Origin of the sequence: Virgisporangium aliadipatigenens, assembly GCF_016863615.1 — a bacterium.
Lineage (GTDB): Bacteria > Actinomycetota > Actinomycetes > Mycobacteriales > Micromonosporaceae > Virgisporangium > Virgisporangium aliadipatigenens.
Genome location: NZ_BOPF01000018.1, coordinates 57672 through 114368 on the forward strand (window position 1 = coordinate 57672; position 56697 = coordinate 114368).

The window sequence follows — 56697 nt, forward strand, 5'->3', positions numbered from 1 at the left end:
GGTGCCGCAGACGGCGTTCGTGCCGACGCTGCGTGCGGCGATCTCCGACGCCGTGAAGCCGCGCCAGAAGCGGTCGATGCGGGCGCCGCTGAACGAGCCCCCGGAGGCGAGGTGCAGGGTCACCACGGCCGTGTCGCCGTCGACCGACATCGCGCCGAAGCCGCGCGTGCGGTGGATCGTGTACGAACTGTCGGCCGGCCCGGCCGCGCCCAGGGTCGGGTCCGCCGAGTAGGTGTGCACCTCGCGGCCGGTCGGGTCGGCGACCGTCACGTGGTCGCCCGGGGCCAGGCGCAGCGCGTGGAAGTGCACCTTGACGTAGGGGGCGCCGGGGTGCGAGATCACGACCCGGGTCTGCTTGGCGTCGAGGGTCAGGTCGGTCGGGCGTTCCTCGCCGGCGGCGGTGCCGGCGAAGCCGGTGTCGTCGACCGTGGGCGCCCCGGTGTCCATCGCCCCCGGGCCGGCGGGTGCCGCGACAGCGGCGGGGGCGCAGGCGAGGACGAGCAGGGCGGCGAGGGCGGCCGTTCTCAGCAGGCGCATGTGAGGTGGATGCACGGTTGTCTCCCGCTTCTCGTGGAATTGGTGGCGACACCGTACGTCCAATATTCATCGAAATCAATGAATGCGGCACACTCCCGTTCGTGACCGACGACGACGCGCTGCACGCCGAGGAACTCGTCCCCGGCGAGGGCGAATGGCAGGGCCTGCTCTTCGAGAACCCGACGCTCGGCCTGAAGCCCGCGCTGACGTGGGGCCTGCGGATCCCGTTCGGGACGGTCGACCGCGACCGGGGCGACACGCCGGTGTCACTGGACGTCGAGTGGCTGCCGCTCGCCGTGCCGGACTGGCGTTCGCTCACCGGTGGCCGGGTGACGAGCACGGAGTTCGCCGAACCGGCCGAGGCGAGCCTGTACTACTTCGCCCATCACCGGTACCGGGCGGTCGAGGTGCGCGTGCTCGCCCAGGAGGGGACCCGGCTGCGCGTGCGCGTGGCGATCTCCGGCGACCTCGACGGGCTCGGCGTGGAGTCGTTCGCGGTCGAGGCGTGGGTGCGCTTCACCGGGATCGTGGTGTCGCTGCGCGATACCGGGTCGACCGCGCGGGCGCTGGAACGGCTGGGCGAGTTCACCGCCACGGACGCGCTGGTGCCCGACGGCGACGCCGCGCACCCGTTCCCCCGGTTCGTGCCCGCGTGAGCCCCACGTAGGTACCGATCGCCCCGGCACGTACGCGGGACGGTCGGTGCCGCGACGGATGTCCGGCGCGGCGGGCGCCGGCACGATTGCACCCCATGACCCGGTTACGGTGGCGGATCCTCGGCCCGCTGGAGGCCGAACGCGACGGCCGCCCGCTCGCCCTCGGCCCGCACAAGCAGCGCGTGGTGCTGGCTCTCCTGCTCTGCAACGCCAACCGCACGGTCTCCGTCGGCACGCTGCGCGACGCACTGTGGGACGACTCCCCGCCCCGCACGGCGGCCAAGAACATCCAGGTCTACGTCTCGGCCCTGCGCCGCCTGGCCGGCGGGGCGAACGGCATCGTGCACAGCCCGCCGGGCTACCTCCTGCGGGTCGAACCCGATCACCTCGACCTGCTCCGCTTCCACGAACTCGCCCGCGCCGGCCGGGCCGCCCTGCGCGACGGAGATCCGGCGGCGGCCGGGGACCTGCTCGGCCGCGCGGTGCGCACCTGGCGCGGCCCGGCCCTCCCCGAACTGGCCACCGTCCCGGCCGTCGCCTCCGCCGCGGCGCGGCTGCGTGAGCATTACCTCGCCGCCTACGAGGACTGGGCCGAGACGATGCTGCGGCTGGGCCGGCACACGCACGTCGTCGAGGAGATCGGCGAACTGGCCCGCCGCCATCCGTTCCGGGAGCGGTTGCGCCACGCGCAGCTGCTGGCGCTGCACCGCTGCGGTCGCCGCGCGGAGGCGCTGGCGCAGTTCGACATGATGCGCCAACGGCTGGCCCGCGACCTGGGGCTGCCCCCGAGCCCGGTGCTGGCGCGGCTCTACGAGGCGATGCTGGCCGGCGCGGAGAGCGCCGCCGGCGCCGAGCCGGCGGTGCCGGTCAGCCTGCCGCGCGACCTGCCGCACCTGTCCGGCCGCGAACGGGAGGTGCGCACGCTGCTCGACCTGCTGCGCACCGCCGCCGCCGGCACGGTCGTCGCGGTCAGCGGCCCGGCCGGGGTCGGCAAGACCGGCCTCGTGACGCACTGCGCGCACCGGCTCGCCGCGCGGTTCCCGGACGGCCGGATCCTGCTCGGGCTGCGCGGCGCCGACGGCCGGCCGCGCCCGGTGCCCGAGCTGATCGACGAACTGCTCGCCCGGCTGGCGCCCGGCGCCGGCGGGACCGACCGGGCGGCGTCGCTGCGCCGGGTCACCGCCGGCCGTCGTCTCCTGGTGATCGCCGACGACGCCGCGTCCGAGGCGCAGGCCCGCGCCCTGCTGTCCGCGGTGGAGGACGGCGTCGTGGTCATCACCGGCCGCCGCCACCTCGCCGCCCTCGACGCCTGGTTCCTTCCGGTCGAACGACTCTCCGACGAGGCCGCCCGGGAGTTGCTCGTCCGGTTGATCGGCGCCGAGCGGGTGGCCGCCGAGCCCGACACGGCCCGGCGGATCGTGGCGGCGTGCGACGGGCTGCCGCTGCTGCTGCGCACCGTCGGCGCCAAGCTCGCCGGCCTGACCCACCTGAGCCTGGCCCGCTACGCCGAACGCCTGACCGACCCCCGCCGCCTCCGCACCGAGCTGGCCGCCGGCGACCTGGACCGCCGCCTGGCCAGCTGGATCGGCGACCTCGACCCGGCCGAACGGGAGGCCCTGGACCGGCTGGTGACGGCCGGCGAGGCGTTCACCGCGGGTGAGGTGTGCGCGCGGCTCGGCACCGACCCGCTGGGCGCCGAGGCCCTCCTCGAACGCCTCGTCCAGGCGCATCTGGTCCGGGTCGACGTCGACCAGCGGCAGGACGACGAGGTGACCGCCCACGAGGTGACCGCTCACGACGCCGAACGCGAGGCGCGGTACCGCCTCCCGTCACCGGTGCGCGCCTTCGCGCTCCTGCGCGACCTCCCTCTCGCCGGCGGCGGCTTGCTTCTCGGCGGTCCCGGCGGCGCGCTCTTCGGCGGGTCCGGCGGCGCGCTCTTCGGCGGGTCCGGCGCGCTTCTCGGCGGGCCCGGGGCGCTTCTCGGCGGGTTGGGTGGCGCGCAGGAGCCGGGGGAGCAGCGCGGCGAGCAGGACGACGACCGTGCCCTGTAGGACCCACAGCGCCGGCCGGACGCCGAGCCGTTCGCCGAGCACGCCGCCGGCCAGCGCACCGGCCAGCCCGGCGCAGGCCGCCAGGGTCTGCAGCGTGGCCATGGTGCGCCCGGTCGCCGACTCGTCCACGCTCGCGACGAGAACGGGCCCCAGCGCCACGTTCGTGATCGCGCCGAAGAAGATCGGCAGGCCGATGCCGAGCACGGCGACCGCGGCGGCGGTCGGGACCGGTCCGGCGGCCAGCGGCAGCAGCAGCGCGCACACCGCCCCCGTGCCGAACGACGCGACGGTCACCAGCCGCGCGTCCCGTTCGCCACGCAGGACCCGCCCGGCCGCCATCGAACCGGCCAGCCCCATCAGCCCGGTGAGCGCGAACAGCAGCCCGTACCAGGCGGTCGGCACACCCAGTTCGCGCAGCACGAACGGCGGCACCAGCGTGGTGATGCCCGCGCCGGCGAAGCCGGAGGTGAGCAGCAGCGTCAGCATCGGCCGGATGAACGCCGTGCCGAAGAGCGCACGCGCCCCGTCGGCGGTGCTGCGCAGGAACTCACTTACCCGCGCCGCGACCCTCCAGCTGGCGGCGGTCGGCGTGCTCTCGTCCGGCGCGGCGGAGGCGCCGGTCGCGGCGGAGGCGCGCGGGGCGGCGGTCGCGGCGCTCATTCCGAGCAGCGCCGTCGCGCTCAGCAGGTAGCTGGCCGCGTCGACGAGCAGCGCCGCCGCCGGCCCGAACAGGACGATGGTCGGACCGGCGAGCACCCGCCCGACGAAGCCCGCGGCGTACTGTCCGGCCTGCAGCCGCGCCCGGGCCGGCCCGATGCCCTTGTCGTCGGTGAGCTGCCGCAGGTGGATGAAGTACACGACCTCCAGCAGGATCCCGATGCCGCCCTGCACGATGCCGAGCACCACCAGCCAGCCGATCGACGCGGTGTGCGCGGCCACCCCGAGACAGACCGCGGCGACCATCAGCGCCGAGGCGGTGTCCAGCACGATGAGCACCCGGCGCGGCCGCGCGACCCGGTCGGCGAACGTGCCCGCCGGCAGCCCGAACAGCAGCCGCGGCAGGATCACCGCCATCGTGATGAGGCTGAACTCGCCTGGGCTGGCGTCCAGGTGGACGATGGCGATGATCGGGATCGCGATGGCGGAGAAGACCGAGCCGAACGCCGAGGCGGTCTGGCCCCACCAGTAGAGGTTCAGGTCGCGCCTCATGCGGTCACCGCCAGGACCCGCGCGGGCGCGTCGACGGTGAACAGCGCGTCGGCGCTCGGGTTCAGCACGTGTTCGAGGGCGAGCAGCACACCGGCCGAGCCGCTCCACAGGTCGGCGCTGAAGCGCATCAGCCGGTCGCCGAGGTACCTGATCCCGGTGGGATGCGGCACCGCGTACTTGAACAGCCCGGTGGCCACCCGCACGGCGTCCGCGCGCGGGGAGCCGGTGAGCATCGCGTGGTCGGCGAGCGCGAACCCGTAGCCCGCCAGCCCCTGGAACAGCCCCGGCATCCAGGTGTACCGCAGCCGCAGCGGGGCAAGCAGGCGCGGCATCGCCGCGGTGAGCCGTTCGTCGCCGGTCAGGCGCAGGACCCGGGTGGCGGCCAGCAGCATGCCGGCGGTGCCGACGAACAGGTACGGCATCGCGCGGCGGTCGACCGCCGAGTACGGGAAGAGCAGGCCGGGCGCGTCGGGGTCGGTGGCCCGGTCGAGTTCGTGGTGCAGCAGGCGCACCGCCCGCGCGGTGTAGCGCCGTTCGCCGGTGGCGCCGCCGAGCTGGGCGAGCAGGTGCGCGACCCCGCTGCGGCCGTGCATCAGGCCGGTGGTGTCGTCGGGGTCGAGCAGCGCGCCGAGTTCCGCGTCGGCGGGCAGGCCGTCGGCGAGCGCGGCGGCCCGGTCGAGGTGGCGTTCGTCGCCGGTGTGCCGGTGCAGGGCGAGGTGCGCCAGCGCGACCCCGGCGACGCCGCCGTACAGGGTGGCGCAGCCGTCCAGCAGCGGGTGCCGGCTCGCGCGTTCGAGCAGGTCGTTCGCCTCGTCGAGGCAGCCGTGAGTGGCCAGCACGTGGGCCACGCCGGCGGTACCTACGTACAGCCCGGGTGCCATGCGGTCGGCCTGGTCGAGGGCGTCGCGGCGGAATCGTTCGCGCACCCCGTCGGGCAGCGGCCGCCCCGCGCGGTGCAGCGCGTGGAGCACCCCGGCCGTGCCGTAGGCGACGCAGACGGTGTTGGTCTGGTACCCCTGCGCGATCGTGGGGAAGATCCGGCTCGGGTGTTCCGGGGCGGCCATCGCGAGGAGCGCGTCGGCCACCCCGTCCCGCAGTTCCCCCAGAAACCGCTCCGGGTCCGCGGCCACCTCCGCCGGGTCGGGCAGTCGCGCCTCGACCTCCGCCCGGTATTCGGTCGAACGTCTCCAGAGCCCGGCCGGCACCGGTGCGAGCTCGGCGAGTTCGTGGCGCAGGTGATACAAAGCCGCGGGACTGCGCCCGAGCACGAAGTGCAGCGGGCCGAGCAGGTGCTGCGCCAGCCGGGACAGCCCGAACCGGTCGTACACGCCGAGATCGTCGCCCACCAGCTCCCGCGGCGGCGCGTAGCCGGGCGTGCCGGAGCGGACGAACGGGTCGCCGAGCCGGTGCGCGGCGCCGAAGTCCACCAGGCGCACGCTGTCGTCGTCGGCCACCAGAACGTTGACCGGGCTGACGTCGACGAAGAGATAACCGGCCCGGTGCAGGCGCTCCAGCGCGCGTTCCACGGCGTCGATCACGTTCGCGGCCCGCCGGTAGAACGCCGCGAAGTCGGCCGGCGTGCTCCCGGTCCGCAGCAGCGGATGGTGCGTGGCCGTCCACCGGGTCAGCGGCTGCCCCTCGACGTGTTCCATCACCACGAACTCGTGGTCCCAGGCGCGGAAGAACGCCAGCGGTTCCGGGGCGATCCCGGGTGCGCGCGCGTGCAGGTCCGTCAGCGCCCGCCATTCCTGGCGCAGCTGCTCGGTCGCGGTGGCGCCGTCCTCGCGCAGTCCGATGTGCGGGCGGGCCTCCTTGATGAACACCCGCTTGCCGGTGGCCAGTTCGGTGCCCCGGTAGATGCCGCCCGCGTTGGTGAAGCGCACCGAGCTGTCGATGCTGAATCCGGCCATCGCGGCGGGCCGGGCGGCGGCCGGCGCACCGGGGCGCGGCGTCCGGAACGGGTCGGTGACCCCGGCCGGCAGCCGGAACCGCACCCCGCGCACGTCCTCGACGTCACCGACGAGCAGGGTCCGGGTGCCGTCGGCCCGCACGGCGACCCGCCGCCGGAACGCGCCGTAGCGGTAGTGCACCGTGCGGGAGTCGCCGAAGCGCCGGTCGCTGAGGATGTACGGGCCGTCCTCGCCGTCGAGCGCCACGCGCAGGCGTTCCATCAGCGCGGCGGCGGTCTCGACGTCGGCCGGGTACGCGGCGATGAACTTGCCGCCCTGCGCCCGCTGCGCGAACTTGTGATGCGTCCACCAGTAGAAGTGCCGGTTGGCAAGGTGCTTGAACGGCACGCCGGCGTCGAAGAGGACCGGCGCCGCGAGGTCGAGCACGGCCTGTACCCGCGCCGGTGCCGCCGACACGTGCACCTTCCAGCCGTGCTCCACTGTGGACGGTTCGCGGCGCCAGTGGGTCCAGACGCCGGATGCGGTCCCGGTCCAGCCCTCCGGTACCCGGCCGGGGCGGAACACCTCACCGCCGTCGTCGCCGGACTCCTCCAGGGGAGCGTAGAACTCCCGGTCCGCCGCGACGTAGTCGAACATCTGCTCCATGGGATCTCCCGAAGTTCGGTGGACGGACCGGGGAAACGGTTCAGCCGGGCACGACCCGCTTGTGCGGCAGGTCGTGCCCGGCTGCGAACGCGGTCGGATCAGCTGCAGTGCTCCAGGCTGAGGGTGCTGACCGCGCCTTCGCCCGGGGCGACGCCGTGGGCCTCCACGTCGTCATCCTCGGCCGGGGTCTCCTGAAGGGCCAGAACGTCCTCGGACTCCTGCGGTTCGGTGTTCTCGGGCATCGCGACCTCCTGAGCGAGTGGGTTCCGGCGGTGCTCGCCGGTCTGCCCAGAACGCTAGGAAGGCCCGCTCAACCAACGGTTCGACGCCGGTATGGCGGCGGTATCCGCGCTGCCCGACACCCGTTGCGCCGGGCCCGCGGGCGGCGTTCGCGGTGCGCCGCGCGGGTCGCGACCGGCGAATTTACCGATGTCGAACCGTCGCGCTACCGGCGTTTGTGCGGTGCCGCCGAGGCTCGGCGCAACGGAAGGAGGCCCACATGGACCTCGCCGAACTCGTCCGACTCCGGCCGGTACCCGGTGCGGGCGTGCTGTTCGCGCTGACCCAACGGTGTCCGCTGCGCTGCCGGCACTGCTCGTCGTCGTCCACGATGGACGGACCCGAACCGGAAGCCGCGCGAGCGCTCGCGTTCGTGGAGTCCTTCGCGCGGGACCGGGCGCCGGCGGTGCTGCTGATGACCGGCGGCGAACCGCTGCTGCGCCCCGACCTGGTGACCGCGCTGGCCGCCGCGGCCCGCCGGGCCGGCACCCGCAGCGCGCTGCTCACCGGCGCCTTCTTCGCCGCGGCCGATCCGGTACCGGCACCGATCCTGCGGGCGATCCGGGCGGTGGAGCACTTCTCGGTCAGCGTCGATGCGTTCCACGAACGCCAGGTCCGCCGCCGCGACGTGCTGCGCCTGCTCGGCCGCGTGCGCGCCGAGGGGATCGCGGTGAGCGTGCACGCCCTCGCCGCCGGCGCCGACGACGGGTACCTCGCCGGCCTCGACGCCGACCTGCGCCGCGCGCTCGGCGGCCCGGTGCCCATGCTGGTCAACACCGTGCGGGCGATCGGCCGGGCGACGGGGTGGGCGACCGCCCGGCCGCACGCCGCGGACCCCGCCGACGTGAACCCGTGCGCGATGGCCGCCTGGCCGGTGGTCGCACCGGACGGGACCGTGGTCGCCTGCTGCAACCAGGACACCGTGGACCGGCGGCCGGTGCCGGCGCACCTGCGGCTCGGGCACGTCGACACGGACGACTGGCCGACGATCCGGGCCCGCGGCCTCGCCTCCCCGGCACTGCGCATGATCCGCGCCGCCGGCCCCGGCTATCTCGCCTCGCTGTGCCCACCCGCCGCCGACGATCGAGACGCGGCCGGCACATCCCGGACGGCCCGCGCGGGCGATCCCGCCGCTGCGGGCGGCGGCAGCCAGTGCGCGACCTGTCGGCGGCTCGGGCCGGCGGCGCTGGAAGCGGCGCGCGGCGTGGCGAGCGGCGCGGCGGGTGCCCTGCTGGACGGCCACGCCGCCGAGGTGCAGCGCGCCGCCGGCCCGGTCGCCCTGCTGCGCCGCTACGCCGACCCCCGCCACGCCCACCTGGTCGAGGTGGCGCGGTGAACACGGCCGTGCTGCGTACGAAACTGGACCTCGCCACCCCGGCCCTGCGGGCGACGTCGGCCCTGCTGTGGCAGCCGCACCGGCTGCGCGAGCGGTATCCCGAGTACCTGCGGGCGATGCACGGCGTCATCCGGGCCTCGGTGCCGCTGATGGCGACGGCCGCGCGCCGCTGCGCCGAGCTGGCCGCCGACGACCCCGTGGCCCGCGCGCTCGGCGGCTACCTGCCCGCGCACATCGCCGAGGAACTCGACCACGACCGCTGGCTGCTGGAGGATCTCGCCGCGCTCGGCGCCGACCCGGAGGCGACCGCGCGGGGCGTGCCGCCGCCGGCCGTGGCCCGCCTGGTCGGGCCGCAGTACTACTGGATCGCGCACGTGCACCCGGTGGCGCTGCTGGGCTACATCGCCGTGCTGGAGGGCAACGCCCCGCACCCGTCGCTCGCCGGCCGGATCGTCGCCGCTGCCGGGGTGCCGGAGGCGGCCGTGCGCACCGTTCGCGAGCACGCCGAACTCGACACCGGGCACAGCGCGGCGATCATCGGACTCCTCGACCGGCTGCCGCTGACCCCGCGGCAGTCCACCGTGGTGACACTCAGCGCACTGTCCACAGTGGACACCCTGACCGAACTGCTCGCCGGCGTCGTCCGGCACGCCCCGGCACACCCGACGGAAGGAGCCCGGCCATGACCGACGGCGCGTACACGGTGGAGGAACTGGAGGCGCACGGCTTCCCCGTCCACGACCTCACCGAGGAGCAGCGCGACGTGCTGCGCAACCTGACACCCGAGGAGTTCGCGATCCTCGTCGACGTGCGGGCCCGGCTCGAGGCGGTGGGTCCCGAGGTGCAGGCGCACGCCGAGATCGCCGGCGCCGCGCTGTTCTGAGCGTTCGGCCGGGGGAGGAGGAGCATCATGCGCTGCGCATCCTGCGACGCCGCGCTGCCCGCGCAGGCGCGGTTCTGTCCCGCCTGCGGCACGCCGCGCGCAGCGGCGCCGGTGGCCGAGAAGCGGCAGCTGGTGACCGCGGTCTTCTGCGACCTGGTCGGTTCGACCGCGCTGTCGGAACGGCTCGACCCGGAGACGCTGCGGGTCGTGGTGCTGCGCTACTTCGAGGCGATGCGCGGGCAGATCGAACGCTTCGACGGCACGGTGGAGAAGTTCATCGGCGACGCGGTGATGGCCGTGTTCGGCGTGCCCGTCATGCACGAGGACGACGCGTGGCGGGCCGCCTCGGCGGCGCTGGGCATGCGCGACGCGCTCGCCGACCTGAACGCCGAGCTCGAACCGGCGTTCGGGGTCCGGCTGCGGGTGCGCATCGGGGTGCACACCGGCTCCGCCGTCGCCAGCACCGACGCCTCGTCCCGGCAGGCGCTGGTCTCCGGCGACACCGTCAACATCGCCGCGCGCCTGGAACAGAACGCCGGCGAGGGCGAGATCCTCATCGGCCCGCTGACCCGGCAGGCGCTGGGCGCGGCCGCCCGCGTCGAGTCCGTCGGGCCGCTGGCCCTCAAGGGCAAGCAGGAACCGCTGCCGGCCTACCGGCTGCTCGGCGTCGACGCCGACGCCCCGGAACTGTCGCGCCGCTTCGACCATCCGCTCGTCGGGCGCACCGCGGAGCTGGCCGCGCTGGACGGTGCCCTGGCGGCGGTCGTCGACGCGGGCGGCGCGGCGCTCGTCACGGTCTGCGGCGAGGCGGGCATCGGCAAGACCCGGCTGGTGCGCGCCTGGCTCGACGGGCTCGGCGGGCGGGTGGCGCTCGGGGTGGGGCGGTGCCGCCCGTACGGCGCGCAGGGCAGCCTGGCGCCGCTGGCGAACGCCGTGCGCGACCTGCTGGGCGGTGCGCCCGCCGAGGCGGTGCTGGCCGAAGGGCTGCTGCGCGACGGCACCCCGGGCCCCTCGCCGGAGGCCACCGGCACGGCGCTGGCCCGGCTGCTGCGCGGGTTCGCCCGGGAACGCCCCGTGCTCCTGGTGCTGGACGACTGCCAGTGGGCCGGCGACACCCTGCTGGATCTGCTGCTGCGGCTGACCGCGGCGGTGCGGGGCAGCACGGTGCTGATCGTCTGCCTGGCCCGCTGGGACATGCTGGAGCGCCGGCGCGACTGGACCGGCACCATCGTCCTGGACGGACTGTCCGTTGTGGACAGTGAACGGCTGGCCGCGTCCCTGGTCGAGGTGTCGGCCCACCGGAGCGTCGAGTGGTCGCGGATCCTCGAAGTGGCCGGCGGCAACCCGTTCTACCTGGAACAGCTGCTCGCCACGCTGGACGAGACCGACCGCACCGACGCGCTGCCGCACACGTTGCAGGCGCTGCTCGGCGCCCGCATCGACGCGCTGGAACATCCGGAGCGCAGCACGCTCAACCTGGCGGCCGTGGTGGGGCGGGAGTTCACCGCGGGGCAGGTCGACGCGCTCGCCGGCACCGTCGAGGAGGCCACCCCGGTGCGCGCCGCGCTGACCGCGTTGAGCCGCCGGCGCCTGGTCGAACCGGCCGGCGCCCGGGTGCCCGGCGACGCCGCGATGCGCTTCAGCAACGGGCTGGTGCACGAGGTGACCTATCAGGCCATCACCAAGCGGACCCGCGCCGAGTGGCACGAGCGCACCGCCGACCTGCTGGCCGGCTGGCGGGCCGGGCACGCGGCCGTCGCCGGCCACCTGGAGCACGCCTACCGCTACCGCACCGAGTTGGGCCTGCAGGACCCGTCGACCGAGGCGCTGCGCCGGCGCGCCGCGGATTCGCTGGCCGCGGCCGGCGCGCAGGCGTTCGCCCGCTCGGATCTCGCCTGGGCCGGGCCGCTGCTCCGCCGCGCGACGCAGCTGTACCGCACCGGCGAGGAGGGCTGGGCCGGCGCGACGCGGCAGCTCGGCGAACTGCGCCTCGCCACCGGCCACGCCGACGAGGGCCGGGCGCTGCTGGCGGCGGTGCTGGCGCACGCGGCCGAGCCCACCGAACGGGCCCACGCCGAACTGGCCCTGGCCGTGGCCGCCGGTGCCGGCGGTGCGGCGGCGGTGGCCCGCACGGCGCTGCCGGTCTTCGCGGCCGCCGGCGACGAACTGGGGCAGGCCCGCGCGCACATCCGCATCGCGCAGGAGTGGCAGCTGCACGGGCAGCACGAGCGGGCCGAGGGTTCCCTGGCGACCGGCCTGGGCCACGCGTCGCGCCGCGCCGCCGAGCCCGAACTGGCCCTCGCGCTCGGCGCGCTCGGTGTCTCCCTGTGGCGCGGCCCGGCCCCGGTGCCGGCGGCCGTGGCGCGCTGCTTCGCGCTGCTGGACGAGTACGGCGGCCCGCGGCCGGTCGTTCGGGTGACGCTCAGCTGTCCGCTCGCGGTGCTGCTCGCCCTCGACGACCGGCCCGCGGCGGCGCGTGCCCTGCTGGCCGAGGTCGCACACCTGGTCGAGGAACTGGAGTTCGCCGAGGCCGGTGCCGTGCTGCCGCTGTTCGCCGCCGCGGTGGAGGCGACGGCGGGCGCACCGCAGGAGGCGCTGCGGCTGCTGGAACGGGCCGCCGAGCGGGCCGCGCACCTCGGCGCGGGCGGGCTGCCCGGCACCATCGCCCGGGAGGCGGCGCGGCTCCTGCTGCACCTGGGCCGCCCGGCCGAGGCGGCCGCCCGGCTCGACGCCGCCGGTGATCCGGGCGGGCTGCTGCGTTCGGACCTGGCCGACGTGTACGGGCTGCGGGCCCGGCTGGCCGCCGCGGCCGGGGACGCCGCCGGCGCTCTCGAACCGGCCGAACGCGCGGTGGCCGCGGCCGCCGGCACGGACTCGCCGCTCGTGCGGGCGGTCGCCGCGCTGGACCGGGCGGAGGTGCTGGTGCTGGCGGGCCGGCCGGCGCAGGCGCGCGCGGCGCGGGAGTCGGCGCGGCGGGCGTTCGCGGCGAAGGGGCACCGGCCCGGGCTGCGCGAGATCGAGCGGCTGGACCGCACCGTGGGAGAGGACTGAGCGCATGACCCAGCTGACCTGGCGGTTGGTCGACCACCGGCCGGCCGACATCCAGTTGCCCGCCGACGGGGAGCCGCTGGCGCCGGTGTGGACCTGGCCGGAGGCGACCGGCCGCGGCGTGCGGGTGTGCGTCGTCGACTCCGGCGTGGCCGGCGATCACCCGCTGGTCGGGCCGGTCAGCGGCTCGTGGAAGGTGGTCGACGGCGCCGACGGCGGGTTCGAGGTCGAGGCGACCGGGTCGGGCGACGTGTGCGGGCACGGCACGGCCTGCGCCGGCATCATCCGCCGGACCGCGCCGGAGGCGACCGTGTTCAGCCTGCGGGTGCTGGGCGACCGGGCGACCGGCACCGGCGACCGGCTGCTGGCCGGGCTGCGCTGGGCCGTCCGGCAGGACTTCGACGTGATCAACCTCAGCCTCTCCACGACCCGCGTGCGCTTCGCCGGCGACCTCCGCGAGATCGCCGACGAGGCGTATTTCCGTCGAACGGTGATAGTCGCGTCCGCGCACAACACTCCGGTGGAGAGCTTCCCGTGGCGGTTCTCGTCGGTGATCTCGGTGGGCAGCCATCACGAGGACGACCCGTACCTGTACCTGTACAACCCGCGCCCGCCGGTGGAGTTCTTCGCGCCGGGGCAGCACATCGAGGTGGCCTGGCCGGGCGGCGGCACGCGCCGCAGCACCGGCAACAGCTTCGCCACCCCGCTGATCGCCGGCCTCTGCGCGCGGATCCTGTCGCGGTACCCGCGGATGACGATGTTCCAGCTCAAGAACGCCCTTTACCTGTCCGCCGCCAATGTGCACGCCGAATCCGGAGGCAGAGGATGACCGAGAACCAGACCGGTGTCAGCACGCACGTTCCCTCGGATCCGCTCTCGATCGAGCTGTTGCAGTCGGTGGTGGACGTGGCGCGCGCCATCTTCGGGGCGCAGGCCAGCTCCGTCTTCCTGCTCGACCCGGAGGCCGACGAACTGGTCTTCCAGGCGGTCTCCGGCCGCGGCGAGGGTGTGCTCGTGGGGCGGCGCTTCCCGGCCACCAGCGGCATCGCGGGCTGGGTGGCGGTCTCGGGGGAGCCGATGGTGGTGACCGACCTGGCCCACGACGCCTCGTTCGACCGGGAACTGGCGGAGTCCACCGAGTACGTCCCGGACTCCCTGATGGCCGCGCCGCTGATCCACGGCGACCGGATCCTCGGCGTGCTGGAGGTGCTGGACCCGGCGCCGCAGTCCCGCTCCAGCCTCAACGAACTGGACCTGCTGGCGCTCTTCGCCCGGCAGGCGGCGGCGGCGCTGCGGGTCATCGCGAGCCGGCGGGAGTCCGAGCCGTCCGACCGGTGGCTCGACGCCGACGGCCGCCTGGCGGCGCAGAACCTCGTCAACCGGCTGCAACTGCTGCTGGACTCGACGGCCCCGTAGGCGGGTCAGGCGATGCGCGGCTCGCCCGAACTCTCCCGGGCGAGCAGGCCGGCGAGGGTCACCCGGGAGGCGACGCCCAGCTTCCGGTAGACGTTCGCCAGGTGCGCCTCGACGGTGCGTTCGCTGAGCCGCAGCCGGCTGGCGATCTGCCGGTTGGAACGCCCGTCGGCGGCGAGCACGGCCACCTCCCGTTCCCGGCCGGTCAGCGCGGCCAGCAGGGAGGCGGCGGCCGCGCGGCGCTGCGGTGCCGGGCCGGTGCCGGTCAGCAGTTCGCGGACCCGCACGAGGTCCTCGTACACCCAGATCACCCCGCCCGCGCTCGCCTGCGCGATGGACCGGTCCAGCGCCGCGACCCCCTCGTCGAGCCGGTCCAGGGCGGCCAGCGACCGGGCCGAGTACACGGCGGTGCGGGCCTGCTCGACCGGCTTGCCGGCGGCGGCGAACAGCGCGTCCGCGGCGTCGAACCCGGCCAGGGCGCCGGCGTGGTCGCCGCGGATGGCCTGCACCACGGCCCGCGCCCGCACGGCGTGCGCCCGTTGGCCCGGCAGGCCGAGCCGGGTGGCGAAGGCGACGGCCTGTTCGGCGCGGCGGCTCGCCTCGTCCAGGTCGCCGAGCTTCACCAGGGCACCGACGAGGATCTCGGTGTACTGCGCCAGCAGCGGCGCGCCGAGCAGCGTCAGATCTGTCCCGCCGGCCCGCATGACCAGGTCGACGCAGGCGCGCGGGTCGCCGTTGGTCAGTTCGGCGTGGCCGCGCAGCATCAGCGCGGTGCGCGCCCACCAGCTGTTGACCGCGCTGCCGGTGAACAGCGTGGTGGCCCGCCGCACGTTGGCCAGCGCGGCACCGGCCTCACCGCGCGAGGAGACCCACACCTGGATCGGCGAACGGATCGCCAGCACGGTGCCGAGCAGATGTTCGCTGCCGACCAGCAGCGCGGCGTCCTCCGCCTCCTGCGACGCCTCGAGCGCCGCGTAGATCCGGCCGGTGAACATCAGCACCAGGCACTGCCCGAGCAGCACGTGCGGCAGGCTGTGGCTCTGGCCGCTGCGGCGCACGATCGCGCGTCCCCGGGCGAGGTGGCGTTCGGCGTCGTCGAAGCGCTCCAGCAGCATCTCGGCCCAACCGAGCATGCACAGCGCCTCGCGTTCGCCGACGAGGGCGCTGTCCGGCAGGCCGTCCACCAGCACGCTCGCCGCGTCGGCCGCGGTCCTGGCGACGTCGGTGTGCCCGGCCCAGATCTCCCCGAACGCGCTGAACGCCAGGGCGGTGGCCTCGCCGAGCACGTCGCCGGAGGCCCGGGCGGCGGCGTGCGCCCAGGAGATGTCCTCGCGGGCGGCCGGATAGTCGTTGGCCAGCAGGGCGGTCAGTCCCAGTTCCAGGCACAGGCCGATGCGGGCCTCGGTGTCCTGCTCGTCGCGGGCCACCTCCGCGCGCAGCAGCGCGATCGCCTCCGGGTAGCGGCCCAGCCGCTGTTCCGCGTGGGCGCACAGCACGACCGCCGCCCCGCGGTTGACGGCGTCGCGGGCCGACGTGGCGTGCAGCAGTTCGTGCAGGAGGTCGCGGCTCGCGGCGAACCGGCCGCCGAGACCGAGCGCGCGGGCGAGCAGGAATCCGATCTCGAAGCGCTTGGCGGCGAGTTCGGCCGTTCGGGGCAGGAGCCGCAACGCCACCTGGAACCAGTGCGCCGCGGTCAGGGGCGAGGTGCTCATCGACTCGTGGCCGGCCTGGCACAGCACGGCCACGTGCTCCGGCGACCAGGTGGTGACGCACCGCGCGATGTGCCCTGCCCGTTCCGAGGCGGAGGCTCCCTGGGCGGTGAGCAGGTCGAGGGCCCGACGGTGGACGCCCACCCGCCACGCCGGGGCGGTGCGGTCGTAGATCGCCCGGCGCACCAGCGGGTGCCGGAACGCGAACACCGCCCCGTAGGAGCTGGGGCGCACGAGGTCGCGGCGGGTCAGCCCGTCGACCGCGCGCTCGACGTCGGCCGGCGCCAACCCGTCGACGACCGCGGCGAGCATCTCGGCGGAGAACGGGTCGCCGAGGACCGCGGCGGTCGATGCGACGGCCAGTTCGTCGGCGGACAGCCCGGTGGTCTCGCCCAGGATCAGCGACTCCAGCCGGCTGGAGCGGTCGCCGTGCGCCTCGACGCCGACCGGCCCGTTGGCGCCACGCTGCAGGCGTTCCAGCGCGAGCAGGTAGAGCGGGTTGCCGGCGCTCTCCTCGTACAGGTCGGCGACCCGGCGGCTGCCCGCGCGGCCGCCGATCAGCCGCGCCGACTCGGCCTTCGTCAGCGGGCCGAGTTCGATCCGGGTGACGGTGCCCTGGTCGACGTTGCGCGCCAGCGAGTAGCGCAGCGGCGGCGGGGCCTGCCGGTCCCGGTGCGCCACCACGACCAGCAGCGGCTGCGGCATCGGCCGGCGGCCGAGGAAGTCGAGGAAGTCGATCGAGCCGGGGTCGGCCCAGTGCACGTCGTCGAGGAGCAGCACGAGGGGGCGTTCGGCCATGGCGAGCAGCAGTTCGCGCAGGGACTGGAAGAGCCGGAACCGGTCGATGTCGTGCTCCGACTCCGACGGCCCGCCGCCCAGCCGGTACAGGTACGGGATCGCCGCGCGCAGGACGTCGGCGGCCGACGGCGCGACCAGGTCGTCCAGCCGGGCGGTGTCGCCGAACTCCTGCAGGGCGTCCAGGAGCACCTGGAACGGCATCTGTTCGAACTCCGCCGCCCGGCCGGAGAGCGTCTGCACACCCTCGGCGAGGGCCATCTCCCGCACCGCCGTCAGCAGGCGGGTCTTGCCGATACCCGGTTCGCCGACCACCTGGAGGAACCCGGCCCGCCCGCCGCGCAGCGCGGCGAGGGTGGCGGCGATGGTCTGTAACTCGGCATCGCGGCCGACGAACTCCACTCCACGCGGGGCCACGCCGTCCGGGGCCACGCTACGAGGATCGGGCACGATCGACTCCCGCTCTGTGCAGCCCCGCTGAGCAGACGTTCAAGATGCTGACTGAGCGTACCTAAGCAGTACGTCCAGAGCGACTATCGACCCTATTAAATAGTCAGGCGGCGCGCGAGGGCCGCAGGGCACCCCGGGCGCTGCCGGCGACCAGGGAGCCGATCGCGATGCCCAGCACCAGGTTGAGCGTGGCGGTGGTGACCACGGCGACGACCGAGGCGTCGGCCAGGAACGGCACGAGCACCGCCACCGCCGTGGCCAGCACCGCCAGCCAGGTGAAGAAGCGCAGCGGCCGCGGGGCGAACGCCACCAGCAGCTGGCACACGGCCGTCGCGACCAGGCAGGCGACGACGGCGCCGAAGGCGTACCAGCCGGCGCGGGCCGCCACCCAGGTGCCGCCGCCGGTCGGCACGACGACCGGGACGTCGAAGAGCGCGTTCGCCACGAGGGCGCCGACGATCGCGATGAGCGCCGCCACCAGCGCGGTCGCCGCGGCGCCGAACCAGAGCCGCGACGCGTCCAGGCCGGGGCGGGGCGCCGGGGCCGGCCGGTAGGGCCGCCACTCGTAGGCGGTCGGGTCGAACGCGGTCTCCTCCAGGGGCTCGCGCGGTGTGTAGGGACGCGGCGAAGGATCCGTCATGGCTGCCACCTTGGCGTCGGAACGGCCGTCGGGGATCGCCCCCGGCGGATGAACTTCTCCTCGTCAGACCAGGCCGAGTTCGCGGGCGCGGCGCACGGCCTCGTTGCGGCGGGTCGCCGAGAGCTTGCGCAGCACGCCGCGCACGTGGGTCTTGACGGTGTTCACCGATACGAACATCGTCCGCGCGATCTCCTCGGTGGAGAACAGCTCGGAGAGGTACCGCAGCACCTCCCGTTCCTTCTCGGTGAGCGGCTCGACGACCAGCACCGCACCGCCGCCGGCCGAACGCGGCGGATACCCGCCGCCGGTGCGGGCCGCGCCGAGCCACGCGTGCCGTTCGGCCAGGCGGCGGTCGTGGCGCAGGAAGCGGCGCAGCGCGGCCGGGGACTCGGCGACGGGACGGCGCAGCTTCTCCGGTTCGGCCAGGCGCAGGGCGCGTTCGAGGGCGTCGCGGGCGGCGTCGAAGCGCCGGTCGGCCAGCGCGGCCGACGCGGTGGCGAGCCAGGATTCGACCCGCTGGGTCAGGGTGGCTTCGCCGCCCGCGGGAGTCGGGCGCGGGAGGGGGCCGTCGCCCGGCGCGTGCCGCAGGCGGGCCTCGACGGCGGCGAGCACACCGCCGCAAATCGGGTCGCCGGCGTGTGCCGCCGCGCGGTCGCGGTGCCGCCGCGCGGCGGCCGGGTCGCAGCGCTCGGTGTGCACCCAGGCGAGCGCGAGCGGCACCGCCGGCGGGAGGTCCGACGCGGACTGTCCTTTGTGGACGATGACCGCCTCGGCCCGATGGGCCAGTTCCGTGGCGTGGCGCAGGTGTCCGCGCAGCGCCTCCACCAGAGCCAGCCGGCCGAGGCAGTCGAGGTGCAGGTGCCGCGCCCCGTCGAGGGTCGTGGCGTCGAGCGCCTCGGCGGCCGCGTCCGCCGCCGCGCTCAGGTCGCCGGTGCGCAGCAGCGCCTCCGCCCGCGTCGCGCGCACCAGGGCCACCACGTCGGCGGGTACCCGCAGGCCCCGGGCCGTGGCGTCGGTCAGCAGCGCGGCGGCGGAGGCGGCGCAGGCCGTGGCGGCCATGTCGTCGCGGTCGCCCGTCGCGGCGGCGTGCAGTGCCCGTAGCGCCGCTGCGCACAGGCGCAGGGGCCAGCCGCTCTCGTCGTGGATCAGGCGTTCGGCGCTCGCGAGGTGGGCGCCGCAGGTGGCGGTGTCGCCGGTGCGCAGGGCGAGTGCCGCGTGCACGACGGCCGCCTCGGGGCCCGCGATGTCGGGCGGCATCGCCGCGAACCGGGCCGCGTACCCTTCCGCGCGCGGGCCGTGGCACAGCCGCGTGACGGCGAGGTCGGCGACCACGTGCGCGGCGGCGTCGGCCCAGTCGCCGGCGTTCGCGGCGTGGTGCGCGGCCTCGTCGAGCCGGCCGGCGTCGGCGTACCAGCGGGCGGCGGTGCGGTGCAGGGCGGCGGTGCGGTCCGGATGTTCGTGGCGCAGCCGGGTGCGCAGCACCTCGCGGACCAGCGGGTGGTAGCCGTAGGTGCGCGGGCCGGTGGCGCTGGTCGTGGTGAACGTGTTGGCGTGGGCGAGCCGGGCCAGCACGGTGTCCGCGTCGGGCCGGCCGCTCAGCGCGGCGGCGAGGCCGGGTGGGAGTTCGTCGACGAGGCTGGTGCGCAGCAGGAAGTCGCGGTCGCTGGGGGTCTGGGCGTCGAGCACCTCGGCGCCGAAGTAGCCGGCGATGTCGCCGTCGCCGTCGAGGCTGCCGTCGAGGAAGCGGGCCGGGTCGGCGTTGCGGCGCAGCGCGCGGGCGGCGAGGCGCAGGCCGGCCGCCCAGCCCCGGGTGGCCGCGCCGAGCGCCGAGGCGGCCGAGTCGGTCAGGTGCGCGTCGTGCGCGGCGAGCAGGGCCCTGGTCTCGTCCTCGTCGAACGCCAGGTCCGCCAGGCGCAGCTCGGTCAGGGAGCCGTCCATGCGGTACCGGTGCAGCGGCAGCGCGGGATCGGTCCGGGTCAGCACGACGAGGCGCAGCTGCGGGGCGGCGTGCGTGAGGAGGAACTCCACCGTCTCGGGCACCGGCCCGCGCGCGAGCGCCTCGGCGTGGTCGAGCACCAGGATCAGCGGCTGCGGCAGTTCCGACAGGGTGGCGGCCAGCCGGACCAGCAGCGAGCGCTCGACGGTGTCGGGATCGGTCGGGCCGGCGAGGTGGGGAATCTTGCCGGTGCCGCCGAACCCGGCCAGGATGTAGGACCAGAAGACGCCGGGACTCAGGCCGGCGTCGCCGACGTTCAGCCACACGTGCGGAAGGTCGGGCGCGGTGTCCAGCCACGAGCCCATGAGCACCGTCTTGCCGGTTCCGGCCGGTGCGCTGATCAGGGTCAGCGGCCCGTCGACCGCGCGGGCCACGCGGTCGAAGAGCCGGGTGCGCGGGACCGTCCACGGTGGAGCGTCGGGCCTGCGCAGCTTGGCGGCCATCACCGGGTCGCCGGTCGGGGTCATCGGACCGGGTGCTTCCTCAACCTGTACTGACATCGCGGTTCCTCACTCCGAGCGTTCGCGGGGCCGGGGACGGCTTCGCCGGGCGGGACGTTGGCGAGTCTGGCCAGTCGGGCAGGGGGCGGGCATCGTCCACATCGGGTGATGCCCGGGTGATTCCGCGTGACGGGGCGCATCACCCCCGGTTGGTGTGCGGTGACCGTGAGAATCCGATATTCGGACAATTGTCATTTATCTTGATCTATGTTCAATTTCGAATCCGGTAAGTCGCAAAAAGACCGGCTACTACCCAGAAAGGTATTGCCTTAAACGGCGTGTCGGGTTGAGATGGATCCACAACTGGTCTATGCATTCGGTCCCGTCGTTTCTCCCGACGGGACCCGGTGCCGGCATGTCCGGGAGTCGAGAATGGAGCGCACCGACGCAGGACACGAAAGGCCCGGAAACCCACCCCACCCGGTTTTTCGCACCCGACTGATCAGACGTCTCTCCGCGCTGGCGGAAACCGTGCGGGTCGTCGTCATCGCGGCGGCCGCAGGATACGGCAAAACACTTGCCGTCGAGCAATGGATCCGCAGCGGCGCGGCGAATGCCGCGCGATTCCGTTTCACCGACCCGGACAACGCGCCGCGGATATTCATTCGCCGGCTCGCCGAAACCCTGGATGAGCCGGGCCCGCCGGAAAGCCTCGCGCCGGATGCCGCACTCGCCGGACTCCTCGACCGCACGTTGATCATCGACGACGCGCATCTCATCCGCCCCGGACCCGTGGCGGACCTGCTCGACGGAATCATCGCGCGCGCAATGCCGGGGCACCGGCTCGTCCTGGTCGGCCGTTCCCGGCCGGTGCTGCGCCTCGGCCGGCTGAGCGGAGCCGGGGGCCTCGCGGAGTTCGGCGCCGCGCAGCTCGCGTTCGACCACGAGGAGACCGCCGCGTTCCTGCGCTCGGTGGGCGTCCCGCCGAGCGAGGCGCTCGTGGAGGCGGTGCTGCGGCGCACCGAGGGCTGGGCCGCCGGCCTGCGGCTGGCCGCCACGGCGGTAGCGGAGCAGGCCGACCCGGTCGCCGTCGCGGACCGGTTCGGCGGGCACGACCGGCACGTCGCGGAGTACTTCCGCGACGAGGTGCTGCGCGACGTGTCGCCGTCGGAGGTGCAATGCCTGCAGCGCTGCGCCGTGCTGGCGCGGATGTCGGGTGAACTCTGCGACGAGGTGCTCGGCGTCACCGGCTCCCAGGCCTGGCTCGACACCATGCACCGGCAGGGCCTGTTCATGTCCACATCGGACGGTGGCGACGGCTGGTACCGGTTCCATCCCCTGTTCGCCGAGACGCTGCTGGCCCGGCTGCGGCGCGAGGAGCCCGAACGGGAGCCGCACCTACGCGGCCGGGCGGCGGGCTGGCTGGAGAAGCACCGGCTCCCGGAGAACGCCGTCGCCCAGGCGATCGTCGGCCGCGACCTGCACACCGCGGCCCGGATGGTCAGCACCTACGGCCACGACCTGCTCAACACCGGCCGCGTCCACGTGGTGCGCGAATGGCTCCTGGCCCTGCGCAACGTCGTCGAGCACCACCGCCCGCTCGCCCTGACCGCCGCGTGGACCGAGGCGTTCTGCGGCAACCCGGCAGGCGCGCTGCGCGCGTTGCACGCGGCCGGACGCACCAGCGCCGCCGGCGAACCGGCCGTTCCCACCGCACGGCTGGCCATCGTGCGGGCGGCGTTCGCCGTCGACGGCGTGGAGCAGATGAGCACCGACGCCGGGTTCGGCCTCGACCTGGAGCCGCCCGGCGGCGCGTGGTACCCGTTGGCGGCGGCCTTCTTCGGCATCGGTCACCTGCTCGTCGGCGAGCCACGGCCGGCCGTGCGCGGCCTCGAGCGCGCGGTACACCTGGGCGGCGAGCAGCAGCCGGCGGTGGCGGCCCTCGCCCTGGCCGAGCTGTCCATGCTCGCGCTCGAACGCGACGACCGGTTCGTCTCCGACTCGTGCGTCAACGAGGCGTGGGAGCTGGTCGGCGATGCGGGCCTGCAGGACAACGTCTTCACGGTGCTCGTGCACGTGGCAGCGGGCCGGCTCGCGGCGGTGGACGGCGACGAGCCGGCGGCGCGCCGGCACGTGTCGGCCGCCATGCGCCTGTACGCGTCGCCGTCCCCGGCGGCGTTCCCCTGGTTGGCGGTGCAGGCCAACCTCGGGCTCGCCCGGATCCTGCTCACGCTCGGCGAGACGCCGGACGTGGACCGCCGGCTCGCCGAGGCGCGGCGGCACCTCGCCCGGCTGTCGACGGCCGGCGTGCTCGACCGGGAGCTGGCCGCCCTCGCCGCGGAGGCGGAGTCCCGGCGTAGTGCGCACGCCGGCACCGCGCGTCCGTCCGGCTACGTCGGGGTGGCGTTGACGGCGGCGGAACTGCGGGTCCTCAAGTCGTTGCGGACCCACATGACCCTCGGCGAGATCGCCAGCGAGCTGCAGCTGTCCCGCAACACCATCAAGACGCAGGTGGCCTCCGTGTACCGGAAGCTCGACGCGACGACCCGCACCGAGGCCGTGCGTTGCGGGCGCAGCCTCGGCCTGCTCGACTGAGTCACCCCGAACGCGCGCCGGCCGCCACCGGCAGCGTGTGCGCCGAACCCGCGGCGGAAGCGGCGTCGTCGACCGTTCCGCGGTGGCGGTGGCGCAGTCGACCGGCGAACGCCGCCAGTGCGATACCCGCCGCCGACACCAGCGTCATGGCGAGCGCGCCACGGGAGAACCCGTCCGCACGCGCGTCGGCCGTCCCTCCACCGGCCGACGCGTAACAGGTCGCCGCGATCGCCGTCAGCACCGAGGCGCCCACGTAGCGGGCCATGTTCGAGATGCCCGACGCGGCACCGATGCGATCCGGCGGGACGACGGCGGTGGCGATCGCCGAGCACGGCCCGTTGGTGAACCCCATGCCGACCGCCGCCGCCACGAGCGGGAGCACGAACGCCGCGTACGTCCAGTCGGCGCCGGTCAGCACGAGCACGCCGAAGCCGGCGGTCGTTACCAGGAAGCCGAGGCTGATGACGGTGCGCACGCCGATCCGGGCACCGAGCCGGGTCACCAGCGGCGCGGTCACCACCAGGGCCAGGCTCACCGGCAGGGTCGCCACGCCGGCCTCCAGCGCGGTCATGCCCAGCGTCGCCGGATCCTGCGCGTAGACGCTGAACAGGTACATGAGGCCGTTCACCGTCCCGGAACCGATGAGGATGCCCAGCGTCGCCGCCATCAGTGGCCGGTTGGCGAGCATGGACAGGTCGACGAGCGGGGCGCGCACCCGCCGTTCGACCGAGATGAACGCGACCACGGAGGCGGCCGAGACGGCCAGACAGGCGAGGGTGGCGACGGACGCCCAGCCCCACTGCGGTCCCTCGGTGACGGCCAGGATCAGCGCGGCGAGCGCGGCGGCCACCAGCACCGTGCCGAGGAAATCCACGGTGCGGGCCCGACCCGGGTCGCGCGACTCCGGCACCGCGCGCAGCGTCAGCGGAACGCAGACCAGCGCCACCGCGGCGTCGACCCAGAACAGCCCCTGCCAGCCGGTGGCCCCGACCAGCAGCCCGCCCGCGAGCGGGCCCACGGCGGCGCCCACCGCGGCGGCGGCACCCCACAGCGACACGGCCCGCATCCGCGGCGGCCCCGACGATCCGGCCGCGAGCAGGCTCAGCCCGCACGCCAGCAGCGTGGAACCGGCCGCGCCCTGCACCATCCGCCCGGCGACCACCCCGAACGCGTTGCCGGACAACGCGATCAGCACGCAGGAGGCGACGAAGAGCCACAGCCCGCACAGGAACAGCCGCCGGCGGCCGAAGATGTCGCCGAGCACCCCGGCCGTCACGATGACCGCGGCGCCGACGAGCGAATAGCCGGTGACCGCCCACTGCAGGGTGGACATCGACGCGTCGAGGTCGGCGCCGATCGCGGGCAGCAGGATGGTGACGGCCGAGGTGTTGGCGTTGACGACCAGGGTGGCCAGGCACGTCACGACGAGCAGGCCGTTGCCCGGTCGCCGGTCCACCGCGGCGGCCGTCACCGCACCCGCCCCGGACCGTCCGATGTGGACAGACGGCTGAGGAACAGCGCCTCGGACAGGGCGATGCGCTCGATCTCGCGCGGGTCGACGCTCTCGTTCGGCGCGTGGATGAGGCACCTCGGCTCCTCCACCCCCATGATCATGATCTCGGCGTCCGGATAGGTCTGCTGCAACACGGTGCACAGCGGGATCGAGCCGCCCTGCCCCTGCGTCGCCAGCTCCTTGCCGTAGGCCGACTCCAGCGCCGCGCGCATCGTGGCGAACGCCGGCCCGTCCGTGCGGCCGGCGAACGGTTCGCCGAGCGCCTGGCGTTCCACCTCGACCGAGACGCCCCACGGGGCGACGGCCCGCAGGTGCGCGATCAGGGCGTCCTGCGCGAGCGCCGCTCCGGTCCCCGGCGGCACGCGCAGGCTGACCCGCGCACGCGCCTGCGCGGGAACGGACGCCGAGGACTCCGCCACCGACGGACAGTCGATCCCGAGAACCGTCACCGCCGGCCGGGCCCACAGCATGTCCGCCACCTCGCCGCTGCCGACGATGCCGACCCCCGGCCGCACACCGGCGTCCGCGCGGAACTGCCGCGCCGGATACGACACCCCGTCCCAGCGCCGGTGGACGTCCAGCCCCTGAACCGTCGTGTCGCCCGCGTCGTTGCGCAGCGACGCCAGCATGGCGATGAGCGCCGCGAGCGCGTCCGGCGCCGGCCCGCCGAACATGCCCGAGTGCACCGGGCCGTCCAGCGTCCGCACCGTCACGATGACGTTCGCCAGGCCGCGCAGCGTGGTGGTCAGCGTCGGCAGCCCGGCGGCGAAGTTGCCCGCGTCGCAGACCAGGATCGCGTCGGCGCGCAGCAGTTCGACGTTGTCGACGACGAACGCCTCCAGCCCGCCGGTGCCCTGTTCCTCGGAGCCCTCGGCGATCACCTTCACCCCGACCCGCCGGTCGGCGCCGAGCGCGCGCAACGCCGTCAGGTGCGCCACGATGTTGCCCTTGCAGTCCGCGGCGCCCCGGCCGTACCAGCGCCCGTCGCGAACGGTCAGGCTGAACGGCGGGCTCTCCCACGCCGCCTCGTCCAGCGGCGGCTGCACGTCGTAGTGGCAGTAGAGCAGCACCGTCGGCGCGCCCTCCCGCGCCGGCGCGTGCCCGTACACCGCCCGGCTGCCGTCCGGGGTCTCGTAGTCACGCACGTCCTCCAGTCCCACCGCCGCGAACGCGTCCATCAGGTACCGCGCCGCCTTCAGGCACTCGTCGGGTGGATAGAGCGCCGGATCGGCCACCGAACGGAACGCCACCAACGCGGCCAGGTCCTCCCGCGCGGCCGGCATCAGCCCCTGGACCCGGCCGCGCAACGTCGCCACGTCCGGGCGTGCTTCGACGGTCATCGCAAAGCCCTCCTCGCTCGCCTACGGTGGCGCCATCATCGGGGCCCGCGACGGCGCCGGGCTTCATCCACGGCGGGTGATGTCGGCCGCCGGGCGGGACCGCGATGGTGTGCCGATGAGCTCAGATGCCGCAACCAGTGCCGGCGCCACGCGTGCCGGACCCGTGCGCAGAGCGGCCGCGCCGCAGTTCATCGCGTGGACCGCGCTGGCCTTCATGACGACGTCGTCGGTGGCCAGCCTCCGCCCGGCACCGACGATGGCGGTCTACGGACTCGCCTGCGTCTTCCTGTATCTCGTCCCGGCACTGGTGTTCCTGGTGCCGACGTCGCTCGTGTCGGCCGAACTCGCCTCCGGCTGGACCGGCGGGGTCTACAACTGGGTCAGCCGGGGCATCTCACCGAAGGCCGGGTTCCTGGCCGTGTGGTGCCAGTTCGCGATGACCATCTTCTACTACCCGAGCCTGCTGTCCTTCGTGGCCAGCACGTTGGCGTACGTGGTGGCGCCGGAACTGGCCAGCAACGGCGTCTACACGGCGATCGTCATCATCGCCGTGTACTGGCTGGGCGTGCTCGTCTCCTCCCGGGGCACGAAGGCGCTCGCCGGCCTCGCCAGCAGCGGCCTGTTCATCGGCACGCTGATCCCCGGCGTCGTGCTGGTCCTGCTCGGCGGCGCGTATCTCATGCGCGGCAACGCCTCCGCGGCCCCGATGGACAACGCGCACCTGCTCCCGGAATGGGCCGGACTCGCCAGCCTGGTGCTGATCGTCAACAACTTCCTCAGCTACTCCGGCATGGAGATGAACGCCGTGCACGTGTCGTCGCTGCGCAAGCCGGGACGGGAGTTCCCGCGGGCGATGTTTCTCGCGATGGGGTTGGTGCTGGCCATCTTCATCCTGCCGGCGCTGGCGATCAGCTGGGTGGTGCCGGCGGAGAGCCTCAGCCTCACGGCCGGGCTGATGCAGGCGTTCCAGGGCTTCTTCGCCGAGTTCGGCGTCGAGTGGCTCACCCCGGTGCTGGCCGTGATGATCGTGTGCGCCTCGCTGGGCGGCATGCTCACCTGGCTCGCCGGGCCCTCGAAGGGGCTGCTGCTGATCAGCCGGCAGGAGGGCTACCTGCCGCCGTTCCTGCAGCGGATGAACGCCCACGGCGTGCAGCAGAACATCCTGGTCTGCCAGGGCGTGCTGACCACCGTGATCGCGCTCGCGTACGGGCTCATCCCGGACGTGTCGAGCGTCTACTGGATCTTCTCGGTGATGACGACCCAGGTGTACCTGATCATGTACCTGCTGATGTTCGTCGCGGCGGTGCGGCTGCGGCGGCGCGAGCCCGACACGCACCGCGGCTACCGGGCGCCGATGCTGGTGCCGCTGGCGGCCATCGGGTTCCTCGCCTCACTGGCGGCGCTGCTGATCGGGTTCGTGCCGCCGTCGCAGTTCGGGGGCGGGAGTCCGGTCGTGTACACGGCCATCGTCGGCAGCGGGATCCTCGTCATCGGGCTGCTGGTGCCGTTCCTGTTCTACCGCTTCCGCAAGCCGTCGTGGAAGGAGGCATCGTGAAAGCCCTCTACGGGGCCGCGGCGTTCGTGGTCGCGGGTCTGACGGCCTGGGGACTGCTGGTGTACCCGGTCGCCAAGGAGAACGCCGACGCGCGGGCCAAGGCGCAGGCGCTGGTGCTCGCGTTCGACGAGGCCGGGCTGACGGCGCCGTCGATCCGCGTCGCGACGCGCGTGTTCGGGACCGACGGCGGGCACGTCTGCGCCGACCCGGGCGCCGCGCTGCGCCGTGCGGCGGCGGACGTGAGCCTCAGCAACGGCGCCGCCCACGTGGGGGTGCGGCCGGTGGTCGCCGCCCGGCGGGTGGTCGAGGGCGAACTGCTGGTGCTGCGGGTGTACTGCCCGGAGCAGCTGGCGGGGTTCGTCGAGTACGTGGACGGACTTCGCCTGACCGCCGGTTGAGCCGCCACACGACGCGCCGGGCCCCGTGATTCCAGGGGCCCGGCGCGCCGCCGGAGTATCAGGCCCGGCGCAGCCTCACCGCGACGACGAGCGAACCGACACCGACCACCAGCGCGCTCGCGGCGGTGAACAGCACCAGCGACGCCAGCGACAGCCGGGGCAGCACCAGGAACGCCACACCGACCACAGTGGACAGCACGCCGAGCCCGAGCAGCCACGGCCGCGCCCCGCTGTCCGCCCCGAACGCCAGCACCACCTCGCACACGCCGCTGACGATCCAGGCCACCGCGACCAGCACCGCCAGCACGGTCAGGCCGGCGACCGCGTCGACGAGACACGCGATGCCGCCCCCGATCAGCAACAGCGCCGCCCCGGCGGTCAGCAGGCGGATGCCCCACCCGCCCGGCCCGACGACGGCGGCGAACAGCCGCGCGGCACCCAGCAGGATCAGCCAGATCCCGGTCCAGATGACGATCGCGCGCAGCGTGGCGTCCGGCCAGGCGAGCACCGCCACGCCGAAGCCCACCGACACCGCGCCCAGCAACGCCGGTTGCCACCACGGCAGCCGCACGTCGTCCACAGTGGACACTCCGTCGGCCTCCCCGAAGACACTCATTCCCGGTACCTCCAGCTCCATCGGGACTCCCGGGCGACCGAGGCGGTGAGCCCGGTGACACAGCCGCCGATCGCCAGGTACACCAGCGCGGTGGCCGCCTGCGCCGGCACGTCGGCGGACGTGGTGAACGGCCACAGCGTGATCAGCGTCGTCATCAGCACCGACACCCAGCCGAAGAAGAGGAACGGCTGCGGCGAGAGCACGAGCAGCAGGTGCATGAGCAGCGCGGCACCGGCGGTGGCGACGAGGGCCGCGGCGGTGAGCCGCAACGGGCTCGCCACGAGATAGCCGCCGTGCGCCGCCGGCGCGATGATGCGGACGTCCCCGGCGGCACGCGCCGCCACGGTACCGGTGAGCGCCACCAGCCCGGCCACCATCGCCGTGGCGACGGTTCCGGCCCACAGGTCCACCGGAAACCCGACGTCGACGACGGTTCCTGGCTTCGGCACAACGCCAGGATCCGCACCGGTGCACCGGGCGGCATCACCCGCGCCGGATGGGGTGATCGAACCGCGTCGCTTCATCCGCCGCAGATGGTGACTCCCGGTCACCTGGCCGGAAGGGTCGTCCTCACCGAGGAACGACGGAGCCGACTGGAAGGAGCGACGACATGGTCCTCGATTGGGCGTACCTCGCCTCGTGCGGCGAGGATCCGGAACTGCTGTTCGCCACCAAAGCGCAGCAGAACCGGGTGAAGCGGGTGTGCACCGGCTGTCGCGTCCGGCTCCGGTGCCTCGCGGAGGCGCTCGACGAACGGCACGAGAACGGCGTCTGGGGCGGGATGACCGAGCGGGAGCGGCGCGCGCTGCTGCGCCGCTACCCCGGGGTGCGCAACTGGCGCCGGCTCCTCGACGCCGCGCAGGAGGCGTTCGCCGCGCAGGCCCGGGCCCGGGTCGCCGCGCGGGCGCGCGCCGTCGCACAGGCGGGGGCGGCGCGATGAACCTGCGCCACTACGCGCTGCTGGTGCGCGGCCGCCTGGACGCCGCCACGCGTGCGCTCTTCGCCGAGTACGACCTGGACGACGAGCCGGTCGACATCGCGCTGTACGACCTGCCGATGCGCGAACCGGCCATGGACGCGTTGCTCACCCGCGCCGAGGCGCTCGGGATCCGCGTGATAGCGGTGGAACGGGGAGAGCGGTGATGTTCCATCCCGTCTCCGCCCGCGTCGCCCCGGCGAGCCACCGCCGGGAGCCGGAGCCCGTGACGCTGTTCGTCGCGGCGGTCATGTGCGTCGCGTCCATCGTCGGCGGTGGTTTCGCCGTCTCCGGCGAACCGCTCGGCGGCCTCGTCTGGGTGCTCGTCATCGGGCTGCTGGCGTTCGGGTCGGTGGCGGTGCGGCGGCGGTCGCGCGCCGAGGAGCCGCCCGCCGAGGTGGAGCTCTGCGACGCCGCCGACCGTGCGCTGATGATCCGGGTGCGGGAGCAGGCCCGCATCGTCCGGCGCGCCTGGCCGTCGCTCGGCGGGCTGGCCGACGTGCCGGATCCCGGCCCGGTGCTCGACGGCGCGCTGCGCGAGCTGCGTCGCACGTTGGTCGAGCGGCAGGCGCTGCGCCGGGCGTTCCGCCACGCGCAGGAGCCGTCGTGGTCGGTGCCCGACGCCGCCCTGCCGGCCTGGCAGGCCCGGCGCCAGCTGGTTCTCGACCGGATCCGCGAGCGCGACGCGAGGATCGCCGAGGGGACAAGGCATCTGGTCGAACTGGTGGACGCCTGCGTCGCCTGCGAGCGGCACCACGCCGCGTGGGAACGCACCCGGCAGGTGCTGGAGGAGCTGGACGACGTTCTCGCGCGCACCGATCCGGACACCGAACCGGTCGAGGCGGCCGAGCTGGCGGCGATCGCCGAGCGCACCGGCTCCGTGGTGCGCGCCTACCGGGAGCTCACCTCGTGACGGCGTCGTGGATCCGGCCGCCGGCGGCGCTGTCCACAGTGGACGCCCGGGAACTGAACCGGCACCTGCAGGACATCATCATGCCGCCGCCGACACCGCTCACCGAGCTGAACGGCCTGCGCGTCGCCGTGCGCTACGGTTCGGCCGATCCGGGGCTGCGCATCGGCGGCGACTGGTACTCCTGCGTGCCGCTCGCCGACGGGGCCCTGGTGCTGGCCGTCGGCGACGTCGTCGGGCACGGCCTGCCCGCCGCCGGTTCGATGAGCGCGCTGCGCCACTCCTGCGCGGCGCTGGCCATCGCCGGGTTCGAGCCGGGGGAGCTGCTCGCCGCGCTGAACGCCGTGCTGTGGCAGCAGCCCGGCGACGCCATGGCCACGGCCGTGGTCGCGAAGTACCGGCCGGCCGACGGGACGCTCACCTGGGCGCGCGCCGGCCATCCGCCGATCGTGCTGGCGCACTCCTCCGGGGTGCGGCCCTGGTACGAGCCGCCGGGGGTGATGCTCGGCGTCGACCCCGACGCGCGGTACCCGCAGCGGGTCGCGCCCCTGGACCCCGGCGACATGCTGCTGATGTACACCGACGCGCTGGTCGAACGGCGCGGCAGCAGCGTCGACGAGGGCGTCACCGCGCTGGTGGAACGCGTCCGGCAGACGCTGCGCGACGACCGGTGCGGCGTGCCGGACGTGGTGGAGCGGGTGCGTCCGCACGAGACGAACGACGACGCCTGTGTCATGGCGGCCGAGCCGCTGCCCCGTTCGTGAGAGCTTCGTTCGTGAGGAGAGTGCTGTGTCGGGTGTCATGACGCGTCCGGTCCGGACCCCGGAGGTGCCGCCCGGGCACATCCAGCGGCGCCGGTTGATCGAACGGCTCGACGCCGCCGCGCGTACCCCGCTGACCGTCGTCACCGCCCCGGCGGGCTGGGGCAAGACGGTGCTGCTGGCCTCGTGGGCACACGCGGCGAGCCGCCTGGGGCCGGTGGTGTGGATCAGCGTGGAGCGCGACGGCGCGGGCGACCTGCTGTCCCGGGTGGACAAGGGGGTGGCGGCCGCGGCGGCGCGCGGGGGCGCACCCGCACCGCGCCCGGTCGTCGTGGTCGACGGGTTCCACCTGGTGCGCGACGCGGACGTGCTCGCCGAGGTGGAACAGCTCGTGCGCTACGGCGACGGCGGCGTGCGGCTGATCCTCGCCGGGCGGACCGATCCGGCGCTGCCGCTGCACCGGTTCCGGGTCGACGGCGTGCTGACCGAACTGCGCGCCGAGGACCTCGCGTTCAGCGTCGAGGAGACCGCGCAGTTCGTCGCCTCGATGGGGGTCGAGTGCACGGAGACGGCGCTGTTCCGGCTGCACGCCGCGACCGAGGGCTGGGCGGTCGGCCTGCGCCTGGCCCTCGGCGCGGCGCCGCAGCGCACCGATCCGGCCCTGTTGCTGGAGGACGACGGCTACTTCGCCTCCGTCGCCGAGTACCTCTCGGTGGAGGTGATCGACGCGCTGCCGTCCGAACGCCGCCGCCTGCTGCTGGAGACCTCGGCGGTGGAACACCTGTCGGCGGGTCTGGTCGAGTCGCTGACCGGGCGGGTCGACGGCGGCGCGCTGCTGGCCGAACTGAGCCGCGCGGACCTGTTCCTGCGCCGCGAGGTGGGCCCGGGCGGCTGGTACCGGTTCCACCCGCTCTTCGCCCGGACCCTGTACGCGCAGCTGCGCCGCCGGATGCCGGACCGGGTCCGGGACCTGCACGGGCGGGCCGCGGACTGGCATGCCGTGCACGGGTTGCCGGGCGACGCGTTGCGCCACTCGCTGCTGGCCGGCCGCTGGAGGCAGGCGACCGACGTGCTGTCGCGGCACTGGACCGACCTCGTGGTGGGCCCGCGCCGCGGCCTGCCGGCGGACGACGGCCCGACGCCCGGCCGTTCCGAGCTGCCGGCCGAACTGGCGTTGGCGTTCGCCGCCGAACACCTGCGCCGCGGGGACGCCGACGGGATGCGCGGCTACCTGCGGATGGCCGATCGCCACGTGCGCAACGGCGGCAACGGGAACGGCAACGGAAACGGCAACGGAAACGGCGCCCCGCGGATGGCGGCGGCGCTGCACCTGGCCGAGGCGACGGTCTTCGGCGACCCGCGGGTCGCGTTGAGCCTCGTCCCGCCGGTGCTCGGCGACCCGTCGGAGGAACTGGCCGACGAGACGCGTGCACTCGCCCTGCTCTCCTCCGGCCGGGCCTGGATGCGCATCGGCCAGTGGGGCCAGGCCCGGCAGCCGCTGAGCGAGGCGCTGGTCCTCGCCCAGCGCACCAGCATGGTGCAGGCCCAGATCTGCGCGGCCGGACTGCTGGCGACGCTCGAGGCGGTCCAGGGGCGGCTGCGGCTCGCGGCGGCCATCGGCCGGCGGGCCCTCACCACCGCCGAACGCTTCGGCCTCACCGACGCCGTCGACCTGGCGTGGACCCGGATGGCCCTGGCCGAGGTGTACTACCAGTGGGAGTGCCTCGCCGACGCCGAACATCAGGCCGAACTCGGCCTCGACCTCGCCGGCGACAACGTCGAGGCGCTCGCCTTCGGCGAGGTGCACCGCGCCCGGCTGCGGCTGGCGCACGGACACTTCGCGGCGGCGCTGAACGTCGTGCTGGCCGCCCGGCGCGAACTGGCCACCGCCGCCCCGCCGCTGCGCACCGCCCTGGCGCTCGTCGAGGCGGAGACGCGGGTGGCGACCGGCGACTTCGCGGCCGCGGCGCGCGCCCTGCCGGACCGCGCCGACGCGGAGATCTTCGCCGGCTGGGCGGCCGTGGTCGAGGCGACCGTGCAGTACGGCGAGGGGCGCTTCACCGCCGCGCTGGCGACGGCCTCGGTGCCGGTGGAGTCGCACCCGTCGTCGCTCACCTGGCAGGTCCGCGGCGCGCTGCTGATGGCGTTGGCCGGCCGGGCGCTCGGCGACCGGGCCAGGGTCGTGCGGCACCTGGAGACCGCCATGGCGGCCGCCGAGGACGAGGGCTTCCGTCGGCCGTTCGTGGCCGGCGGGCATCCGGTGCGCGACCTGCTCGCCACGTTCGGGCCGCTGCTGCCGGTGTATCACCCGATGGCCTCGGAACTGTCCACTGTGGACCCCGTGCCGGCTCCGGTGCCCGCGGTCGAACTGGGCACCGCCGGCCCGCCGGTGGGCGTGCTGCTCGAGCCGCTGACCGAACGGGAACTGATCGTGCTGCGCTACCTGCAGGGCACCATGTCCAACGACGAGATCGCCGCGACGCTGTACGTGTCGGTCAACACCGTCAAGACGCACATCAAGAACATCTACCGGAAGCTGAACGCCGGCCGCCGTCGCGAGGCCGTTCGTCGCGCGCGTGAACTGCGCCTGCTGTGACACCGCCTATCTACCACGGAACGCGCGGCACAGCTCGTCGAGCAGCTCGCGGCCGGCGACCCGTTCGCGGCGCAGCGTCGGTGCGTAGGCCAGCAGCAGCCGCCGCACCAGGGGCCCACCGGTGACGAACGGCCGCCGGATGTCGTCCGCCGCCGCCGTCGAGACCGCCAGTGCGAGGCCGTCGCGCACGCCCGCGGTGTCGCGCAGGCGTTCCGCCGCCACGGCGCCGAGAAGCGCGGCCCGCACCCGGCAGGTCGACGGCACACCGGCGTCGCGGGCCAGCAGCGGCGCCAGCGCGCGGCGCGCCGACAGCGGCCGGTCGGTGGCCAGCAGCACCGCGGCGCGCACCACGGCGGACCACTCCGCGAACGTCACCTCGCCGCGCTCGTCGAGCGACTCCGGCCGCACCGCGCCGGGCTGGTGCAGGGCGAGCCGCAGTTCGGCCTCGGTCAGCGCGAGGGCCCGCCGCAGCGGGGCGGGAAGGGTCGCCGGGGCGTGGCCGCGGTGGATCGCGCGCACGAGGTTCAGGCCGTCGACGGGGTGTCCGAGGTTGTGGCACAGCCGGGCGCGCAGCAGTTGCGCCGCGGCCGACATCGCCGGATCGTCGTCGGCGAAGGTCACGGTCTCGTCGAGGAACCGGCAGGCCGCCGCCACCCGGTCGCGTTCGCAGGCCACCCCGGCCAGGGCCAGCCGGGCCCAGCCCAGTTCCACGGCGGAGGTGATCCCGAACCGGTCGGCGGTCGCCAGCGTCTGCCGGCCGAGGCGCACGGCGTGGCGCAGCCGGCCGCGCACCACCTCCACCAGCGCGAGGTGCCCGGCGGCGGCGATCTGGGCCTGCGCCATCCCGGCCCGTTCGGCGAGGGTCAGCGCGGTGTTCAGCACCGGCGCGGCGGCGCGCACGTCACCCGCGCCCACGCTGGCGACCCCCTGGGAGAGCAGGGCGAGCGCGGCGGCGGAGTCCGGCGAGCCGGCCCGGTCGGGCAACGCGATCGCGCGTGCGGCGGCCGACGCGGTGCGCCGATGGTCGCCGGCGAGGCGCGCCTCCGCGGTCTGGAACGCCGGGAACAGCCGGTGCCGACCGAGGCGTCCCGCGTCGCGCAGGTATCCGCGCAGCCCGTCGAGGTCGCCGGCGTGCAGCCGTTCCGCCGCGAACGCCAGCACCAGCCGCACGTCGTCCCGCCCGGCGGAGGGCAGCCGCGGCGCCGACCCGTCCGGCCGCCCGAACCGGGTACCGGCGAGCAGGTCGGCCCAGTGCGTGTCGAGCAGTTCGGTGGCGTCCGCCCAGTCGCCGGCGAGCAGCGTGTGGCGCAGCGCCTCGGCCGGGAACCCGTAGACGCGCTGCCACGCCGCGGCGCGGCGGTGCAGGAGCGTGGCCCGGCGGGAGTCGCGGCCGCACAGTTCGCGGTAGACGGCGCGGGCGAACGCGGGATGGTAGCGGTGCCACCCGCCGGGCCCGGTGCGCCGGGCCAGGAAGACACCGGCGCGGCACAGCTCGGCGAGCGTGCGCGCCCCGTCGCCGCCGACGAGCGCCTCGACGAGGCCGGCCGTGAGCACCGGTGCGACCGAGGTGTCCAGCACCACCTGGCGCAGCGGGCCGGCCAGCCGGTCGAGCACCTCCGCGGTCAGGTAGCCGGTGACGGCCTCGTCGAAGGCGCCGCCGTCGCCGAGTTCCGTGGTGGGGTCGGGGCGGCCGCGCATCGAGGCGGCGGCGAGGCGCACCCCGGCCGGCCAGCCCTCGGTGCGCCGGTGCAGGATCTGGCGTTCCGGGCCGGGCAGGTGGACGCCGCCGGCGACGAGCACCTCGTGGGTCTCGTCGGGCGTGAGCGTCAGCGCGTCGGCGGGCACCTCGGCCAGGTCCCCGGGCGCCGGCCAGCGGGGCAGCGCCGGCACCGGGTCGGCGCGCCCGGCGAGCACGACGTGCCGGCCGGGCACCGGATCGCTGACCAGTTCGGCGAGCGCGACCCGCGCGGTCGGTTCGGCGACGCGGTCGACGTGGTCGACGACGACGGTGCTCGCGACACCGTTGCCGTGCGACGCGGCCGCGAAGAGGCGCTGCGCCAGGCGTTCGGTGTCGCGTGCGGCGTCGATCCAGTGCACGGTGCCGGCCGGGCGGCGCCCGCGGGCCCAGTCGGCGAGGGCCACCGTCTTTCCGGTGCCGGCGGGGGCCGTCAGCACGGTCACCGGCGCGCGGGCGGCGTCGTCGAGCCGGCGGGAGACCCGGTGCCGGTGCACGTGGTCCGACGGCCGGTCCGGGATCGGTTCGGCCGGATAGTCTTTCATGCCTGCCTCGGGGTCAGGTCGACGGCGGGAACGCCGTGCGCAGGAGTTCGTCGTGGGCCGGGGAGAGGTTGGTGTACAGCAGCGTCGGCCGGTACGCGGCGAGCGCGTCGTGCAGCCGGCCGACCGCCGTTCCGTCGGCGAGCACCAGCAGCGCCGACGTGCCGGGGCGCAGCGCGGTGCCGGTCCGCGCCACGAGGTCGTCCGGGATGCCGATGCCGGTCAGCGCCCCGTCCGGGCGGGTGGCCGTGCCGAAGCGCGGCAGGAGCGCGATGCCCAGAAGCGTTCCCCAGAAAAGGTCGCCGGCCGGGTCCGGGGAGAGGGGACCCGACAGGCGGCGGACGCCCGGCCCAGGGGCGCCCGCCACCCACCACGCGGCGGCGGCGTCGTCGACACCGGCCGCCTGGTGCCGGGCGAACCTCGCGAGGACGTCGGCGGCGCGGTCAGCACCGGAGGCGTCGTCGAGGATCCAGACCGCGAGGGTTCGCACCGGACGTCACTCGGCCATGACCGGCGGCTGCCGCCGGGCCTGCACCGGTTCCTCCTCGCCGACCGCCTCCGGCCACCGCGCGGTCAGCGCGTACAGCACGACCACGTCGAGGGCGACCATGAGCAGCGACCAGATGGGGAACGCCCCGATCCACAGGATCTGCGCCAGCATGTGCACGCCGGCGACGATGACGGCGACGATCCTGGCCCAGGTCTGCCCGGCGAGCACACCGGCGCCGGCGGCGCACAGCAGCGTGCCGAGACCGATCTGGAGCCAGCCCCAGCCGGTGATGTCGACGAGGTACATCACGTCCTCGATCATGACGACGTAGTCGTCGTTGACGAGGGCGACGATGCCCTCGATCAGGTTGGCGATACCGGTCAGCAGCAGCATCACGCCGGCGAAGGTGACCCAGCCGGCCCAGGCGGATCTCGTCTGCATGCCGTCCTCCTCTCGTGCGGTACGTCGGTGGTCAGTGCGTCGAGCCGGCGGGCGTGGTGGCGTCCGCGCCGTGCAGGGCCGCCTGGAGTTCGGCCTCCGTCTTCTCCGACAGCGACGACTTGAGCACCGTTCCGCCGTACTGGCTGAGCGCGGCGACCGCCTTGTCGGTGGTGACGTGCTCGATGATGAGGAACAGCGCCGAGGTCCCGGGCTGGAGCATGTCCCGCACCTGCTTCTGGAACTCCTTGTCGATGCCCGACTTCTCGATCTTCCCCATGACGGCACCGAGTCCGGCGCCCAGCGCCATGCCGAAGAAGGGCACGAAGAAGAGCAGCCCGAACAGGAAGCCCCAGAACATTCCCCACGCGGTACCGCCGGCCACGAGGTGGGAGTTGGTGGTGGTGGTGTGGAACCGGCCCTTGGCGTCGCGGCGGACGGTGGCGATCGCGTCGGGCTGCAGGACGAGATCCTGCGACAGCCGCTGCGCCTCGTCGGCCGCGGCGGTCGCGGTCGCTTCGTCGGGATAGCCAATGGCGACCAGTGTGGACATCGCATGAGCTCCTTCTGGCTCGTTCTCCCGGCCGGGGCCGGGAGGTGGGGCGTCCGGCTCTTCCGGCCGCCCGGTCAATGTCAGCGAACGTGGGCCGGGGTCGCCTCCCCCGCACGGGGTGAGCCGGTGCGGCGCGCCAGGGCGGTGACGCCCAGCTCGAACGCGGCCAGCGCGACGGCCAGCACCAGCAGGGCCGTCCAGGAGGCGAGCAGGAGCGCGGCGACGACGGCGACGACGACGCCACCGACCCGGATCGCGTCGAGATGCTCGACCGTCCACTGTGGAGCTTTGTGGACGGCTTGCGTGCCCGCCTTCGCGGCGCGTCGACCGCCGGCCGCGATCGCCGCGCGCAGCCGCACCGGCAGGCGGCCCGGGCCGATCAGGTACGCGCCGAGGGCGAGCAGGGCGCCGGCCCGGAGCAGGATCTCGCCCCTTTCCCGCAGCCCCTGGGTGACCAGCGAGATCGTGGCGGAGACGCCGTCGCGGTACACACCTTCGGGTACCCGCGCCTCCAGGTCGGCCCGCCAGGCGCGCAGGACCGCCGTGACGGCGACCGCCGCCACGCACAACCACAGTCCGAAGTGGACGGTGACCCGCCGCCGCCCCGGCGCCACCACGAACGCCAGCACCAGCAACAGCAGCGTGCCCGACACGGTGGCGACCAGGGCACGCCGCGCGGTGTCCAGGGCCCGCTGCGCCGCCCGCAGCCGCCCACCGTCGTCGACCGTGAACCGGGCGAAGTCCGCCGGCAGGGAGACCCCGAGGGCCTCCTCGACGGTGGTCCGCAGGTTGGGCGGGATCGCCCCGCTGCCGAGGTCGGGCAGCGTGATCTGACGGCCGAACACCGTGGGCAGCCGGGCGCCCAGTTCGTGGATCACCTGGTTGACCACGGGCAGCAGGTCCACGGTGACGCGGTCGCCGTCGGTGCGCACGACCGCGCTGGTGCCGCGCAGCACGGCGAGGGCCCGCTGGTGGGTGCGCCGGTTCACCTCGGTCCACAGGGCGCGGAAGCGGTCGCTGCCGACGACGTTCTCCACGGTGCGGCGCACCCCGTCGCGGACCTGGCCGACCACCGGGCCGACCACGAAGCCGGCCGCCTCGGGCAGCGCCGCGCGCACCCGCTCCTCGACGTCGAGCACCGCGAACACCTGCGTCGTGGTGTACTCCGCGACGGCCGCCGCGACCGCCGGATCGCCGGGCAGCGGCGCGACGGTCGCGGTCCACCGTTCGGTGTCCAGCACCGTGCGCGCCGCCCAGACGCCGACGACGCTCGCCACGAGAGCGAACGCCGCCAGCGCCGCCAGCACCGCCCCGGCCCACCGGCGCACCGCGCCGAGCGTCTCCCGCCGGCGCTCCCGGGTGTCCAGTTCGGCCCGCGCCTGCGACAGCTCGGTGCGCAGCCGGTGCAGTTCGCGGACGGTCGCCGGGTCGGTGGTGCTCACACGCTTCGGGCCCGCAGGGCCGCCTGGCGCCGCAGCCGTTCGTACTCCGCGGGCGAGAGCCGGCCGTCGTCGCGCAGCCGGGCGGCGAGGTCGTCGTCGGGGGTGCCGCCGCCGCGCAGCGCGGTGTGCAGCGGCCGGGTGTCGATCGGTTCGGCCGGCCGCGCGACGATGTAGGCGAGCGCGCCGAAGAACGGCAGGAACACGATGAGCAGCATCCAGCCCGCCTTGGCCCAGCCCGACATCTCGCGGCGCAGGATGTCGCCGAAGACGCAGATGAAGCTCCACGCCACGGCGAACCAGAAGAAGACCACCAGGGTGGCCCAGAGGAACGTGCCGAAGGTCCAGTCCACGGTGTGACTCCCGTTCTCGTCGGTGCGGTCGCGGCCATCATCGGCGGGTCCCGGGTGGACGGGCATCATCCGCGATGGATGAGGTCGGCCGGGCGGTTTTCTCAGCCGGGCGGCGTCAGGGTGGCGTCGGCCAGCGCGGCGGTGAACGCCGCCGGCGTCGGATCCTTCGCCCAGAGCGTGCGCTGCCGCACCGCACCCGTGCCCTCGCGACCCAGCCGCTCCAGTCCACTGTGGACGAATTCGTCGTCGCCGAGCGCGTGCAGCACCGGATCGATCCGGTCGAACAGCCGCCGCACGGCGTCGTCCACGGCGACGTAGGCCCGGTCCGGCGAGCGCGGGTCGACGCCGTGCTGCGCGGCGACCAGCAGTTCCCGGGTGAGCCGCTGCGGCGGCACGTCGGGCGCCGGCACACCCCGCCGGACGTCCTCGACCAGGCTCGCCACGAGCGCCCGCGTCACGCCGGCGAGCAGCACCGCGTCGTCGACGCTCGGGCACGCGTCGGCCACCCGGATCTCGACGGTGGGGTAGCGGGCCGACAGCCGGGCGAGGAAGTACACGCTCGCCGGGTCGAGGGCCGTGCCGCGGGCGACCGCGACGCGCACCGCCCGGTCGTACCCGTCCGGGTCCGGCCACGGCGACGGCGGCCGGAACGTCGGCCAGCGCAGCTGTCGCCGGTACCGCACGCTCGCCCAGCCGCTGTCGACGCCGGCGATGATCGGCGAGTTCACCGTGCAGGCCAGCAGCGCCGGCAGCCACGCCCGCAGCCGCCCCAGAACGTCCACCGCCAGCGCCCGGTCCGCGATCCCCACGTGCACGTGGCAGGCGGAGCTCCCGCCGCCCAGCGTGGCGTACGGGAAGCGGCGGGCCAGGGCGCGGTAGCGCGCGTCGTCGGCGACGGCGGAGACCGGGCCGTCCGGGAACGGCACCGAGCCGGAGGCGACCAGCCAGGCGCCGGCGCGGGCGGCCACGGTCGCCGCGTGCGCCCGCCGGCGCCACAGGTCGGCGCGCAGCTCGTCGAGGCGGGTGCACACCCCGGTCGCCGTCTCCACCTGGTAGGCCATGTACTCGGGCACGATCGCGCCACCGCCCGCGCGCACCACCTCCGCGGCGACGGGCGCGACCGCGCCGTCCGGCCCGAGCAGAAAGAACTCTTCCTCGACACCCAGGGTCAGCATCGGCAGAGCCTGCCAGCGGAACGGGGCAGGCTACGTCACCCCGGCGGGATGACGACCGGGCCGGTGCGCCGCGACCACCATCCATTGTGGAACGTCATGCCGATCGAGGGAGCGACGATGTGCCGATGGCTGGCCTACTCGGGTTCGCCCATCCTGCTGGAGGAACTGCTGTACCGGCCGGAACATTCACTGATCGACCAGAGCCGGCACTCGCGGCTGGGTGCCGAGACCACCAACGGCGACGGCTTCGGCGTCGGCTGGTACGGCACGGACGGCGGCTCGCCCGCGCTGTTTCGCGGCATCGGCCCGGCCTGGGGCGACGAGAACCTGCGTGAGCTGGCAGGCGCCGTCGCCTCACCGCTGTTCCTGGCGCACATCCGGGCCAGTACCGGAACGGCGGTGCAGCAGAGCAACTGTCACCCGTTCCGCTACGGGAACTGGCTGTGGCTGCACAACGGGCTGATCCGCGGGTTCGCCGCGATGAAGCGGGAGCTGACGCTGGCCGTGGATCCCGGGCTGTACCCGCACATCGGCGGTTCGACCGACTCCGAGGTGATGTTCCATCTGGCGCTCACGTTCGGTCTCGTGGAGCAGCCGGTGTGCGCGGTGGAGCGGATGGTCTCCTTCGTCGAGGAGACCGCGCGCGAGCACGGGGTGCAACGGCCGCTGCAGATGACGCTCGGCGTCGCCGACGGGACGCGGCTGTGGGCGTTCCGCTACTCCAGCGAGGGCAACAGCCGTTCGTTGTACGTCAGCACCGACGCCGCCGCGCTGCGCGCGCTGTACCCGGAGAACGAACGCCTGCAACGCATCGCCGACGGCACCCGCATCGTGGTCTCGGAACCGCTGGGTGAACTGGTCGGCGCGTGGCAGCCGATCCCGGAGTCCAGCTACGGGCTGGTGGAGCCGGGCAACGCCATGCTCGGCGACTTCAAGCCGTAACGACACTCCACAGTGGAGCGTCAGCCGGCGATGATGTCGGCGAGGGCGGCCGTCCGCTCCGGGGTCCACCCGTCGGGTGGCGCGACGGCCGCCCAACCGGCCACCGGTGCGGTGCCGTAGTTGTGCCCGTGGCCGTCCGGCACCGCCGCCGCGCGGGCGAGGTCCGCCGACACCTGCCAGAACGTCACGAACGGCAGCCAGTGCATCGCCGGTGACACGTCGGATCCGCGCTTCTCGGTGAGCCAGTCCGGCCGCACGACGGCCAGCCGCGGCGCCCACCACACGATCGGGTCGGACGGGTGCTGCAGGTACACCACGCGCGGGCGTTCCCAGGCGCCGTCGGGCTCGTCGAGGTCGGCGACGCTGTCGCCGGCGAAGCGGACCGTGGTGCCGTGCGCGTAGCGGGGCAGGATCTCCGGGCTGCCGCCGTCCCGGTCGGCGACGATGCGCCGCCACAGTTCGTTGCGGTTGGGCGGCCCGACGAGGAGCATGCCGTCGGTGCGGTTGCGGATGTCGTCGACGCCGGTGAACGCCGCCTCCGTGCCGAACGAGCCGAGGCTCTCCCCGAACAGCAGCAGCTTCGGCCGGACTTCCGCGGCGCGCCGCGACCAGGCGGCGTAGACGGCGTTGAAGAGGTCCCGGCCGGACTCGCGGGCGCGTTCCTTGTCGACCAGGAAGGAGATCCAGCTCGGCAGGTAGGAGTACTGGGTCGCCACGATCGCGGTGTCGCCGCCGTACATGTACTCCAGCGGCCGTACGGCCTTCTCGTCGACCCAGCCGGTGCCGGTCGTGGTCACCACCACCAGGACCTTGCGGGAGAACGCGTTCGTGCGCTCCAGTTCGCGCACCGCGAGCGCGGCCCGTTCGCGGGAACTGGGGGAGGCGCCGAGCCCGACGTACACCCGGATCGGGTCCTGTGCCCCGCCACCCGTGAAGGCGCGCAGCGCGGCCGCGTCCGGTCCACTGTGGACGAACGTGCGCCCCTCGTTGCCGAGCGACTCCCAGCTGACCAGCGAGCCGGGGCCGCCGGAGCGCAGCGGGTCGGTCGTGGCCGCCACGTCCGGCTTCGTCTCGCCGTTGACCGTGCGGAAGGCGTCGTCGACCGCGGCGTACGCGCCGCCGACCAGCACACCGTCGACGAAACCGAGCGCCAGCACCAGCACCGTGACGGCGCCGGCCACCCGCGCGGCGGCCGGCGGGATCCAGCGGCCGAGCGTGCGCCCGAGCCACCGGGCCGCCCGGCGCAGCAGCCGGCAGAGGCCGACCAGTGCCGCGGCGGTCGCGACGGCGAGCAGCAGCACCAGCGGGATGCCGGCGCGGGGCGGCGGCGGGAGGTCGTTCAGGCGGTGCAGGTCGCGCTGCCATCCGGCGCCGAGCCAGAGGAAGAGCGCGACGAGCGCGCCACCGGCACCGGCGAGCCACCACCACGCCGCCCGCGAGGGGCGCGGCAGCGCGCGTCCGGTCAGTTGACGGACCAGCCAGGCGCCGAGTTCGCCGAGGCCGTAGCCGATCGCCGCGGAGACGCCGCCGAGGATGCCCTGCATCACGTGTCCGCGCGGGAGCAGCGACGGCGTCAACGACAGGCACAGGAACGTCGCCGCGCCGGCGAGCCCCGCGTACCCGTAGCGCCACCGGCGGAAGAGTCGCCTCATCGGGACAGGCCGGCCGTGACGAGGACGCCCAGCCCGTTGGTGCCCCAGTGCGCCCCGAACGGCGCCCACAGGCTGCCGCTGCGCCGGCGCAGTTCGCACAGCACCACCCCGGCCACGGCGGTGAACGCGACCGCGCCGGCCACCGCCGTGGCCTGTCCCGCCCGACCGGTGCCGACCAGCCCCGCGACTGCGGGGTTGACCCGGTTCAGGCGCAACGAGGGGAGGACGTGCCACAGTCCGAAGAGGACGGACGAGACCGAGGTCGCCCATCCGGGGCCCTTCGCGGCGTGGACCAGCCCCCACAGCACGCCGCGGAACGCCACCTCTTCGAAGAGCACCGTCCCCAGGGGAACGACAAGGAAGGCCGTGCGGGCGGCCGCGCCCGGATCGAGTCCGTAGCGCGCGTCGTGGAACGCCGGCCGCACCGCCGGGATGGCCGCGGCCGCCGCGTAGCAAGCGGCGACCGCGGCCGCGCAGCCCACCCCCCAGGCCGCGCCGGTGCGCCAGGTCCGGCGCCCGAGGCCCAGGTCGTCGGCATCCAGTCCGGCGACCCGGCCGATGCACAACGCACCGACGGAGGCGATCGGCCCGAGCAGCAGCGCGGTGCCCGGGGGCCCCGTCCGGCCGGCCACCGCCACGACAGCGAGGAGGCCGACGGTCGTCGTGACGGCCGGACGGGGCGGTCGGGTGGGCGCCGCGCGGTCGCCCGGGCCGTCGTTCACCGCTCCAGGACCTTGGCCTTGGCCGCGGCGAACTCCGCGTCGGTGAGCCGGCCCTGCGCGTGCAGCACGGTGAGCCGGTCGAGCTCGGAGGCGAGGTCGTCCTCCGGCATCTCGTGGTTGACGGGCATCCCCGCAGGGGGAACGGCGGAGTAGTCCTGCGCTGCCCACCGGGCGCGTTGGCGCCGGGTGACCCGGTTGGACACCGCGGTCGCCGTCCCTGCGACGACGGCCGTGCGCACCATCCCGCTGATGAGTCCCATGTGTGCTCCTGTTCTGTCCGGCGGGTCTCAGGCGCCGATCGGCCGGCCCGCGTGGGTGAAGCGCTCCAGCGTCTCGGCGACCGCCTGGGCCGGGATCCGGGCGATGTCGACGAGTTCCCCGCCGGCCCGCCGGCACGCGCCGGAGAAGCGCGCGGCCCAGGTGTTCTCGAAGACCAGCAGCAGCGCCGACGTGCCCGGTTCGAGATCGGCGCCGACCTCGGCGACGTCCTCCGGTTCGAGCAGCCCGGCGCCGACCTGCCCGTCGACGGCGACGAACGCCGGCCGCAGGTCCGGGCCGAGGTCGCCGATCTCCAGCGAGCCCACCCGCCCGTCGGCCTCCTTGGTGACCAGCAACGCGTCGAAGATCCGCACGGTGCCGTTGCGTACCAGCCCGAGCAGGGCGGGTGCGACCTCGCCGGTGAAGCGGTTGCCGGTGAACCTGATGACCGCCAGGTCGACCGGTCCCACGTCGCCGCTGATGTCCACAGTGGACTCCCTTCTCTGGTGGTGGCGGATCGCCCGCCGACGGCTGCGCCTGGCCACGAACGCGATGAGGCTCGCGGCGCCGACGACCGCGGCGATGCCGGCGATCTCTGCGGCCGTTCCGCGCAGCCCCGCGCGTCGTGCGACGGTCACGCTCATCGCTGTCGGTTCCTTTCGTCCCATCGCTCGCCCCCGTCCGGGTCGCCGCCGCCGGCCCGCCGGATCCGCCGTTCGGGTGCCGGCCCGTCGGGCAGGCCGCGCAGGGCGGCGGAGAGGTACGGGCCGACCAGTTCCTGCCGCGCCTGCTCGGCCGCGGCGACGAGGACCCGGCGGCCGTCGGCCAGCGTCAGTTCGAGCACCAGCGGCTGCTTGCCGCACAGTCTCGGCTTCTCCCTGTCGACGGCGCGCCGGTTGTCGACGCACGCGCGCACCGGCAGGACGGCCGCGCGATCCAGGATCGGACCGCGCCGGATCACCAGCACGTTGTCGTACCAGCGCGCCGTCAGCCGGCGCGACCAGTGTGTGCGCAGTCCCGGCCAGAAGGCGGGTGGGCCGCCCGGTGCCCTCGCGCGGCATCGGAAGGTCCCACCCGCCCGGGCGAACCGCCTCCGTCGGTAGCCGTCGACAGCCGCCGCGCCGACCAGCAGGAGGACGGCGATGGTGTACAGCACCCCCATGCGGGAACCTCCGCTCCGTTCGCCCGATGAGGTAGATGCTCGATGAGCGCGCCGCGCGGGACATCACCCGGCGCGAATGAACGCCGCGGCACCGGCGGCTCGCCCACTGCGGAGGATCCGCCCGCCGGCGGGCCGCGCTGGGATGGGGGCGCGGCCGCCCGTCCGGGCGCGCGACCCGAGCGAGATGAGGCGGACATGACCGGTGAACGGTTCGACGCGGACGAGTACGCGAGGCGGATGGGCCGGGCGGTGACCGCGGCCGGGACCGCGGGGCTCGCCGGGGTGCTGGTGGCGCCCGGCCCGGACCTGGTGTGGCTGACCGGATACCGCCCGACCGCCGAGACGGAACGGCTGACCCTGCTCGTGCTGCGCCCGGACGAGCAGCCGGCGCTGGTCGTCCCCGCGCTGGAACGCCCCGACGCCGAGGCCGCGCCCGCCGCCGGCGCACTGCGCATGGTGCCCTGGCAGGACGGCACCGACCCGTGCCGCGAGGTGTCGCAGCTGCTGCGCTTCGGCGGCCGCTACGGGGTCTCCGACGCCACCTGGGCGATGCATCTGCTGGCGTTGCAGCGGGTCCGGCCGGACACGGCGTACCGGCCGCTCACCCAGTGCCTGCCGATGCTGCGCGCGGTGAAGGACGGCGCCGAGGTCGACCGCCTGGGCGCGGCCGGGGCCGCCGCGGACGCCGCCTACGAGGCGATCCTGGGCATGCCGTTCGCGGGGCGGCGGGAGGTGGACGTGGCGGACGATCTCGCCGACCTGCTCCGCCACTACGGCCACGAACAGGTGGACTTCACCGTCGTCGGCTCGGGACCCAACGGGGCGAACCCGCACCACGGCGCCGGGCCGCGGCAGATCGGCGCGGGCGACGCGGTGGTGCTCGACTTCGGCGGCCTGAAGGAGGGCTACGGCTCCGACACGACCCGAACGGTGGTCGTCGGCGCGCCGGACGCGGAGCTGCGCCGCGTGCACGACGTGGTGCGGCGGGCGCAGCAGGCGGCGTTCGAGGCGGTGCGCCCCGGCGTCGCCTGCGAGGACATCGACCGGGTGGCGCGCACGGTCATCACCGACGCCGGCTACGGCGAATGGTTCGTGCACCGCACCGGCCACGGCATCGGGGTCACCACGCACGAACCGCCGTACCTCGTGGCGGGGGAGAAGCAGCGGCTGCTGCCGGGGATGTGCTTCTCCATCGAACCCGGGGTGTACCTGCCGGGGCGCTTCGGCGTTCGGATAGAGGACATCGTCACGGTGACGGCGGACGGCGGGCGGCGCCTCAACACCAGCGACCACGGCCTGCGGACCGTCCACTGAGGACGGTCCGCGGGGTGCGTCAGCCGCGCCCGGTGACGGCCGAACGTCGGCGCTGGGCGCGGTACACCGGAACGCCCAGCAGCAGCGCGGCGCCCGCCATGAGGAACGGCGCCCAGTAGACCAGCGGCCGCTGACCGGTGTTGCGCGAGTACCAGACGAACAGCACGGCGAAGACCAGCGAGACGACCGCGACCACGGTGTCCCGCACGACGCGCGGGCCCGACGCCGAGCGCAACCGCGCCAGCTGCGCCACGGCCGAGAAGCCGTACGGGATCGCGGCGGTGATGCCGGTCATCAGCACCAGCGTGGTGAACACCGTCGTGCCGCCGGAGCCGAGATAGTTCACCAGCACCGCCACCGAGGCGAGCACGGTGGAGGAGACCACCCCGTACGCCGGCACGCCGCGGCGCGACAGCGTCGCGAACCGTTGCGGGAACAGGCCGTCGCGCGCGGCGGCGAGCGGCATCTCCGCGCAGATCATCGTCCAGGCGTTGAGCGCACCGAGGCCGGAGACGATGACGACCACGCTCATCGCGGCGCCGGCCCAGGTGCCGCCGACCATCGCGTCGACCGCGTCGGCGTACGGGGCGGTCGAGTCGGCCAGTTCCGCCGTCGGCACGATGCCGAAGACGGCCGTGAGCGAGAGCAGGTACACCACGGCGGTGGCGAGGGTGCCGAGCACGGTCGCCCGGCCGATGTTGCGGTCCGGGTCGCGCACCTTGGCGGCGGCCACCGAGGCGACCTCCACGCCGAGGTAGCTGAACAGCGCGATCGCCATGCCGCCGCCGATCGCCGTGACGGTCGACTCGCCGCTGACGTTCCAGGGCGTGAGGTTGGCCGGCTCGACGAAGAACAGCCCCACCGTGGCCATGAACGCCAGCGCCGCGAACTTCAGCGCCGTCGTCCACACCTGCACCGCCTTCATGGTCCGCACGCCGGAGAGGTTGACCAGCGCCGGCAGCCACAGCCCGAGCAGCACCAGCAGCACGGAGAAGAAGCGGTGGTGTCCGGTGTTGACGAACACCTCCACGTAGAGCACCCAGCCGACGGCGATGGCCGCGTTGCCGGCCCACGCGGTGATCCAGTAGGACCAGGCGTTGAGGAAGCCGACGCCGTCGCCGAACGCGGCCCGCGCGTAGGCGTACGGGCCGCCGTCGGCCGGCATCCGGCGCGACAGCGCCGCGAACAGCAGCGCCAGGGCCAGCGCCCCGACGGTCGTCAACGCCATCGAGACCAGGCTGATCGGGCCGAACGCCGCCAGCGAGGTGGGCAGGTTGAAGATGCCGACGCCGATGATGCTGCCCATGATGAGCGCGACGGCGGCGCCGAGGCCGAAGCCGGTGCGGTCGTTCATGAGACCGGATCGCGCAGCAGCGGGCAGGTCATGCAGTGCCCGCCGCCGCGGCCCTTGCCCAGTTCGAAGCCCTCGATCGTGAGCACCTCGATGCCGGCCGCCCGCATGCGCTCCACGGTGTGCGTGTTGCGCTCGTAGGCGATGACGACGCCGGGTTCGATCGCGACGACGTTGTTGCCGTCGTCCCACTGTTCGCGCGCCTGCTGGTACTCGTCGCCGCCGGTCTCCACGACCCGGATCCGGTCCAGGCCGAGCGCGTCGGCCACCGCCGTGAGCAGATCCGGTTCCCTTGTCACGTGGAACGTCCCGGCGCGCGGCCCCGGCCGCAGGCTGATCGCGCGCACGTTGTCGACGACCTTCGGGTACAGCGTGACGGTGTCCCGGTCGAGCATCGTGAACACGGTGTCGAGGTGCATGTGCGCCCGGTCCCGGCCCATGGCCACGGCGATCACCCGTTCCGCCGCGCCGGCGTCGAAGAGCGCACGCGCCAGCTGCTCGATCATCCGCGACTGGGTGCGCTCGCTCAGTCCGATGAGGACGGTCCCGTTGCCGATCGGCTGCACGTCGCCGCCCTCCAGCGTCGCGCGGCCGAAGTCGTCGGCGCGGAACCGGTCGCCCTCGCCGAGCGGCGGATACCAGTACTCGAACTTCGCGTCCGCGAACATCGGGTGGTAGCGGTAGATCGCCGCGACGTTGTACGCCTCGAGCCTTCTGGCCCGCCAGTACATCGGATTGATCGAGACGCCGCCGTAGATCCAGCACGAGGAGTCCCGCGTGAACAGCGTGTTGGGCAGCGGCGGCAGCACGAACGCGTTCGGGTCGGTGAGCGCGGCCGCCACGAGCGACGTGCCCCGGTGGCGTTCCAGCGGAATGCCGGCCTCGGCGACGGTCAACCCGCCGACGAGATGCGTGGCGAGGTCGCGGGCCGACAGGAGGTCGAGGACCGAACGGACCTCGTCGACGAGCGAGAGCCCCACGGTGTACTCCGAGGCGACCAGCTCGATCAGCCGCCGCCGCCCCTGCGCACTCGCGCCGAGGGCCTCGGCGAGCAGGTCGACGACGTGGTACACCTCGACGCCACGGGAGCGCATCAGCGCGACGAACGCGTCGTGCTCGGCCTGCGCCCGTTCGACCCAGAGCACGTCGTCGAAGAGGAGCTCGTCGTGGTTGCCGGGGGTGAGCCGGCGCAGGCTCAGGTCCGGGCGGTGCACCAGCACCTTGCGCAGCCTGCCGACCTCGGAGTGGACACCGAAGCTGCTCTCTGTTGCCCGCGCAAGCCCGGGCCGGCGCTCTGTGGCGCCGTCTTCCCTCGTCGCTGCGCTCCTCGGTCCAGACGGCGCCGCGCCGTCCCGGGGCGCGCTCATCTCTGCTCCTCTCGTACCAAAGCCTTTTCCGGGACGACCTGGGTGCCGGCGTCGCCCGCCACGAGCGCGGCGACGTCGCGCAGCGCCCCGATGACGGCCCGGTTGCCGGTGTGCTCCACGAAGCGGACGGCGGCGCGCACCTTCGGCCCCATCGAGCCGGCGGCGACCGGCAGGCCGTTCAGGTCGGCGGGGCACACCCGGACGAGGCGGCGCTGGCGGGGCGTTCCCCAGTCGGTGTAGACGCCGTCGACGTCGGTGGCCATCACGAGCAGGTCGGCGTCGACCGCCCGGGCGAGCAGTTCACTGGTGAGGTCCTTGTCCACGACGGCCTCCACGCCGACGGCCGCGTCGGTGCCGTTTCCCGGCAGGGTCGGGATCCCGCCGCCACCGGCGCAGATCACCACCACGTCGCGGTCGAGCAGCCAGCGGATCGGCCGGATCTCGCGGATCCGGCGGGGTTCGGGGGAGGGCACGACCCGCCGCCAGTGCGTGCCGTCCGGACGGAACTCCCACCCGGTCTGTGCGGCCAGCCGCCGTGCCTCCTGCGCACCGAGGATCGCGCCGATGAACTTCGTCGGATCGGCGAAGGCGGGATCCTCCGGGTCCACCTCGACCATCGTCAGCAGCGTGGCGAGCGGCACGGTCGGCGGGAGGGCGCCCCGCAGCTCCTGTTCGAGCAGGTAGCCGATCATGCCCTCGGTCTGCGCGCCCAGCACGTCGAGCGGATACGGGGCCGATTCGCTGTAGGCGGTGGACTGCGCCGCCAGCAGGCCCACCTGTGGGCCGTTGCCGTGCGACAGCACCAGTTGGTGTTCGGCGGAGACCGCGCGCAGCCCCGGTGCGGCCGCGCGGATGTTGGCCCGCTGGGCGTCGGCGGTCAGCGGTTCGCCCCGCCGCAACAGGGCATTGCCGCCGAGGGCCACGACGACTCGCATCGTTCAGCCGCCCAACGTGGCGACCATGACCGCCTTGATCGTGTGCATGCGGTTCTCCGCCTGGTCGAAGACGACGGAACGGTCGGACTCGAACACGTCGTCGGTGACCTCCAGCGCGTCGAGCCCCTCGGCCCGGAAGATGCGTTCGCCGACGGCCGTGTCGCGGTTGTGGAACGCCGGCAGGCAGTGCATGAAGCGCACCCGCGGATTGCCGGTGCGTCGGACCGTCTCCGCGTTGACCTGGTACGGGCGCAGCAGCCGGATCCGTTCGCGCCATACGCTCTCGTCCTCGCCCATGGAGACCCACACGTCGGTGTAGAGGAAGTCGACGCCGCGCACCCCGCGGTCGACGTCGTCGGTGAGCGTCAGCCGGGCACCGGTGTCCTGGGCGATGTCGCGGCACGTCTTGACCAGCTTCTCGTCCGGCCACAGCGCCTCCGGCGCGCAGATGCGCACGTCCATGCCGAGCTTCGCGCCGATGACCAGCAGCGAGTTGCCCATGTTGTTGCGGGCGTCGCCGAGGTAGCAGTAGGCGATGTCGGTGATGCTGCGGTCGCAGTGCTCGCTCATGGTCAGCACGTCGGCGAGCGTCTGCGTCGGGTGGAACTCGTCGGTGAGGCCGTTCCACACGGGCACGCCGGCGTAGCGGGCGAGCGTCTCGACGGACTCCTGCGCGAAGCCGCGGTACTCGATCGCGTCGAACATCCGCCCCAACACCCGGGCGGTGTCCTTCATGGACTCCTTGTGCCCGATCTGGGAGCCGGTCGGTTCGAGGTAGGTGACGTGCGCCCCCTGGTCGTGCGCGGCGACCTCGAACGCCGCACGGGTGCGCGTCGAGGTCTTCTCGAAGATGAGGGCGATGTTCCGGCCGGCGAGGCGGGGCTGCTCGTAGCCGCCGTACTTGGCGTCCTTGAGGTGTGCCGCGAGCCGCAGCAGGAAGCGCAGTTCCCCCGGGGTGAAGTCGAGTTCGGTGAGCAGTACGCGGTTGCGCAGGTTGAACGACATGACGTTCCCTTCGACTCAGCGGGCACCGGCGGGCACCGCCCGCGGCGCTGAACGGTGCCGGGCGACGAGCTTGGCGGTCTCCTCCACGACGACCAGCGAGGCCGCGATGCCGGCGCACGCGCACCATTGCGCGAACGTCAGCGCGGTCGTGCCGACGATGCGCTGCAACGCGTCGAACGCCGTCACGAGCACGACGGCGAGCAGCGCGATGCCGTAGCGGCGCAGCTGGCGGATCCCGGGCAGCGCGGCCCGGCTGAACACGGTGTCGCGCGGCTCGCGGGTGAGCACGCCGGCCGCGAGATGGAAGAGCGAGAGCGTGGTGAGCAGCGCCGTGGACCCGCCGATCCCGTACGCGGCAAGGGATCCGACCGTCATCAGGAACCCCTGCCCGACCAGCCGGATCCAGTCCACTGTGGACAGCACCGGCCGTCCGACGGGGCGCGGCCCCCGGTTCATCAGGCCGGGCCTGGGCTCGTCGAAGCCGAGCGCGACGGCGATCGGGATGTCCACGACCATGTTGATCCAGAGGATCTGCAGCGGGTTCAGCGGCACGCCGCCGGCGATCCCGAACAGGCCGGCGCCGAGGAAGATGGCGATGTAGGCGACCAGCGTGGACATCTGGAAGCGCAGGTACTTGAGCAGGTTGTCGTAGAGCGAACGGCCGTACTCGACGGCGCCGACGACGGTGGCGAAGTTGTCGTCGGTGAGGATCATGACGGCGGCCTCCTTGGAGACCTCGGTGCCGGTGATGCCCATGGCCACACCGATGTCGGCGGCCTTGAGCGCGGGCGCGTCGTTGACGCCGTCGCCGGTCATCGCGACGACGTTCCCCCGGGACTGAAGGAGCCGGACGAGCCGGATCTTGTCCTCGGGCGCCACCCGGGCGACCACGCCGATGTCGGGGAGGGCGGCGCGCAGCTCGGTGTCGCTCATCGCGGCGAACTCGGCGCCGGTCACGGCGCGGCCCTCGATGCCCAGCTCCGTCGCGATGGCCGCGGCCGTGACCGCGTGGTCTCCGGTGATCATCCGCACCCGGATGCCGGCGCGGCGGCACTGCGCGACGGCCGCCTTCGCCTCCGGCCGGGGCGGGTCGACGATGCCGACCATGGCCAGCAGCGTCAGCTCCCGCACGAGCCCGAGCAGGTCGCCGCCGGCGTCGAAGGCGTCCGGGTCGAGGTCCCGCTGCGCGACGACCATGACCCGCTGCCCGCGCGCGGCCAGCTCCGCGTTGGCCGCCTCGGCGAGGTGCCGGTTGCCGGCGGTCACCGGCACGAGCGAGCCGTCCGGGTCGCGGTAGGCGCTGCCCCGGGCGATGAGCACGTCCGGTGCCCCCTTGACGTAGCAGCGCACCACCGGCGCTCCGTCGTCGGCGTTCATCCGGTGGAACGTCGCCATGAACTTGTACTCCGAGTCGAACGGCACCTCGGCCACCCGCGGGTACCGCTGCCGGGTGCTCTCCGGGTCGAGCCCGCCCTTGGCGCCGAGCACCACCAGCGCACCCTCGGTCGGGTCCCCGATCAGCTCCGCGCCGTTCAGCACCGCGTCGGCGCACAGCACCATCGGCAGCAGGTACGCGTCCAGGTCGATGCGTTCGCCGCCGACGTGACGGATCTCGCCGTCGGTGCCGTAGCCCTCGCCGGTGACGGTGTAGCGGTTCTGCCCGGGCAAGGCCAGTTCGCGCGCCGTCATCTTGTTGAGGGTCAGCGTCCCGGTCTTGTCCGAGCAGATCGCCGACGTCGAACCGAGCGTCTCCACGGCCGGCAGCCGTTTGACGATGGCGCCGCGGCGGGCCAGTTCGCGGGTGCCCAGCGAGAGCAGCGCGGTCACCACGGCGGGCAGCCCGGTCGGGATCGCGGCGACGGCGAGCGCCACCCCGGTGATGAACAGCGTGTCGAACGGCTGCCCGCGCAGCAGCCCCAGCAGCACCACGACGACCAGGGCGCCGGCGGCGATCGTGGCGATGATTCGCGACAGCCCGTCGAGCTGCTTCTGCAGCGGCGTCCGGTCGGCCTCGGTGCCGGCGAGGAGCCCGGCGATGCGGCCGATCTCCGTCCGCATGCCCGTCGCCGTGACGACGAACTCGCCCCGCCCGCGGGTCACCGACGTGTTCATGTAGGCGATGCAGGTGCGGTCGCCGAGCGCCACGTCGGTGCCGGGAACGGGCGCGGTGGTCTTCGGCACCGGCACGCTCTCGCCGGTCAGCGCGGCCTCCTCGATCTCGAGCGCGGCGGCCGTCACGATGCGCCCGTCGGCCGGGATCCGGTTGCCGGCCTCGACGAGCACCACGTCACCGGCGACGAGTTCCACCGCGTCGATCTCCACGGAACGGCCGTCGCGGCGCACGCGTGCGGTGGTGCGCATCATGTTCGCCAGGGCGCGGACGCTCTCCTCCGCCTTGGACTCCTGGCGCAGGCCGACGACGGCGTTGAAGACGGTGAGCCCGAAGAGCACGACCGAGGTGGCCACGTCGAGGGTGACCACCAGATTCACCAGCGCGGCGACCAGCAGGACGATCTGCATGAAGTCGCGGTACTGGCGGGCGAAGGCGCGCCACGGCGACTCCGCGCGGGTGGTGGCGAGCCGGTTCGGCCCGTCGGCGTCGAGCCTGCGCCGCGCCTCCGCGGGATCGAGGCCGCGCTCGACGCCGACACCCAGCGCGCGGGCGGCCGTGGCCGTGTCGATCCCGTACCAGGCGCGGTCCTCTGTTCGCATCGCACCACTGTCGGGCGTGGACCGGACGGCCACCTCATCCCGTCCGGATGAACGCGCGAACGGCCGGCCCCCTCGCGGCAACCGACCGTCCTCTGTGGACAGGCCCTAGCAGTCCGGCGGAACGTGGACGACGTGCTGCAGTCCGGTGACCGCCTCGAGGGTGACCGGCACGCCCCAGGTGTCCACGCCGACGACGCCGTCGACGTCGATGCCGGCCCACGCCTGGAACGCCCGCACCGACGCCTCGGTGTTGGGCCCGAACTCGCCGTCGACGCCCTGCGGGGTGGTCTCCCACAGGCCGACCGCGCCGGCGGTGAGGGCCCGCTGGAGGCCGCGCACGTCGTCGCCGACGGAGCCGGCGCGCAGGACCGGCATGGCCGAACCGTCGGGCAGCGCCTTCCACGTCGGGTCGTCGACGATCCCGGTCACCGGCAGGGAGACCGACTTCTGGAAGTCCTTCGTCGCCTGTTCGGTCGCCGGGCCGAAGTCGCCGTCCACGTCGAGGACGACCCCGCAGTTGCGGCGCAGTGCGCGCTGCGCGTGGCAGACGGGTTCGCCGGTGTCTCCCCTGGAGACGGTGGGCAGGTTCTCGTTGGCCATTCCGTTTCCCCCTTCTCGACTCATCGACCAGAATCGTTGGCTGTGGAGGTGCCGGCAACGGGGGAATGTTGCGCCATCTGCCGGTGCTCTCATGCCGCCGGCTCGCTGCGCTCACCGGCGCCACGAGACGCGAGCGCACAGTGCCCCATGATGAGCTCCCGCAAGCGTCCGCTCATGCGGCCCGGATGATGCCGCCGCCGGCCCGCCGGGTCGATCCTGGGGCGTGACAATGCTGCGGGTCCGTGCCCGACGGGTCGACCGGGAGGCGACGGCCGACGGGATCTACGGCATCATCGTGAGCGCCGCCGTGATGGCCGCCTCGCACGCGCGTTCCGCCGTCGCGGTCGCCCTCTCCGTCCTGGTGACCCTCATCGTCTACTGGGCCGCCGAGCGCTACGCCGGCCTGCTGGCCGAGCGGATCCACGAGGGTCACCGTCTCGACCGGCGCCAGGTCCGCCGTCACCTCACCCGGGGCTGGGAGATCGTCACCGCCTCCTGGCTGCCCCTGCTCGTCCTGGTCCTGCTCCGTTCCGTGGGAACGTCACTGAGCGCCGCCATCGGCTGGGCACTCGGCTGCAGCACGGCGCTGCTCTGCGTGGCCGGCTGGGAGATGGGCCGCCAGAGCGCGCTGTCCACCGGCGAGCGGCTGCTGTCGGCGGCGACCGCCGGGATGTTCGGAGTGCTGATGATTTTGCTGAAAGCCTTGCTGCACTGAGCCTCCAGCCGCTCGCCGGGTTTCAGCGCTCGCCGGCCAGGAACGGCCCGGCCCAGCGGGTCGCCGGATCGGCGTCGACCAGCAGCGCCTTCACCAGCAGCGTCAGCGGAACGGCCAGCAGCGCGCCGAGCGGCCCGAGCACCCAGCCCCAGAAGACCAGCGACAGGAACGACACCGTCGCCGACAGGCCCACCGCGTCGCCGACGACCTTCGGCTGGATCACCGACTGGAGCACGAAGTTGACGACGCTGTACAGCACGATCACCGTGACCAGCAGCCGCGGCCCGCCCTCCAGGAGTCCGAGCAGAGCGGGCGGGACGAGCCCGACGACGAAGCCGACGTTCGGCACGTAGTTGGTCACGAACGCGAGCAGCCCCCACAGCACCGGCAGCGGAATGTCGAGCGCCCACAGCACCGCGGTGTCCACCACCGCCACCACGAACCCGAACGCCGTGCACACCACCAGATACCGGCGCGTCCCCCGGGCGAACCGGCGCAGTGCGCCCACCGGGTCGGGGCGCCGGGCGGCGAGGAGTTCCAGGCGGTGCGGGAACCACGCGAGGTCCATCGCCATGAACAGCGCGACCGCCAGCAGCAGCACCACGCCGCTGAGCACGCCGAGCGTTCCGCCGAGCACGTCCTGCGCCAGCCGGGCGACGGTCTCCGGCGGGATGCCGAGGCGCCGTAGCGCATCCGGCAGCGCCGCGAACTCCGCCTCGTACCGGGGCAGCAGGTTCGCCAGGCGCGCGACGGACAGGGCGAGGCTGCCGATCAGCAGGATCAGTCCGGTGTGGACGGTCGCGACGGTGGCTGCCACGGCGAGCCAGTCCTTGGCGCCGCGCCGGCGCAGCCAGGCGGTGAACGGGCTCACCGCGACGGTGATCACCAGCGCGCAGAGGACCGGCCCGGCGAGCGGGGCGGCCGCGTGCAGGCCGGCGACGGTGATCACCGCGCAGGCGGCGCCGAGCAGCAGGACCACGCCGCCGGGCAGCGCGTGACGACGTTCCATCGGAAAATCACCTCCCGCGACGGCCGGCGAGGCCGCGGTAGAGCGACGCGCCGCAGAGCACGCCGAGCGCGATGGCGATGACCGACGCGAGCGGCTGCACCAGATCCTGCGGATTGGCGGCGGTCGGGTCGGCGACCGCCCGAGTGACCCCGACGAGCCCGCCCGCGCCCGGCACCAGCAGCCAGAACGCCGGCAGGAACGTCACCTGCGACGGCGGCCCGCCGGGCAACCGGGAGACGGCGAGCGCGACCGGCGTCATGGCGAGCGCGCCGAGGAACCCGCTGACCGCGGCACCGGCGATCCGGTCGCCGAGCAGCCGGCCCAGCCAGGCCGCGAGAAGAACGACCAGCAGCCACCGCAGCGCGCCGCGCGGCGCCGAGAAGTGCACCGCGACGGCGACCCCGAAGACCAGCAGCCCGACCCACGGCGCCCACCAGCCGAGCCCACCGCCCGGCGACGGCAGGTCGATGTCCTCTCTGGACAGTCCGACGAGGTCGGCCCCGGCCACGATGCCGAACGCCAGCAGCAGCAACTGGAACGTGCCCCACACGACCCGGCTCGCCCCGGACACCATCTCGCCCGAGGCCAGCTCCACGGTCGCCGTGGTGAGCGCACTCCCCGGCAGGAACGTCATCAGCGGCACGATCAGCGTCCGCAGGCCGGGATCGGCGATGCCCGACCGGACGGCCTGGAAGGTCAGCGCCGACACGAGGACCGCCGACACGACCGGCACGAGCAGCACCAGACTGCGCCGCCCGCGCGCGAACCGCACCAGCACCGCCACCACGGCGCCGAGCCCGGCCATCACGCCGATCTCCGCCGGTGCGGCCCCCACCATCAGGCACAGGCCGACGGTCATCGCCGTGTAGCCGAGCACCGAGAGCAACCGCCCGTAGCGCGGCCGCAGGTCGCGGATCGCCCGGACCCGGCGCAGCCCCTCGACGGGGTCCAGCGCGCCCGACTCGGCCGGC

49 protein-coding genes and 1 pseudogene (2 of these 50 running past the window's edge) are annotated in these 56697 nt (G+C 74.3%); 19 read left to right on the plus strand and 31 right to left on the minus strand.

Annotation, left to right across the window (positions count from 1 at the left end):
* Positions 1-537, minus strand: partial view of a trypsin-like serine peptidase gene (locus tag Val02_RS23650; protein ID WP_203901368.1) — the 5' portion only. 660 nt of this gene lie to the left of the window's left edge; only the first 537 of its 1197 coding nucleotides appear in the window; the start codon lies at positions 535-537; its stop codon lies beyond the left edge, outside the window.
* 101 nt (positions 538-638) lie between these two features.
* Here Val02_RS23650 and Val02_RS23655 point away from each other — a divergent pair, with 101 nt between their 5' ends.
* Together Val02_RS23655 and Val02_RS23660 are read left to right on the plus strand one after the other, a co-directional pair.
* Entirely contained in the window at positions 639-1193 is a 555-nt protein-coding gene (locus tag Val02_RS23655) for a hypothetical protein (protein ID WP_203901369.1), read from the plus strand.
* Positions 1194-1288: 95 nt separating this feature from the next.
* Positions 1289-3244, plus strand: coding sequence for an AfsR/SARP family transcriptional regulator (locus Val02_RS23660; RefSeq protein ID WP_203901370.1), 1956 nt, complete (start codon positions 1289-1291; stop codon positions 3242-3244).
* 18 nt (positions 3245-3262) lie between these two features.
* Here Val02_RS23660 and Val02_RS47555 read toward each other — a convergent pair.
* The 3 genes and pseudogenes from Val02_RS47555 to Val02_RS23670 form a co-directional block, all read right to left on the minus strand.
* Positions 3263-4453, minus strand: a pseudogene (locus Val02_RS47555) (MFS transporter); the annotation flags it as partial.
* On the minus strand, positions 4450-7008 hold the full coding sequence (gene lanKC, locus Val02_RS23665; RefSeq protein ID WP_203901371.1) for a class III lanthionine synthetase LanKC: 2559 nt from the start codon (positions 7006-7008) through the stop codon (positions 4450-4452). The pseudogene Val02_RS47555 and the gene lanKC, both read right to left, overlap by 4 nt.
* A gap of 98 nt (positions 7009-7106) precedes the next feature.
* The gene (locus Val02_RS23670) at positions 7107-7250 is read right to left on the minus strand and encodes a hypothetical protein (RefSeq protein WP_203901372.1); all 144 of its coding nucleotides are present in this window, start codon (positions 7248-7250) and stop codon (positions 7107-7109) included.
* A gap of 257 nt (positions 7251-7507) precedes the next feature.
* Here Val02_RS23670 and Val02_RS23675 point away from each other — a divergent pair, with 257 nt between their 5' ends.
* From Val02_RS23675 to Val02_RS23700, 6 genes are read left to right on the plus strand one after another with little or no spacing between them, the layout of a single operon-like run.
* Positions 7508-8623: a radical SAM/SPASM domain-containing protein gene (locus Val02_RS23675; RefSeq protein WP_203901373.1), complete on the plus strand. Its 1116-nt coding sequence runs from the start codon at positions 7508-7510 to the stop codon at positions 8621-8623.
* Positions 8620-9309 carry an iron-containing redox enzyme family protein gene (locus Val02_RS23680; protein ID WP_203901374.1) on the plus strand — a complete coding sequence of 230 codons (690 nt, stop codon included), beginning with the start codon at positions 8620-8622 and terminating at the stop codon, positions 9307-9309. The genes Val02_RS23675 and Val02_RS23680 overlap by 4 nt, the downstream gene beginning before the upstream one ends.
* Complete coding sequence (locus Val02_RS23685) at positions 9306-9506, plus strand: aroma-sacti cluster domain-containing protein (protein ID WP_203901375.1); 201 nt, start codon at positions 9306-9308, stop codon at positions 9504-9506. Before Val02_RS23680 ends, Val02_RS23685 begins: the two co-directional genes overlap by 4 nt.
* 27 nt (positions 9507-9533) lie before the next feature.
* A complete protein-coding gene (locus tag Val02_RS23690; RefSeq protein ID WP_203901376.1) occupies positions 9534-12557 on the plus strand; it encodes an adenylate/guanylate cyclase domain-containing protein in 3024 nt (1007 codons plus the stop codon).
* 4 nt (positions 12558-12561) lie between these two features.
* On the plus strand, positions 12562-13383 hold the full coding sequence (locus Val02_RS23695; protein WP_203901377.1) for a S8 family peptidase: 822 nt from the start codon (positions 12562-12564) through the stop codon (positions 13381-13383).
* Positions 13380-13970 (plus strand): GAF domain-containing protein, encoded by a 591-nt coding sequence (locus Val02_RS23700; protein ID WP_203901378.1) that lies wholly within the window; start codon positions 13380-13382, stop codon positions 13968-13970. The genes Val02_RS23695 and Val02_RS23700 overlap by 4 nt, the downstream gene beginning before the upstream one ends.
* Positions 13971-13975: 5 nt before the next feature.
* Here the strand turns inward: Val02_RS23700 and Val02_RS23705 are convergent, their stop codons facing one another.
* From Val02_RS23705 to Val02_RS23715, 3 genes are all read right to left on the minus strand, one after another.
* Entirely contained in the window at positions 13976-16921 is a 2946-nt protein-coding gene (locus tag Val02_RS23705; RefSeq protein WP_203901379.1) for an ATP-binding protein, read from the minus strand.
* 103 nt (positions 16922-17024) lie between these two features.
* Positions 17025-17561, minus strand: coding sequence for a DUF6069 family protein (locus Val02_RS23710; protein WP_239153290.1), 537 nt, complete (start codon positions 17559-17561; stop codon positions 17025-17027).
* Between the two features lie 63 nt (positions 17562-17624).
* On the minus strand, positions 17625-20057 hold the full coding sequence (locus Val02_RS23715; RefSeq protein ID WP_203901380.1) for a winged helix-turn-helix domain-containing protein: 2433 nt from the start codon (positions 20055-20057) through the stop codon (positions 17625-17627).
* Between the two features lie 471 nt (positions 20058-20528).
* Here Val02_RS23715 and Val02_RS23720 point away from each other — a divergent pair, with 471 nt between their 5' ends.
* The gene (locus tag Val02_RS23720) at positions 20529-22592 is read left to right on the plus strand and encodes a LuxR family transcriptional regulator (protein WP_203901381.1); all 2064 of its coding nucleotides are present in this window, start codon (positions 20529-20531) and stop codon (positions 22590-22592) included.
* Position 22593: 1 nt separating this feature from the next.
* Here Val02_RS23720 and Val02_RS23725 read toward each other — a convergent pair whose 3' ends face one another.
* Together Val02_RS23725 and Val02_RS23730 are read right to left on the minus strand one after the other, a co-directional pair.
* Positions 22594-24063: an MFS transporter gene (locus tag Val02_RS23725; RefSeq protein ID WP_203901382.1), complete on the minus strand. Its 1470-nt coding sequence runs from the start codon at positions 24061-24063 to the stop codon at positions 22594-22596.
* A complete protein-coding gene (locus tag Val02_RS23730; RefSeq protein ID WP_203901383.1) occupies positions 24060-25445 on the minus strand; it encodes a dipeptidase in 1386 nt (461 codons plus the stop codon). Before Val02_RS23730 ends, Val02_RS23725 begins: the two co-directional genes overlap by 4 nt.
* Positions 25446-25560: 115 nt before the next feature.
* On the opposite strand from Val02_RS23730, the gene gadC reads away from it, so the two are divergent.
* Together gadC and Val02_RS23740 are read left to right on the plus strand one after the other, a co-directional pair.
* Positions 25561-27000 (plus strand): glutamate/gamma-aminobutyrate antiporter GadC, encoded by a 1440-nt coding sequence (gene gadC / locus Val02_RS23735; RefSeq protein ID WP_203901384.1) that lies wholly within the window; start codon positions 25561-25563, stop codon positions 26998-27000.
* Positions 26997-27398, plus strand: a complete 402-nt coding sequence (locus tag Val02_RS23740) for a hypothetical protein (protein ID WP_203901385.1) — start codon at positions 26997-26999, stop codon at positions 27396-27398. The genes gadC and Val02_RS23740 overlap by 4 nt, the downstream gene beginning before the upstream one ends.
* A 58-nt stretch (positions 27399-27456) precedes the next feature.
* Here Val02_RS23740 and Val02_RS23745 read toward each other — a convergent pair whose 3' ends face one another.
* Both Val02_RS23745 and Val02_RS23750 read right to left on the minus strand, forming a co-directional pair.
* Complete coding sequence (locus Val02_RS23745) at positions 27457-28014, minus strand: HdeD family acid-resistance protein (RefSeq protein ID WP_203901386.1); 558 nt, start codon at positions 28012-28014, stop codon at positions 27457-27459.
* Entirely contained in the window at positions 28011-28463 is a 453-nt protein-coding gene (locus Val02_RS23750; protein WP_203901387.1) for a hypothetical protein, read from the minus strand. The genes Val02_RS23745 and Val02_RS23750 overlap by 4 nt, the downstream gene beginning before the upstream one ends.
* 161 nt (positions 28464-28624) lie before the next feature.
* On the opposite strand from Val02_RS23750, the gene Val02_RS23755 reads away from it, so the two are divergent.
* The 5 genes from Val02_RS23755 to Val02_RS23775 are packed head-to-tail and all read left to right on the plus strand — an operon-like array spanning position 28625 to position 33257.
* Complete coding sequence (locus tag Val02_RS23755; RefSeq protein WP_203901388.1) at positions 28625-28954, plus strand: WhiB family transcriptional regulator; 330 nt, start codon at positions 28625-28627, stop codon at positions 28952-28954.
* The gene (locus Val02_RS23760; protein WP_203901389.1) at positions 28951-29157 is read left to right on the plus strand and encodes a hypothetical protein; all 207 of its coding nucleotides are present in this window, start codon (positions 28951-28953) and stop codon (positions 29155-29157) included. Before Val02_RS23755 ends, Val02_RS23760 begins: the two co-directional genes overlap by 4 nt.
* A complete protein-coding gene (locus Val02_RS23765; protein WP_203901390.1) occupies positions 29157-29903 on the plus strand; it encodes a hypothetical protein in 747 nt (248 codons plus the stop codon). Before Val02_RS23760 ends, Val02_RS23765 begins: the two co-directional genes overlap by 1 nt.
* The gene (locus Val02_RS23770) at positions 29900-30664 is read left to right on the plus strand and encodes a PP2C family protein-serine/threonine phosphatase (RefSeq protein WP_203901391.1); all 765 of its coding nucleotides are present in this window, start codon (positions 29900-29902) and stop codon (positions 30662-30664) included. The genes Val02_RS23765 and Val02_RS23770 overlap by 4 nt, the downstream gene beginning before the upstream one ends.
* Positions 30665-30701: 37 nt before the next feature.
* Positions 30702-33257, plus strand: coding sequence for a winged helix-turn-helix domain-containing protein (locus Val02_RS23775; protein ID WP_203901392.1), 2556 nt, complete (start codon positions 30702-30704; stop codon positions 33255-33257).
* A gap of 6 nt (positions 33258-33263) precedes the next feature.
* Here Val02_RS23775 and Val02_RS23780 read toward each other — a convergent pair whose 3' ends face one another.
* From Val02_RS23780 to Val02_RS23810, 7 genes are all read right to left on the minus strand, one after another.
* The gene (locus tag Val02_RS23780; RefSeq protein ID WP_203901393.1) at positions 33264-35537 is read right to left on the minus strand and encodes a winged helix-turn-helix domain-containing protein; all 2274 of its coding nucleotides are present in this window, start codon (positions 35535-35537) and stop codon (positions 33264-33266) included.
* Positions 35538-35550: 13 nt separating this feature from the next.
* Positions 35551-36024 carry a DUF1269 domain-containing protein gene (locus Val02_RS23785; protein WP_203901394.1) on the minus strand — a complete coding sequence of 158 codons (474 nt, stop codon included), beginning with the start codon at positions 36022-36024 and terminating at the stop codon, positions 35551-35553.
* A 6-nt stretch (positions 36025-36030) separates the two neighbouring features.
* Positions 36031-36465: a DUF7144 family membrane protein gene (locus tag Val02_RS23790; protein ID WP_203901395.1), complete on the minus strand. Its 435-nt coding sequence runs from the start codon at positions 36463-36465 to the stop codon at positions 36031-36033.
* Between the two features lie 31 nt (positions 36466-36496).
* Complete coding sequence (locus Val02_RS23795) at positions 36497-37015, minus strand: DUF1269 domain-containing protein (RefSeq protein ID WP_203901396.1); 519 nt, start codon at positions 37013-37015, stop codon at positions 36497-36499.
* A gap of 80 nt (positions 37016-37095) precedes the next feature.
* On the minus strand, positions 37096-38457 hold the full coding sequence (locus Val02_RS23800) for a hypothetical protein (protein WP_239153291.1): 1362 nt from the start codon (positions 38455-38457) through the stop codon (positions 37096-37098).
* Positions 38454-38807 (minus strand): PLD nuclease N-terminal domain-containing protein, encoded by a 354-nt coding sequence (locus Val02_RS23805; protein WP_203901397.1) that lies wholly within the window; start codon positions 38805-38807, stop codon positions 38454-38456. The genes Val02_RS23800 and Val02_RS23805 overlap by 4 nt, the downstream gene beginning before the upstream one ends.
* 101 nt (positions 38808-38908) lie before the next feature.
* Positions 38909-39982 (minus strand): carboxylate-amine ligase, encoded by a 1074-nt coding sequence (locus Val02_RS23810; RefSeq protein ID WP_203901398.1) that lies wholly within the window; start codon positions 39980-39982, stop codon positions 38909-38911.
* Positions 39983-40078: 96 nt separating this feature from the next.
* Between Val02_RS23810 and Val02_RS23815 the strand changes: the two genes are divergently transcribed.
* Positions 40079-40924, plus strand: a complete 846-nt coding sequence (locus Val02_RS23815) for a class II glutamine amidotransferase (protein WP_239153292.1) — start codon at positions 40079-40081, stop codon at positions 40922-40924.
* Positions 40925-40944: 20 nt separating this feature from the next.
* On the opposite strand, the gene Val02_RS23820 is transcribed toward Val02_RS23815, so the two are convergent.
* Genes Val02_RS23820 through Val02_RS23840 form a run of 5 tightly spaced genes read right to left on the minus strand, consistent with a single transcriptional unit; the run spans position 40945 to position 44718 of the window.
* Positions 40945-42576 (minus strand): alpha/beta hydrolase, encoded by a 1632-nt coding sequence (locus tag Val02_RS23820; protein WP_203901399.1) that lies wholly within the window; start codon positions 42574-42576, stop codon positions 40945-40947.
* The gene (locus Val02_RS23825) at positions 42573-43298 is read right to left on the minus strand and encodes a CPBP family intramembrane glutamic endopeptidase (protein ID WP_203901400.1); all 726 of its coding nucleotides are present in this window, start codon (positions 43296-43298) and stop codon (positions 42573-42575) included. Before Val02_RS23825 ends, Val02_RS23820 begins: the two co-directional genes overlap by 4 nt.
* Positions 43295-43558, minus strand: a complete 264-nt coding sequence (locus Val02_RS23830) for an SHOCT domain-containing protein (protein WP_203901401.1) — start codon at positions 43556-43558, stop codon at positions 43295-43297. The genes Val02_RS23825 and Val02_RS23830 overlap by 4 nt, the downstream gene beginning before the upstream one ends.
* 27 nt (positions 43559-43585) lie before the next feature.
* On the minus strand, positions 43586-44200 hold the full coding sequence (locus Val02_RS23835; RefSeq protein ID WP_203901402.1) for a DUF6325 family protein: 615 nt from the start codon (positions 44198-44200) through the stop codon (positions 43586-43588).
* The gene (locus Val02_RS23840; protein ID WP_203901403.1) at positions 44197-44718 is read right to left on the minus strand and encodes a hypothetical protein; all 522 of its coding nucleotides are present in this window, start codon (positions 44716-44718) and stop codon (positions 44197-44199) included. The genes Val02_RS23835 and Val02_RS23840 overlap by 4 nt, the downstream gene beginning before the upstream one ends.
* A 195-nt stretch (positions 44719-44913) precedes the next feature.
* Between Val02_RS23840 and Val02_RS23845 the strand changes: the two genes are divergently transcribed.
* On the plus strand, positions 44914-46032 hold the full coding sequence (locus Val02_RS23845) for an aminopeptidase P family protein (protein ID WP_203901404.1): 1119 nt from the start codon (positions 44914-44916) through the stop codon (positions 46030-46032).
* A gap of 19 nt (positions 46033-46051) precedes the next feature.
* Here Val02_RS23845 and Val02_RS23850 read toward each other — a convergent pair whose 3' ends face one another.
* From Val02_RS23850 to Val02_RS23875, 6 genes are all read right to left on the minus strand, one after another.
* Positions 46052-47386, minus strand: coding sequence for an amino acid permease (locus Val02_RS23850; RefSeq protein WP_203901405.1), 1335 nt, complete (start codon positions 47384-47386; stop codon positions 46052-46054).
* Positions 47383-48750 carry an arginine deiminase gene (locus Val02_RS23855; RefSeq protein WP_203901406.1) on the minus strand — a complete coding sequence of 456 codons (1368 nt, stop codon included), beginning with the start codon at positions 48748-48750 and terminating at the stop codon, positions 47383-47385. Before Val02_RS23855 ends, Val02_RS23850 begins: the two co-directional genes overlap by 4 nt.
* Entirely contained in the window at positions 48747-49685 is a 939-nt protein-coding gene (gene arcC, locus Val02_RS23860) for a carbamate kinase (protein ID WP_203901407.1), read from the minus strand. Before arcC ends, Val02_RS23855 begins: the two co-directional genes overlap by 4 nt.
* A 3-nt stretch (positions 49686-49688) precedes the next feature.
* On the minus strand, positions 49689-50690 hold the full coding sequence (locus tag Val02_RS23865; protein WP_203901408.1) for an ornithine carbamoyltransferase: 1002 nt from the start codon (positions 50688-50690) through the stop codon (positions 49689-49691).
* A gap of 15 nt (positions 50691-50705) precedes the next feature.
* Entirely contained in the window at positions 50706-53402 is a 2697-nt protein-coding gene (locus Val02_RS23870) for a cation-translocating P-type ATPase (protein ID WP_203901409.1), read from the minus strand.
* Positions 53403-53507: 105 nt separating this feature from the next.
* Entirely contained in the window at positions 53508-54002 is a 495-nt protein-coding gene (locus Val02_RS23875; RefSeq protein ID WP_203901410.1) for a peptidoglycan-binding domain-containing protein, read from the minus strand.
* A gap of 229 nt (positions 54003-54231) precedes the next feature.
* Here Val02_RS23875 and Val02_RS23880 point away from each other — a divergent pair, with 229 nt between their 5' ends.
* Positions 54232-54717, plus strand: a complete 486-nt coding sequence (locus tag Val02_RS23880) for a hypothetical protein (RefSeq protein ID WP_203901411.1) — start codon at positions 54232-54234, stop codon at positions 54715-54717.
* 22 nt (positions 54718-54739) lie between these two features.
* Here the strand turns inward: Val02_RS23880 and Val02_RS23885 are convergent, their stop codons facing one another.
* Complete coding sequence (locus Val02_RS23885) at positions 54740-55726, minus strand: AI-2E family transporter (protein WP_203901412.1); 987 nt, start codon at positions 55724-55726, stop codon at positions 54740-54742.
* Positions 55727-55733: 7 nt separating this feature from the next.
* Positions 55734-56697 carry the 3' portion of a threonine/serine exporter family protein gene (locus tag Val02_RS23890; protein WP_203901413.1) on the minus strand. It continues 269 nt past the right edge of the window, so only the last 964 of its 1233 coding nucleotides appear in the window; its start codon lies beyond the right edge, outside the window — the gene reads right to left on this strand; its stop codon occupies positions 55734-55736.

Excerpts from the sequence above, each read along its gene's own strand:
- Val02_RS23660 (WP_203901370.1), top strand. The coding sequence starts at position 1,289 with ATGACCCGGTTACGGTGGCGGATCCTCGGCCCGCTGGAGGCCGAACGC.
- lanKC (WP_203901371.1), bottom strand. The coding sequence starts at position 7,008 with ATGGAGCAGATGTTCGACTACGTCGCGGCGGACCGGGAGTTCTACGCT.
- Val02_RS23670 (WP_203901372.1), bottom strand. The coding sequence starts at position 7,250 with ATGCCCGAGAACACCGAACCGCAGGAGTCCGAGGACGTTCTGGCCCTT.
- Val02_RS23675 (WP_203901373.1), top strand. The coding sequence starts at position 7,508 with ATGGACCTCGCCGAACTCGTCCGACTCCGGCCGGTACCCGGTGCGGGC.
- Val02_RS23685 (WP_203901375.1), top strand. The coding sequence starts at position 9,306 with ATGACCGACGGCGCGTACACGGTGGAGGAACTGGAGGCGCACGGCTTC.
- Val02_RS23690 (WP_203901376.1), top strand. The coding sequence starts at position 9,534 with ATGCGCTGCGCATCCTGCGACGCCGCGCTGCCCGCGCAGGCGCGGTTC.
- Val02_RS23695 (WP_203901377.1), top strand. The coding sequence starts at position 12,562 with ATGACCCAGCTGACCTGGCGGTTGGTCGACCACCGGCCGGCCGACATC.
- Val02_RS23700 (WP_203901378.1), top strand. The coding sequence starts at position 13,380 with ATGACCGAGAACCAGACCGGTGTCAGCACGCACGTTCCCTCGGATCCG.
- Val02_RS23710 (WP_239153290.1), bottom strand. The coding sequence starts at position 17,561 with ATGACGGATCCTTCGCCGCGTCCCTACACACCGCGCGAGCCCCTGGAG.
- Val02_RS23715 (WP_203901380.1), bottom strand. The coding sequence starts at position 20,057 with ATGTCAGTACAGGTTGAGGAAGCACCCGGTCCGATGACCCCGACCGGC.
- Val02_RS23730 (WP_203901383.1), bottom strand. The coding sequence starts at position 25,445 with ATGACCGTCGAAGCACGCCCGGACGTGGCGACGTTGCGCGGCCGGGTC.
- gadC (WP_203901384.1), top strand. The coding sequence starts at position 25,561 with ATGAGCTCAGATGCCGCAACCAGTGCCGGCGCCACGCGTGCCGGACCC.
- Val02_RS23745 (WP_203901386.1), bottom strand. The coding sequence starts at position 28,014 with ATGAGTGTCTTCGGGGAGGCCGACGGAGTGTCCACTGTGGACGACGTG.
- Val02_RS23755 (WP_203901388.1), top strand. The coding sequence starts at position 28,625 with ATGGTCCTCGATTGGGCGTACCTCGCCTCGTGCGGCGAGGATCCGGAA.
- Val02_RS23760 (WP_203901389.1), top strand. The coding sequence starts at position 28,951 with ATGAACCTGCGCCACTACGCGCTGCTGGTGCGCGGCCGCCTGGACGCC.
- Val02_RS23765 (WP_203901390.1), top strand. The coding sequence starts at position 29,157 with ATGTTCCATCCCGTCTCCGCCCGCGTCGCCCCGGCGAGCCACCGCCGG.
- Val02_RS23775 (WP_203901392.1), top strand. The coding sequence starts at position 30,702 with ATGACGCGTCCGGTCCGGACCCCGGAGGTGCCGCCCGGGCACATCCAG.
- Val02_RS23780 (WP_203901393.1), bottom strand. The coding sequence starts at position 35,537 with ATGAAAGACTATCCGGCCGAACCGATCCCGGACCGGCCGTCGGACCAC.
- Val02_RS23790 (WP_203901395.1), bottom strand. The coding sequence starts at position 36,465 with ATGCAGACGAGATCCGCCTGGGCCGGCTGGGTCACCTTCGCCGGCGTG.
- Val02_RS23795 (WP_203901396.1), bottom strand. The coding sequence starts at position 37,015 with ATGTCCACACTGGTCGCCATTGGCTATCCCGACGAAGCGACCGCGACC.
- Val02_RS23810 (WP_203901398.1), bottom strand. The coding sequence starts at position 39,982 with ATGCTGACCCTGGGTGTCGAGGAAGAGTTCTTTCTGCTCGGGCCGGAC.
- Val02_RS23815 (WP_239153292.1), top strand. The coding sequence starts at position 40,079 with ATGCCGATCGAGGGAGCGACGATGTGCCGATGGCTGGCCTACTCGGGT.
- Val02_RS23820 (WP_203901399.1), bottom strand. The coding sequence starts at position 42,576 with ATGAGGCGACTCTTCCGCCGGTGGCGCTACGGGTACGCGGGGCTCGCC.
- Val02_RS23830 (WP_203901401.1), bottom strand. The coding sequence starts at position 43,558 with ATGGGACTCATCAGCGGGATGGTGCGCACGGCCGTCGTCGCAGGGACG.
- Val02_RS23835 (WP_203901402.1), bottom strand. The coding sequence starts at position 44,200 with ATGAGCGTGACCGTCGCACGACGCGCGGGGCTGCGCGGAACGGCCGCA.
- Val02_RS23840 (WP_203901403.1), bottom strand. The coding sequence starts at position 44,718 with ATGGGGGTGCTGTACACCATCGCCGTCCTCCTGCTGGTCGGCGCGGCG.
- Val02_RS23845 (WP_203901404.1), top strand. The coding sequence starts at position 44,914 with ATGACCGGTGAACGGTTCGACGCGGACGAGTACGCGAGGCGGATGGGC.
- Val02_RS23850 (WP_203901405.1), bottom strand. The coding sequence starts at position 47,386 with ATGAACGACCGCACCGGCTTCGGCCTCGGCGCCGCCGTCGCGCTCATC.
- Val02_RS23855 (WP_203901406.1), bottom strand. The coding sequence starts at position 48,750 with ATGAGCGCGCCCCGGGACGGCGCGGCGCCGTCTGGACCGAGGAGCGCA.
- arcC (WP_203901407.1), bottom strand. The coding sequence starts at position 49,685 with ATGCGAGTCGTCGTGGCCCTCGGCGGCAATGCCCTGTTGCGGCGGGGC.
- Val02_RS23865 (WP_203901408.1), bottom strand. The coding sequence starts at position 50,690 with ATGTCGTTCAACCTGCGCAACCGCGTACTGCTCACCGAACTCGACTTC.
- Val02_RS23870 (WP_203901409.1), bottom strand. The coding sequence starts at position 53,402 with ATGCGAACAGAGGACCGCGCCTGGTACGGGATCGACACGGCCACGGCC.
- Val02_RS23875 (WP_203901410.1), bottom strand. The coding sequence starts at position 54,002 with ATGGCCAACGAGAACCTGCCCACCGTCTCCAGGGGAGACACCGGCGAA.
- Val02_RS23880 (WP_203901411.1), top strand. The coding sequence starts at position 54,232 with ATGCTGCGGGTCCGTGCCCGACGGGTCGACCGGGAGGCGACGGCCGAC.
- Val02_RS23885 (WP_203901412.1), bottom strand. The coding sequence starts at position 55,726 with ATGGAACGTCGTCACGCGCTGCCCGGCGGCGTGGTCCTGCTGCTCGGC.